Below are 56400 nucleotides of genomic sequence, written 5' to 3'. Positions count from 1 at the left end.
CCCCCGAGTGGTGAGCCCCCCGTCCCCGCGGGGACGCCCCCGCCAGCCCTGACCAGACCCCGGACGGACCGGCCTCGCCGGCGCGCAGGAAAGTGGACCATGACCGACATCCGCGAGGACCTCACCACCCGCGCCGCCTACGTCTCGGACGCGTCGATCTACCGGCGGCTGCCCGAGGCGGTGGCCGAGCCGCGCAGCGTCGAGGAGGTCCGCGAGCTGCTGGCGCTGGCGAAGGAGCGGGGCTGGTCGGTGGTCTCCCGCGGCGGCGGCACCTCCGTGGCGGGCAACGCGATCGGCGACGGGCTGGTCATCGACACCTCCCGGCACTTCAACAGGATCCTGTCGATCGACCCCGAGGCGATGACCGCCACGATCGAGCCCGGGGTGATCTGCGACCAGCTGCGCTCCGCGGCGTCCGAGTTCGGCCTCACCTACGGACCCGACCCCTCGACGCACTCGCGGTGCACGATCGGCGGGATGGTCGCCAACAACGCCTGCGGCTCCCACTCCGTGGCGTGGGGCACGTCCGCGGACAACCTGGTCTCGCTGAAGGTCATGCTCGCCGACGGCCGGGTGGTGGAGCTGCACGAGGGCGGCACCTCCGAGCCGGGGATCGACCGGGCGCTGACCGGGATCCGGGACCGGCACCTGGCCATGCTGCGCACCGAGCTCGGCCAGTTCCCGCGCCAGGTCTCCGGGTACGGGCTGCACTACCTGCTCGGCGAGAAGGGCTTCGACGCCGCCAAGGCCTTCGCCGGCACGGAGGGCACCTGTGGGGTCATCACCGAGCTCACGGTCCGTCTGGTCCGCAGGCCCGCCCACACGGCCCTGGCCGTGCTGGGCTTCGAGGACGCGTTCGAGGCCGCCACGGCGGCGCCGAAGCTGCGCGTGCCCGGGGTGTACACCATCGAGGGCATGGGCGCGGACCTGCTCGACGCCCTGCGCACCCGGCAGGGCCAGGAGCACGCCGGCGGCGAGCTGCCCCGCGGCGGCGGCTGGCTCTACTGCGAGGTCGGCGCGGACACCCTCGAGGAGGCCGAGGCGGCCGCCCGCACCCTGCCGGGGCTCGTCCCGGAGAACGTCGTGGACTCCGTGATCGTCTCCGACGCGGGGCAGGCCCGCGCCCTGTGGCGGATCCGCGAGGCCGGCGCCGGGATCGTCACCCGCCTGCCCGACGGCGGGGAGGCCTGGCCGGGGTGGGAGGACTCCGCGGTGCCCCGGCGCGCCTGGGCGAGTACCTGCGCGACCTCTACGACCTGCTGCACGAGCTGGGCCTCACCGGCATCCCCTTCGGGCACTTCGGGGAGGGCTGCGTGCACATCCGCATCTCCTTCGACCTCGGCACCGAGGAGGGGATGGCGACCTATCGCACGTTCATCGAGCGCGCCGCGCGGCTCGTGCACCGCTACGGCGGCTCGGTCTCCGGCGAGCACGGCGACGGCCGCGCCCGGTCCGAGCTGCTGGCCACGATCTACTCCCCCGAGGCCCTGGCCGCCTTCGCGGCGTTCAAGGCCGTCTTCGACCCGGACGGCGTCTTCAACCCCGGCGTGCTCGTGGACCCGGAGCCCATCGACCAGGGCGTGCGCCCCGGGCCCGGCGCCCGCACGTTCGAGCTGACGCCCGTGCATGCGTTCTCCCGCGACGGCGGCTCGTTCTCCAGCGCGGTCAACCGGTGCGTGGGCGTGGGCTCCTGCCGCTCCGACGTCGGCGCCATGTGCCCGTCCTTCCAGGCGACCCACGACGAGGTGCACTCGACCCGCGGCCGCGCCCGGTCCCTCGCCGAGATGCTGCGCGGGGAGTCCATCACGGACGGCTGGAAGTCGAAGGAGACCCTCGAGGCCCTCGACCTGTGCCTGTCCTGCAAGGCCTGCGCGTCCGAGTGCCCGGTCAACGTGGACATGGCGACGTACAAGGCCGAGTTCCTGCACCACCACTACCGGCACGGCCTGAGCTCCTTCCTGGGCCGGAACCGGCGGCCGATGGCCCACTTCACGATGGGCTGGATGCCGCTGCTGATGCGGATCGTGGAGAAGGTGCCCCTCTCCTTCCGGCTGATCAACCTCCTCGAGTCCCACCGCGGCGTCGAGGAGCTGACCAAGCGGCTCGGCGGGATCGAGCCGAGGCGGCGGATGATCACCTTCGCCGAGCAGCCGCTCACCCGGTGGTTCCGCGGCCGTCCCGCCGCGCGGTCCGGGGGCGGGCCCGCCGAGGCCCGACCGTCCGTGGTGCTGTGGCCGGACACGTTCACGAACTTCTCCGCCGACGCCCCCGGCCGGGCCGCCGTGGAGGTGCTCGAGGCCATGGGCTACCGGGTGCTGATGCCCATGGGCAACGTCTGCTGCGGGCTGACCTGGCACTCCACCGGGCAGCTGGAGATGACGCAGAAGGTGCTTCGCCAGACCCTGGACGTGATGGAGCCGCTGATCGAGGCCGGGTACCCGATCATCGGGCTCGAGCCCTCGTGCACGGTCATGCTCCAGGAGGAGATCACCGAGCTGCTCCCCGGCGACCCCCGGGCCCGGCGGGTCACCGAGCTGACGACGACGATCGGCGCGTTCGCGGCCCGCCACCTGGCCGAGGGCGGCGCGTGGCCGTTCCGGGAGCTGGCCACCGAGGCGGGCCCCGCCGGCGCCGTGTGCCAGGTCCACTGCCACCAGCAGTCCATGAGCGGCTACGGCCCGGAGCTGGAGGTCCTCGCGAAGCTGGGCGTGGACACTGCCGTGGTCGGCGGCGGGTGCTGCGGGCTCGCGGGCAACTGGGGCTTCGAGCCCGGCCACTACGAGGTCTCGCAGACCCTCGGCGAGCGGGAGCTGTTCCCCGCGATCCGCAGTGCGGCGGACGGGACGATCGTGCTCGCCGACGGCTTCTCGTGCCGCACCCAGATCGCCCAGGGCACGGGCGCGGACGGCGTCCACCTCGCCGAGGTGATGCGCGCGGCGCTGCCCCCGGCGGAGCCCGGCGAGCGGTAGCCCCGCTGGGAGCGGCCCCGGCCGGGGCGGGCGCCGCCTCCGGCAGCGGTGTCGGTGGCCCTGCCTAGAATGAAGCACCTGGGAGGGATCCCTTCCCGGGACGTGGTACGCCACGACGTCCGTCCGAGGAGGATATCCCCCCGTGTCTTCGCTCTCCCCCGCCCCCCGCCCCGTCCTGGGAGCCCTCGCCCTCGCCGCAGCCCTGCTCCTCACCGCCTGCGCGGGCGAGGAGCCGGAGCAGACCGGCACCGCCGACGCCCCCGCCGAGAGCGGGCCGGCCCCGACCTCGGCGGCGACCCCGGAGACCGCCCCGGCCACCGGGACGGAGGACACCACGGCCCCGGCCGAGGACCGGACCGGCGGGCAGGGCACCGCCGGTCCGGCGGAGGACCCGGCGGCGGAGGACCCGGCGGCGGAGGACCCGGCGGCGGAGCCCGCCGCGGACGGGCCGGACGAGGCTGCGGCGGAGCGGACGGACGGCGGCGCCCCCGACGCCGGCGCGGAGGGCGACGGCACGGCCGCCCGCGGCGGCACCGCGGGCACCCGCACCGGCGGCTCGCCCCTGTGCACCACCTCCCGGCTCGAGGTCGCGGCCGCCCCCGTGGGCGGCGCCGCCGGCTCCGTCCACGTGGACGTCGTCCTCACCAACGCGGGCGAGGACCCGTGCACGCTCGCCGGCTACGCCGGGGTGTCCTTCGTCGACGCCGACGGCACGATGATCGGCTCCCCGGCCCTGCGGGACGCCACCGTCCCCGGCACCGGGCAGGTCCTGGCACCCGGGGAGTCCGTCACCGCCGGCCTGCGCATCAGCCAGGCCGGCAACCACCCGACCTGCGACGCCCGGACCGCCACCGGTCTGCGCGTCTACCCGCCCGAGAACACGGAGTCCGTCGTGATCCCCTTCCCCGTGGAGGCCTGCGGCGATCCGCGGATCCACCAGCTCGAGATCCAGGGCTTTGGCGCCTGAACCAGCCCTGAGCCTGTTCACCGAGCACACCCGGGCCTGGTTCTCGGGTGCGTTCGCCGCGCCCACCGCCGCCCAGGAGGGCGCGTGGCGGGCCATCGCCGCGCGGCGCCACGCCCTGATCGTGGCGCCCACCGGCTCGGGCAAGACCCTGGCCGCGTTCCTGTGGGCCCTGGACCGGTTCGTGGCGGAGGCCGCGCCCGGCGCCGGGACGCCGGCCGCCGGGCCCGCCCCCGGCCCTGCGGGCGGCGCCCCGGCCCCCGGCGGGACCCTGCGGGCCAAGGCCCGCTCCGCGAGCGCCGCGGGCGAGCGGCGCGGGACCCGCGTCCTCTACATCTCCCCGCTCAAGGCCCTGGGCGTGGACGTGGAGCGCAACCTGCGGGCCCCCCTGATCGGCATCTCGCAGACTGCCCGGCACGCCGGGATCGAGCCGCCGGAGATCAGCGTGGGCGTCCGCTCCGGAGACACACCGCAGGCGATCCGGCGGGCCCTGCTCACGAACCCCCCGGACATCCTCATCACCACCCCCGAGTCGCTGTACCTGATGCTGACCTCCAAGGCGCGGGAGACCCTCACGGACGTGCAGACGGTCATCGTGGACGAGGTGCACGCCGTGGCCGGCACCAAGCGGGGCGCGCACCTGGCGCTCACACTCGAACGGCTGGACGCCCTGCTGGAGCAGCCGGTGCAGCGCATCGGGCTGTCCGCGACCGTCGAGCCGATCGAGACGGTCGCCCGGTTCCTGGGCGGCCGGGAGCCGGTCACCGTCGTCGCGCCGCGCACGGAGAAGACGTGGGACCTCACCGTCTCGGTGCCCATCCCGGACATGACCGTGCTGGGCGGGCCGAGCGCCTCGCCGTCCCTGGCCGGCTCGGCCTTCGGGGACGACGACCTCGACGCCCTCGCCCCCACGACCACGGCGTCGATCTGGCCGCACGTCGAGGAGCGGGTCGTGGACCTGGTGCTCGAGAACCGGTCGACCATCGTGTTCGCCAACTCCCGCGGCCTCGCCGAGAAGCTCACCGCGCGGCTCAACGAGATCTACGCGTTCCGCGTGGAGCACGCGGACCCGCACGACGGGCCCCGGGACGGCGCCCCCGCGGACGGCGCCGGTCCGGGCGACGACGGGGCGCCGGGGCCCCCTGCCGGCTCCGCGCCCCAGCAGGTCGGGGACGTGCTGCGCTCCGCCCTCGCCGGGCAGGAGCCGGCCGCGGCCCGCGGGCCCGCCGCCCCCGAGCCCGCGGACCTGCGCCGGCAGACCGGCCGCTACGAGGGCGCGGCGCCGGTGCTGGCCCGCGCCCACCACGGGTCGGTCTCGAAGGACCAGCGGGCGGTGATCGAGGACGACCTCAAGACCGGACGGCTGCGCTGCGTGGTGGCCACCTCCTCCCTGGAGCTGGGCATCGACATGGGCGCGGTGGACCTGGTGGTCCAGATCGAGGCCCCGCCCTCGGCGGCCTCGGGCCTCCAGCGCGTGGGCCGCGCCGGCCACCAGGTGGGCGAGGTCTCGCGCGGCTGGTTCTACCCGAAGCACCGCGGGGACCTGCTGGACGCCGCGGTCACGGTGGAGCGGATGCTGCAGGGACGGATCGAGCCGCTCGCGGTCCCGCTCAACCCCCTGGACGTCCTGGCCCAGCAGACGGTCGCGGCGACCGCGCTGGGGCCGATCGACGTCGAGGAGTGGTTCGACACCGTCCGCCGGTCCTGCCCGTTCCTGACCCTGCCCCGCTCCGCCTACGACGCGACCCTGGACCTGCTCGCGGGCCGCTACCCGTCCGACGAGTTCGCCGAGCTGCGCCCGCGGATCGTGTGGGACCGGGATACCGGCACCATCGAGGGCCGGCCCGGGGCGCAGCGCCTGGCCGTGACCTCCGGCGGCACGATCCCGGACCGCGGCCTGTTCGCGGTCTACCTCGTGGGCGAGCAGGACGGGAAGAACTCCCGGCGGGTGGGCGAGCTCGACGAGGAGATGGTCTACGAGTCCCGCGTGGGGGACGTGATCGCCCTAGGCGCCTCGAGCTGGCGGATCGAGGAGATCACCCACGACCGCGTCATCGTCTCCCCCGCCCCCGGCGTGCCGGGCAAGCTCCCGTTCTGGCACGGCGACGGCCCCGGCCGGCCCGTGGAGCTGGGCCGCGCGGTGGGCCGGTTCAACCGCGAGATCGCCGGGGCCTCCGCGGAGGACGCCCGCGCCCGGCTGCGCGCGGCCGGTCTCGACGAGTGGGCCGCCGACAACCTGCTGGCCTACGTGGGCGAGCAGAAGGAGGCCGTGGGGCAGGTCCCGTCGGACCGGCTGTTCGTCGTCGAACGCTTCCACGACGAGCTCGGGGACTGGCGCGTGGTGCTGCACTCCCCGTTCGGGATGCCCGTGCACGCCCCGTGGGCGCTGGCCGTGGGGGCCCGGCTGCACGAGCGGTACGGCCTCGACGGCTCCGCGCAGGCCGCCGACGACGGGATCGTGCTGCGCGTGCCGGCCATGGAGGACGAGCCCCCGGGCGCGGAGCTGTTCCTCTTCGACGCCGACGAGCTCGACCAGATCGTCACCGAGGAGGTGGGCGGCTCCGCGCTGTTCGCCTCCCGGTTCCGGGAGTGCGCCGCCCGGGCCCTGCTGCTGCCCCGGCGCGACCCCGGCCGGCGCTCCCCGCTGTGGCAGCAGCGCCAGCGCTCGGCGCAGCTGCTGGACGTCGCCCGGAAGTACCCGCAGTTCCCGATCATCCTCGAGACGATCCGCGAGTGCCTCCAGGACGTCTACGACCTGCCCGCGCTCAAGGAGCTGCACCGGGCGGTCGAGCGGCGCGCGATCCGGGTGGTCGAGACCACCACGGAGCAGCCCTCGCCCTTCGCCCGGACCCTGCTCTTCGGCTACGTGGCCCAGTTCCTCTACGAGGGCGACTCCCCGCTGGCGGAGCGCAAGGCGGCCGTCCTGTCCCTCGACGCCGCCCTGCTCAACGAGCTCCTGGGCCGCGCCGAGCTGCGGGAGCTGCTGGACCCCGACGTCATCGAGCGCACGGAGGCGGAGCTGCAGCGACTGGCCCCGGACCGGCGGCTGCGCGGGGTCGAGGGCGCGGCCGACCTGCTGCGCCTGCTCGGCCCGCTCACCACCGCCGAGGCCGTCCGCCGGCTCCAGGACCCCGGGGACCCGGAGTCCGCGTGCTCCGAGGACGTCGCCGCCGGGTGGCTCGAGCAGCTCGTGGCCGCCAACCGCGCCCTGCGCGTGCACCTGCGCGGCGTCGAGCACTGGGCCGCGATCGAGGACGCCTCCCGGCTGCGCGACGCGCTCGGCGTGCCCCTGCCCATGGGGGTGCCGCTGGCCTTCGTGGAACCGGTCGAGGACCCGCTGGCCGACCTCGTCTCCCGCTACGCCCGCACCCACGGGCCGTTCACCGTGGACGAGGCCGCGGCGCGGCTCGGGCTGGGCACGGCCGTGGTGCGCACCACGCTGGAGCGGCTGGCCGCGGACCGGCGCGTGGTCGAGGGCGAGTTCCGGCCGGTGCGCCCCGACGGCGGCGGGGCCGGCCCGGCGGCCTCCGAGTGGTGCGAGTCCGAGGTGCTGCGCCGGATCCGGCGCCGCTCGCTGGCCGCGCTGCGCCGGGACGTTGAGCCCGTCTCCGGGCAGGTCTACGCCCGGTTCCTGCCGGCCTGGCAGCACGTGGGCCGGGGCCACCAGCTGCGCGGCGAGGACGGGGTGCTGACGGTGGTGGACCAGCTCGCGGGCGTCGCCGTCCCCGCCTCGGCCTGGGAGCCGCTGGTGCTCGCCGCCCGGGTGGCGGACTACCGGCCCGAGCTGCTGGACGAGCTGACCGCCACCGGGGAGATCCTGTGGTCCGGGGCCGGGTCCCTGGCGGGCGACGACGGATGGGTGTCGCTGCACCTGAGCGAGGCGGCCCAGCTCACCCTGCCCCCGGCCGAGACCCTCGAGGTCGCGGCGGCGGCCCTGGACTCCACGCTGGAGCGGCGGGTCCTCGACGTCCTGGCCCCCGGCGGCGCGTGGTTCTTCCCGCAGCTGCTGGGCCTGCTCGACGCCGCCGGGGACCCGGTTCCCGCCCCGGCGCTGACCACCGCGCTGTGGAACCTCGTCTGGTCCGGGCTGATCACCAACGACACCTTCCTGCCCGTGCGCACCCTGCTCTCCGGCGGGCAGGCCGCCCACCGGCACCGGGCCCAGGCCCCGCGGGGACGCACCACGTCCCGCCGGGGCGCCGCCCGGCTGCGGCCCGGCGCGGCCTCCCGCCCGGGGATCGGCGGGGCGCTGCGTGCCCCGGCGCGGGCGGCCACCCTGGAGCGCCACGACTCCCCGCTCGTGGCCGGGCGCTGGTCGATGCTGCGCCCCGAGCCCCTCGACCCCACGCTGCGGGCGTCGGCCACCGCGGAGCTGCTCATGGACCGCTACGGCGTGGTGACCAAGGGCCCCGTGGCGGTCGAGGAGCTCCCCGGCGGCTTCGCCACCGTCTACAAGGTGCTCTCCACGCTCGAGGACACGGGCCGGGCCCGCCGCGGCTACTTCATCGAGGGCCTGGGCGCCGCCCAGTTCGCGCAGGCCGCCACGGTGGACCACCTGCGCACGTTCAGCACCGACGACCAGGTCCGCGCCGAGGAGCCCGTGGCGCTGGCGCTCGCCGCGACCGACCCCGCCAACCCCTACGGGGCGGCCCTCGAGTGGCCGGAGCCCGTGTCCGTGCCCGCCCCGGACGGCCGGGACGCGCCCGCGGGGCGGCACCGGCCCGGGCGCAAGGCGGGCGCCGTCGTCGTGCTCGTGGACGGCGCCCTGGCCCTGTACGTGGAGCGCGGCGGGCGGACCGTGCTCGCGTTCACCGACGACGCGGCCGCCCTGGCCGCCGCCGGACCCGCCGTGGCCGAGATCGTCCGCCGGGGCGCGGTGGACAAGCTGACCGTCGAGAAGGTCAACGGCGCCGGGGTCCTGGGGCACGGCCCCGTCGAGACCGCGGTGCGGGAGTCCCTGCTGGCCGGCGGGTTCTACTCGACGCCGCGCGGCCTGAGGATGCGCCGATGAGCGCGGACCCGAGCACCGGGGGCGGCCGTGCCCGAGGGTGACACCGTCTACCGCCAGGCCGTCCTGCTGCGCCGCGCCCTGGCCGGGAGGATCCTGACCCGCAGCGACCTCCGGTTCCCGTCGATCGCCACCGCGGACCTCTCGGGGCGCACCGTGACCGAGGTGGTGCCGCGGGGCAAGCACCTGCTGGTCCGCACCGACGGCGGGCCCGACGGCCTGCCCCCGCTCACCCTGCACTCCCACCTGCTCATGGAGGGCATGTGGCACGTCTACCCGCGGGGCGCCCGGTGGCGGCGCCCCGGCCACCAGGCGCGGGCGGTGCTCGAGAACGCGGCCGCGCAGGCCGTCGGCTTCGACCTCGGCATGCTGGACCTCGTGGCCACCGCCGACGAGGACGAGCTCGTGGGCCACCTCGGCCCGGACCTGCTGGGCCCCGACTGGGACCGGGCGGAGGCCCTGGCCCGGCTCGCCCGCCACCCGCTCCGGCGCGTGGGGGCCGCGCTGATGGACCAGCGCAACCTCGCCGGCATCGGCAACGTCTACCGCAACGAGATCCTGTTCCTCCAGCGGCTGCACCCCTTCACCCCGGTGGCCGAGGTCCCGGTCCTCGGCGCGGTCGTGGACCTCTCCCACCGGCTGCTGCACGTCAACCGGGACCGCTCGCAGCGCTCCACGGTGGGGGGCCCGGCCCGTCGCGGCGAGCAGTTCTGGGTCTACGGCCGCGGCCGGCAGCCGTGCCGCCGGTGCGGGGCCCCGGTCCGGGAGGCGCGGATCGACGACGCCGAGCTCGTGCCCGGCGAGCCGTACCCCGGGCCGCCGCGGGACCGGGCGGTGTGGTTCTGCGAGCGCTGCCAGCCCCTCCCCTCCTGAGTCCGGCCGCCGCGGCTTATCATGAGATCGCCGCCCCAGCGGCCCGACACCATGAGGAGGCACCATCAACACGACCCTGCTCGGCGCAGAGTACTTCGCGGCACCCGAGGACGGCACGGACGGCGAGGTGTTCCGCTCCGCTTCCCGTGCCTCTGCCGCGGCCCTGGACCAGCGCGAGGACGTGGTCCGCTACAAGGACCGCTTCGCGCTGCGGATCACGGACCAGACCCCGCACGACGTCATGGTCCAGAACCTGCTCTTCCTGCGCGGGGTCCTGGACTCGGCGGGCGTCGACTACCTGCTGGTGCGGGGCAACGACGAGCGCCCCGTCATCGCCGTGGACCTCAAGGACCGGCCCCGGCTCCGGCAGGCCCTGGTGGACGCGGCCGTGGGCGAGCCGTACTACGTCAAGCCGATGGACACCAAGAAGAAGACCGTGCAGCTGCTGGCCGACGGCGAGCTGTCCTCGCGCCGCAACGCGCGGGTCCTGCGGCTGTTCCGGCCCCACTACTCCGCGGAGGCCAGGCTCTACTACGGCGCCGGCACCGGGGTGCAGGTGGAGCTGTGGGAGTTCGGCGAGGACGAGATCCGGCTGCCCATCGAGAACTCGCTGACCCGGCGCACCGTCCCGGTGGCCGAGGCCGTGCGCGGCACCGTGGAGCGCTTCGGCCTCACCTGGCCCACGATCGAGAACATGTTCGCCGACCACGCCATCGACATCGACTTCGCGGTCGACATGATCTTCTCGTGGGTGGACGGCTCCGACGAGGAGTACCGCAGGGTCCGGGCCTCGTACATGGCCGACGCCGTGGTGGGCGAGGGCGACGCGCACGAGGCCCGCTTCCGGCAGGTCGACGAGCTGAAGTACGCCCTGCGCTCGGTGCACATGTTCGCCCCCTGGGTGCGCAACATCTACATCGCCACCGACTCCCGGCCGCCGGCGTGGCTGGCCGAGCACCCGCGCGTGCGGGTCGTGCGCAGCGAGGAGTTCTTCGCGGACACCTCGGCCCTGCCGATCTACAACTCCCAGGCGGTGGAGGCGCAGCTGCACCACATCGAGGGGCTCTCGGAGCACTACCTGTACTCCAACGACGACATGTTCTTCGGCCGCCCGATCGGCCCGGCGCTGTTCTTCTCCCCGGGCGGGATCACGAAGTTCGTGGAGAACGAGACCCGCATCGGCCTGGGCGAGAACTCCGCCGAGCGCTCCGGCTTCGAGAACGCCGCCCGCGTCAACCGCCGGCTCCTGTGGGAGCGCTTCGGCCGGATCACCACCCGCCACCTGCAGCACTGCGCCGCGCCCCTGCGGCGCAGCGTGGTGGCCGAGATGGAGCGGGAGTTCCCGGCGGAGTTCGCCCGCACCGCGTCCAGCCGCTTCCGCGCGGCGGACAACATCTCGGTGACGAACTCGCTCTACCACTACTACGCGCTGCTGACCGGCCGGGCCGTGACCCAGGAGACGGCCCGCACGGAGTACGTGGACACCACCACGCGCGCCGGGCTGCAGCAGATGGAGAAGCTGCTCGGCCGCCGCAACCTCGACATGTTCTGCCTCAACGACGGCAGCTTCCCGGAGGTGCCCGGTCCCGAGCGCGCGGAGCGGATGACGGAGTTCCTGGAGCGCTACTACCCCATCAAGGCTCCCTGGGAGAAGTGACCGCGGAGAATGAGCGGGGCCGGTGCGGGATCCCGCACCGGCCCCGCTCGCTCTCCGCGGCTCGACGACCGCCGCGTCCGAGCCGGGGCTCAGGTGCGCGGCCGGTCCCCGGGGCCGGGGTCGCCGGCGGGGCGGGCGCTGCCGTCGTGCAGGGTGTCCCCGTGCAGGGTGTCGCCGTCGTGCCGGGTCCGGGTGTCCGGTCCGGCGTCGCCGTCCTGCCAGGGGGCCTCGTCGGAGCGCGTCCCGGAGGCGCGATCGGTGACGTCCTCGCGGCGTCCGCGGGAGGCATCAGCAGGGGTGGAGTCGTCCCCGTCCGGGACGAGCGAGGCGGCGTCCCGGCGATGGGTCTCCGCCTCCTGGCGGACCTTCTCGGCGTCCTCGGTGCGCCGCTGGGCGTCCTGCTCGAGGCGGTCGGCCTCGATCCGGGCCTTCTCGGCCTCGGCGCGGGCCGCGTCCGCGTCCGCCTTCCGCTCGCGGGCCGAGAGGTCCTCCTCCTCGCTGCGGGCGCGCAGCTCGGCGGCGCGCTGCTGGTTCTCCCGCCGCTCCACGGCCTCGCGCTCCTTCTTCTTGCGGCTCCCGGCCAGCACGGCCAGGACGACCACGGCCAGCACGGCCAGGGCCAGCACGATCCAGATCCAGGTTTCCATCGGATGTTCCTCCTCGGTAGGTCCCCACGTTCCTCAATAGAAGCAGAGCCGGACGGGTCCGGCTACAGGCCCCGGCGCCCCGGCGGGCGGCTCCGTGCCGGAGCACCCCGGGGTCGTGCCACCGGCACGGGGCGCACCGGCCGCCGGGCGGCGTGCGCGGGAGACCCGCGCCGCCCGGGTGCGTGCTCCGCCGGCGCAGTGGCCGGGGGATCGTGCCTTGCCAGCGGCGGTTTCGGCAGCACGCTTCCCGCTCCGCCCCGCCGCGCCCCCGGGCCGCCCGAGCAGCGCGGCGCCGGGCCGGGGAGCACGGGTCGCCCCGCGGGACACGGGGCGCCCGCGCCGTCGTGACCGAACATGACCCTCCGCGTCGGGCCGGGTCGCCGCCGGGCGTGCGCCGGGGCCTCCTCGGCGCGTCCCGCATGATCGGACATGGATTTGCTTTACTTAATGAACTCGTGCTCCGCCCGCCCTCTCGAGAGGACCCCGCCATGCGCCTCAACCCCGCCGGACCCCTGATCACCATCGCCGTCGGCCTGATCCTCTGGCTGGCGCTGCCGTCGGTCGTGGGACCGCTGAACCTCGCGCTCGCCGGCCAGATCATCTTCTGGGTGGGCGTGGCCTACCTCGCGCTGGTCCTGATCGCCGCCGCCGTGCCGTCCCGGCGCCGCTCCACCCGCCGCACGGTGGCGGACCCCGGCACCGGGGAGCGCATCGAGCGCTCCGAGACCGACCTCATCTGAGCGGACGCGGAGCGGCTCACACCAGGGCGGGGACCTTCCGCAGCGCCTCCTGGAGGGCGCCCAGGACGAGGGTCACCGACCCGGCGTCGGCGTTGGGGCCCATCAGGCCGATCCGCCACACGGTGTTCGCGTACTCCTTCACGCCCGCCCCGATCTCCACGGAGAAGTGCTCCAGCAGATAGGCCCGCACCCAGGCGGAGTCGACGCCCTCGGGCACCTTGACCGTGGTCAGCTCCGGGAGGCGGTGCCCCTCGGCGGCGAACAGCTCCAGCCCCATGTCCTGCAGCCCGGCCTGGAGCGCGTCGCCCGCGGCCTGGTGACGGGCCCAGACGTTCTCCAGGCCCTCCTCGGCGATCCTGCGCAGCGCGGCGTCCAGGGACGCGATCATCGCCGTGGGCGCGGTGTGGTGGTAGGTCCGGGCCCGGCCCTGGGCCTCGCCCACGTAGCCGCCGAGCATGCCCAGGTCCAGGTACCAGGAGCGGGGGTGCTGCACCCGGCGCTCGAACGCGGCGTCCGAGATCGTGAACGGCGCCAGTCCCGGGGCGACCCCCAGGCACTTCTGGGTGCCCGCGTAGCCGAGGTCCACCCCCCAGTCGTCCGCGCGCAGCTCGATGCCGCCGATGGACGTGACCGCGTCCACGAGCAGCAGGGCGTCGCCCTTGAGCTCCCCCAGCGCGGCGATGTCGGAGCGCACGCCCGTGGAGGTCTCCGCGTGCACCGCCGCGATGATCTTGGGGGACGGGTGCGCCTCCGCGACGCGCTGCGGGTCGATCGGCTCCCCGTAGGGGAAGTCCACGCGCACCACCTCGGCACCGCACCGGGCCGCGACGTCGCACATCCGCTCGCCGAACAGGCCGTTGACGGCGACGACGACGACGTCGCCCTCCTCCACCGTGTTGACGAACGCCGCCTCCATGCCGGCGGAGCCCGTGGCGCTCAGCGGCAGGGTGCGCCGGTTGTCCGTGCCCCAGACGGTGCGCAGGCCGTCGCAGGCGCTGTCCATGACGTCGAGGAAGGCGGGATCGAGGTGGCCGAGCAGCGGGTGGCCCAGCGCCGCCGTGGCCTCCGGGTAGGGGTTGGACGGGCCGGGGCCGAACAGGTGTCGCTGGATCAGGGGCACGGTGCACTCCTCAAGGGAACGGGTGGACGGGTCCGCCGACCAGCCTATGGCCTGCCCGTGCCGGCGGCCCTCAGCGTGCGGCCCCGCAGGTCGCCGGAGACCTCACCGGCGTCCGAGCCGGCGGAGCAGCGGGCCGAGGCGTCGCGCCGGGGCCCGCCGCGGGGCGGAGCCCTCCGTGCGTCCGTCCGGGCGGCGGGGCTGCCGGGCGATCTCCGACCAGGAGGCGAACATCGCGCTGCCCTCGGTGGCCGTCACGCGGTTCTGCAGCGTGGGGCGCCCCGCGGGGCCCTGGACCACACCGGTGCGCTTGTCGTAGGTGAAGCCGTCGTCGAGGACGATGTGCCGGTCCGTCTCGGTGACCACGGTGTACAGCACCACGTGCTCGCCGGAGTCCGCCCCGGGGTGGACGGCGGCGCGAGAGCCGGGGTGCGTGGCGCCGCCGTGGTTGAAGTCGAACAGGTCGGCCATGGGAGGGGCGTCCTCCTGAGAGCTCGGGGACTCCGGTCGCCGGCACGGCGCCGGCGACGGTCCGGCCCGGGCCCGGTGGCGTGCGGACCCGGTGCGGCGGGTGGGCGCTCCCCACTCTAGCGACCGGTCGCGGGGCCCTCGAGGCGCCGGGTCGCTCTCCCGGCCGGAGCCCCGGGCCGGGGGAGCGCCCGAGGGCTTCCCGCCCCGCGGGCTCGGTCCCGCGGACTCAGTCCCGGGGGCCGGCCGGGACCGGCTGGTGGGTCTCGTACATCCGCGCCGCCACGACCAGGGCCGAGACGGCGCTGATGCCGGCGGCGGCCCAGACCGCGGCGTGCAGGCCCAGCAGGTCGGCCACGATCCCCCCGAGCACGGCCCCGACCGCGTAGCCCAGGTCGCGCCAGACCCGGTAGACGCCCACGGCCCGGCCGCGCCACACGGGGTGGGCAACGTCGCCCACCACCGCCAGCAGCGTCGGGTAGACCATCGCGGTGCCCGCCCCGAGCAGGACCGTCCCGGCGGCCCAGCCGCCGAACCCGTCGCCGGCGGCGATGACGGCCAGGGCCGCGGCCTGGGTGGCCATCCCGGCGGTGATCAGGTGCTTGCGCCCGACCCGGTCCGACAGGGCGCCGGTGACCAGCTGCCCGACGCCCCACACCCCGGGGTAGAGGGCGAAGAGCAGCCCGATCTGGGACACGGTGAGCTCCGCGGTGGCGAACAGCAGGGGGAACAGGCCCCAGGAGAGCCCGAAGTTGAGGTTGTTGACCAGCCCCGCCTGGCTGGCCGAGGACAGCGCGGGCTCCCTCAGGCTGGTCTGGGCGATGATCTGGCGGTCGGTGAGACCGGCGTGCAGGTGGTCGTGCATCCCGTCGGCGCGCGGGGTGTGCCGGCCGGCGTCGAGCAGCGCGTGGCCGCGGGTCTCCTTGACGAAGGCCCCCGACAGCAGCAGCGCCAGGGCGGTGTAGGCCAGGCCCAGCAGGAACGGGGCCGGGCGCAGCCCGTACTGCTCGGCCAGGTACCCGGCCAGCAGGGAGGTCACGGCCACCGCACCGTAGCCGGCGGCCTCGTTGAGCCCCATGGCCAGTCCGCGCTGGGCCGGGCCCACCAGGTCGATCTTCATCACCACGGTCGTGGACCAGGTCAGGCCCTGGTTGACGCCGAGCAGCACGTTGGCGGCCACCACCCACCCCCAGTCCGGGGCGAAGATCAGCATCAGCGGCACCGGCACGGCGAACAGCCAGCCCACCAGCAGCACCGGCTTGCGCCCGTACCGGTCGGAGAAGGTGCCGGCGAACCAGTTGGCGATCGCCTTGGTGATCCCGAACGCGGCCACGTAGGTGAAGATGAAGGTGTAGCCGGTCAGCCCGAACTCGTCGGCGGCCAGCAGCGGCAGCACGGTCTGCTGCTGGCCGACCATGCCGCCGACCAGGGCGTTGACCGCCACCAGGAGCGTGAACTGGGCGGCGTTGGCGCGCAGCCCCAGACGGAGGGGCTCGGGCATGCCGGAGGGTCTCGTCTGCCGACCCATGGCCGCTCCTTCCGGTGTCGTGGGCCCGCCGGACGGCGTGCCCGCTGATGCTCCGAGGAACCGGGAGCAGTGCTGTCAGCAGTGTTCCACGGTTCGCCGGAGGATCGGCCGAGGGAGGGGCGGCGTGACACAGCGCGGGCGGCGCGGCACGCGGAGCCCGGCCCTCCTCCCCCGCCGGCACGCCGGGGCACCTGTTGTGGTCCGGCACACTCCTCGGTAACCTCTGGACAGGCCCACGGCGGGCCCGGATCCCCGGGCCATCTACCAGGCAGAACCGCACCATCGACCACGCAGCGGCCGCCGTCGGCGCACGTCCCCCCGCCCCGGCCCGGGACGCTCCCCGGCGACATCTGCCCCCACCCCGGGAGTTCCGCATGGACACTGACCGCACCCCGCCCGCCGACGCCCGGCAGCTGCTGCTGGAGGCCATCGACCTGGCCGTGGGCAACGCCGCCGTCGACGGCGGCCCCTTCGGCGCCGTCGTCGTCACCGCCGACGGCCGCCGCTTCAGCGGCGTCAACCGCGTCACGGCCGACAACGACCCCACCGCGCACGCGGAGGTCATGGCGATCCGCGCCGCCTGCCGCGAGCTGGGCACCTTCGACCTCTCGGGCGCGACCCTCTACACCAGCTGCGAGCCGTGCCCCATGTGCCTGTCCGCCTCGCTGTGGGCCCGGCTGGACGCCGTCTGGTTCGCCGCGGACCGGCACGACGCGGCCGCCGGCGGCTTCGACGACGCCGAGTTCTACGAGTACTTCGCCACGCCCGAGCACGAACGGTCGCTGCCCGTGCGTCCGGTGGCCCTTGCCGAGCGCACCGCGCCGTTCGAGGCCTGGGCCAGGAACGTCGCGCGCACGGCCTACTGAGCCTCCGTGCGGTCGCGCTCCCGGGCCGCCGCGGCGACCTGCCGGAGGACGTCACCGCACGTCGGAGCCGATCCGTACCGGAATTGTGAGCCGCCTTACGAAATGGTGAACATTTATTTACATGTCAGTACCCTTGCATCGGCGAGCAGCGGCCGGCTCACGGGTCCGATGTGCGATGCACGTGGGGGGACACCGGAGCACAGCCGGTCGAGCTCCACGGGCGCCGCCCTCGTCCTGATGCATCGAGGACGGCGCCCCTCCTGTCCAGCGCCGGAACCGTTTCCCGAACTGGATTCACGGCCCCGGACCGAGGTCCGGGGCCGTGGCCGGAAGAGCCGCTAGACCAGCTCGTCCGTGAGGTGGTTCGGCGTGCCGAACCGGTGGGCGGTGATGCTGATCGCCTGCTCGTGCAGGAACGGCAGCAGCTCGACCCGGCCGGCCCCGGTGACGGGGTGGGCGTAGACGGCCAGGTCCGGGCGCGAGCCCGTCGCGGCGATGAGGGCCGCGCGGTCCCCGCCGATGAGGCGGACGCGCCCGCCCCCGAGGGCGGGGGCGCCGGCCAGCCACGCGGCGTCGTCCTCCACCCGCACGGGCACGCCGCGGTCGGTGAGCACGGCGCGCACCGGGGCGGGCAGCTCGTGCGCCGTGGAGACGGTCAGCGCGGAGCCCGCCCGCAGCCCGGCGGCGACGACGCGCAGCAGGTCGGCGAGCGGCTCGCCCTCGGACAGGCGCACCGTGACGGGCAGGGGCAGGTAGCGGAAGACGTTGCGCTCGGCGTAGAGCCCGGTGACGTCCTCGGCGACGCCGAACTCCTCGGCCCAGGCGGCCTCGTCGCTGCGCAGCGCCTGCTCGAGGCCCTGCGCCTCGGCCGGCCCGAGGTCCGCCGTGCCCGAGTGCGCGGCCTGCAGCAGCTCGACGGCGGCCGCGTCGGCCACGGGGAGCCCGGCCCCGCGCAGCGGCGCCGGCTCCCACTCGCCCAGGCCCATGAGGTAGCTGGGCCCGCCGGCCTTGGTGCCGGGGCCGACGGCCGACTTCTTCCACCCGCCGAAGGGCTGGCGCTGGACGATGGCCCCGGTGATGTGGCGGTTGACGTACAGGTTGCCGGCCTGGACGTGCTCGAGCCAGTAGCCGATGTCCTCCGGGTCCAGGGAGTGCAGGCCGGCGGTGAGGCCGTACTCCACCTCGTTCTGGAGGGCCACGGCCTCCTCCAGGGTCTCGGCGGTCATCACGCCGAGCACCGGGCCGAAGTACTCCACCAGGTGGAACTCGGAGCCGCGCTGCACGCCGGTGCGCACGCCCGGGGACCACAACCGGCCGGTCCCGTCGAGCTGCTGCGGCTCGATCAGCCAGGACTGCCCCTCCTCGAGGGTGGTCAGGGCCTGGAGCAGCTTGCCCTCGGCGGGCTCGGTGAGCGGGCCCATCTGCGCGGCAGGGTTGGTCGGGTGGTCGACGGTCAGGGAGGTCACGGCGTCCACGAGCTGGTTGCGGAAGCGGCGGGACTGCGCCACGGAGCCGACCAGGATCACCAGGGAGGCCGCCGAGCACTTCTGCCCGGCGTGGCCGAACGCCGAGTAGGCGACGTCCTTGGCGGCGAGGTCGAAGTCGGCGCTGGGCGTGACGATCAGCGCGTTCTTCCCCGAGGTCTCGGCCAGCAGCGGCAGATCGGAGCGGAAGGTGCGGAACAGCTCCGCCGTCTCGTAGGCGCCGGTGAGGATCAGCCGGTCCACCGCCGGGTGGGAGATCAGCTGGCGGCCGAGGGCGCGCTCCTCGAGGTCCACGAGGGCGAGCACGTCGCGGGGGATCCCGGAGGCGTCGAGGGCCTCCCAGAGTGCCTCGGCGACCACGGCGCCGCAGCGCTTGGTCGGGCCGGCCGGCTTGAACACCACCGGGGAGCCGGCGGCGAGGGCCGCCAGCGCGGACCCTGCCGGGATGGCCACCGGGAAGTTCCACGGCGGGGTCACCACGGTGAGCCGGGAGGGCACGAAGGACGCGCCGTCGACCTCGTCCAGCTCACGGGCGCGCTCGGCGTAGTAGTGGGCGAAGTCGATCGCCTCGCTGATCTCCGGGTCGGCCTGGTCGAGGGTCTTGCCGGCCTCGGCGGCGGCGACCTCGAGCAGCTCGGCCCGGCGGGCGGACAGGGCGTCGCCCGCGCGGTGGAGCACCTCGGCGCGCTGGGCGCCGCTCAGCGCGGCCCAGCCGCGCCCGGCCTCGAGGGCCGCCTCGATGACACGGTCGAGCTGCTCCTCCGTGCGCAGCGCCGCGGCCGTGACGGTCGCCACGCCGGCCCGGGAGCCGGGGACCCGGGCGAGGATCGCCCGCCCCCAGTCCCGGTTGGCGGCCACGGCCGGGTCGGTGTCCGGCGTGTTGGTGAACGCGTCGACCGGGGCGGGCGGCTCGGGCAGGCTGCGGTCCTGGACCCGGTGGGGGGCCGGCACGGTGTCGTCGAGGCCGGCCAGGGAGGCGAGGAAGCGCTGCTTCTCGCGCTCGAAGAGCTCCTCGTCGGTGGAGAGCTCGAAGACCGCGGACATGAAGTTCTCGCGGGACGCGCCCTCCTCGAGCCGGCGGATCAGGTAGGCGATGGCCACGTCGAACTCGGCCGGGTGCACCACGGGGGTGTAGAGCAGCAGGGACCCGACGTCGCGCTTGACGGCCTCGGCCTGGCCGGTGGCCATGCCGAGCAGCATCTCGAAGTCCACGGCCCCGGCCACGCCGCGCTCGGTGGCCAGCAGCCAGGCGAAGGCGATGTCGAAGAGGTTGTGCCCGGCGACGCCGATGCGCACGGCGTCCGTGTGCTCGGGCTGCAGCGCGTAGTTGAGGACCCGCTTGTAGTGGGTGTCCGAGTCCTGCTTGGTGCCCCAGGTCGCCAGCGGCCAGTCGTGCAGGGACGCCTCGACCTGCTCCATCGGCAGGTTCGCGCCCTTGACCACGCGCACCTTCACGGGGGCGCCGCCGGCGGCGCGGCGGGCGGCGGCCCACTCCTGCAGGCGGATCATCGCGGCCAGGGCGTCGGGCAGGTAGGTCTGCAGGACGATGCCGGCCTCCAGGTCCTTGAACCGGGGCTGGTCGAGGATCCGGGTGAAGACCTCGAGGGTCATGTCCAGGTCCTTGTACTCCTCCATGTCCAGGTTGATGAACTTGGGCGCGGTGAAGGAGGCGGCCCGCTCGTACAGCGGGGCGAGCTTCTCGACGACCTCGGTCACGGCCTCGTCGAAGGCCCAGGGCGAGTGCGGGGCGACGGTGGAGGAGACCTTGATGGAGACGTAGTCGACGTCGGGGCGGGCCAGCAGGTCGTGGGTGCCCTGCAGCCGCCGGGCGGCCTCGCGGTCCCCGAGCACGGCCTCGCCCAGGAGGTTGACGTTGAGCCGGACGTCGTCCTTGCGGATCTTCGCGATCGACCTCCCCAGCTTGGCCTCGCTGGCGTCCACGATGAGGTGGCCCACCATCTCGCGCAGCGCCTTGCGGGCCGCGGGGATGACGACCTGCGGGGCCACGGGGGCGAGGGCCCCGCCCGCGCGCACCGCGGAGCGCAGGTACCAGGGCAGGAAGCCGGGGACCTTCGGCGCCAGCCGGGCCAGGTTGCGGGCCGCCACCCGGAGGTCCTCGGGGCGGATGACGCCGTCGACGAAGCCCACCGTGAAGTCCAGGCCGGCGGGATCCTTCAGCACCCCCGCCAGCTGCTCCCCCGAGGCGTCCCTGGGGAACTGCTCCGCCTCGGTGAGCCAGCGGCGCACCGTGGCCACGGCCTGCTCGGGCAGCGACGCCGGGATGGCGGCGTGGGAAAGGGTGCGTCCCACCGCGGGGCGGCCGGGGGCCTGCGCTGCCGGGGGGACGGGGATCGTCGTCATGGGTGGTACTCCCTGGGTTGGGTCGAAAGCACTGCGGTACGTCCAGTGTGCGCCCCGGGACGATTCGGATAAAGTGAAGAATTCCACAGATGATTCATCAGCAGTACTAATCTTTGGGAGGCGGCGGAATGCTGGACGTGCGCAAGCTGCGGCTGCTGCGGGAACTCGCGCTGCGGGGCACCCTCGCGGAGGTCGCCGCCGCCCTGAACTTCAGCCCCTCGGCGGTCTCCCAGCAGCTCTCGGCGCTGGAGAAGGAGGCGGGGGTGGCCCTGCTCTCGAAGGCCGGCCGGCGGGTCCAGCTCACGCCGCAGGCGGAGATCCTGGTGGCGCGCACCACCGAGCTGCTGGACGTCCTGGAGCGCACCGAGTCGGACCTGGCGGCGTCGCTGAGCACGGTCACCGGCACCGTGCGGGTCGCCGTGTTCCAGTCCGCGGCCCTGGCGCTGCTGCCGGAGGTGCTGGGCGCCATGCGCCGCGAGCACCCGGACGTACGGGTCGAGATGGTGCAGGCCGAGCCGGAGCGGGCCCTCTACGAGACCTGGGCCCGGGAGTTCGACGTGGTCGTGGCGGAGCAGTACCCGAGCCACGCCGCCGCCCACCACCCGGACCTGGACCGGCGGCGGCTGATCACGGACGCCATCCGCCTGGCCGTCCCCCCGGGCCCCGAGCACGCGTCCGTCGCCTCCCTGCGGGACGCCCGCGAGCTCCCGTGGGTCATGGAACCGCGGGGAGCCGCCTCGCGGCACTGGGGCGAGCAGCTGTGCCGGCGGGCGGGCTTCGAGCCGGACGTCCGGTTCTCGACGGCGGACCTGCAGGCGCAGACCCGGCTCGTGGAGTCCGGCAACGCCGTGGCGCTCATGCCGGACCTGATGTGGGCGGGCGGGGACTCGCCCTGCCGGCTGGTCGACCTGCCGACCGGGCCCCGGCGGACGGTGTTCACCTCGATCCGCGGGGCGAGCGCCCACCGCCCGGCGATCCTCGCGCTGCGCGCCGCCCTCGAGACGGTGGCCGCCGGCCTGGCCGGACGGATGGAGTGAGCCGGAGGGAGCCGGCCGGGCGGAGCGCTACGGGCGGAGCGCTGCCCGGCTCGTGAGCGCCCCGCGCAGCCGGTCGTCCGCGATCTGCTCCAGCAGCCACGGGCTGAGCAGGAACGGCGCGGCCTCCGCCGCGGCGAACAGCTCCTCCGGGGCGATCCAGGCGACCTCCGCGACCTCGGCGGGCAGCGGCCGGGGCCGCCCGGTGGCCCGCGCCAGGTAGACGGGGCAGAACTCGTTCTCCACGATCCCGGAGGCGTCCACCGCCCGGTAGCGGAAGTCGGGCAGCACCTCCGTCATCGCCGTCACCTCGAAGCCCAGCTCCTGGCCGGCGCGGCGCGCGATGGCCTCCACGAACCCCTCGCCGGGGCCCGGGTGACCGCAGAAGCTGTTGGTCCACACCCCGGGCCAGGTCTTCTTCGCGAGCGCCCGGCGGGTCAGCAGCAGCCGCCCGTCGTCGTCGAGGACGTAGCACGAGACCGCCAGGTGCAGGGGGGTGTCCGTGGTGTGCACCCCGGCCTTGGGCGCGGTTCCGATGGGACGGTGCGCCTCGTCGAGGAGGACGACTTCTTCGGCTGACATGGGCCTCGTTCCGGTCGGCGGGCGGGTGCGGGTGCTCCCCCATTCTCGCAGGATCCGCGGGGCGGCGGTACGCGGGCCCGCCGAGTGGACAACGGGGCGCGGGCGGAGCACGATCGGGAACCATGCGACGACGTCGGCCCGCCACCGCCCCCCTGCCGCTGCGGGACGGGGTGGACCCGGTCCGGGTGCGGCTGCCGGCCGCCGGGGCCGACGCCCCCGGGACCGTCCGCGGCTATCTGCTGAGCAGGTTCCCCGCGTCCGCGCCCGAGCTCGAGGAGCTCTTCGCGGCCGGCGGGATCGTCGACGACGCCGGGCGGCCCCTCCCCCACGACGCTCCCCTCCGCCCCGGCGGCTCGGTCTGGTACCACCGCGCCCTGCCCGAGGAGCCGGAGCTGCCCGGGGACCTGCCGGTCCTGTTCGAGGACGAGTGGCTGCTGGCGGTCGACAAGCCGCACGGGCTGCCCACCACGCCGCGCGGCGGCTTCGTGGCGCAGAGCGCGCTCGTGAAGCTGCGCCGCTCCCGCCGCGAGGACCGGCTCTCCCCGCTGCACCGGCTCGACCGCGGCACCGCGGGGGTGCTGCTGCTCTCGCGGGACCCCGGCACCCGGGGCCGGTTCCAGACCCTCTTCCAGGAGCGTGCGGTGGCGAAGGAGTACGAGGCCGTGGCCGCGCACCGGCCCGGGCTGCGCCTCCCGCGGCTCGTCGAGTCCCGCATCGTCAAGGACCGCACGTCCCTGCAGGCGCGGGAGGTGCCGGGACCCGTCAACGCCCGCACCCAGGTGGAGAGCGCCGGGCCGCCGTTCGCGGACGAGGAGGGGACGTGGGCCCGCTACGTCCTCCGGCCCGAGACCGGGCGCACCCACCAGATCCGGGTGCACCTGGCCGGCCTGGGCGTCCCGGTGCGCCACGACCCCCTGTACCCGCAGGTGCGGCCGGCCGGCGCCGAGGACCCCGGCCGGCCGCTTCAGCTGCTGGCCCGCCGCATCGCCCTCGTCCACCCGGTGACCGGCGAGCCGCTCGTGCTCGAGAGCCGCCGCGCCCTGCCGTCCGGGGACGCCGCGTGAGGGCTCCGCACGCCCCCCGGGCGACGGGCCGCGTCCCGGCGCCGGACGTGGCCCGGGGGCTCATGCTCTGGGTCATCGCGGTCGCCAACGTCACCGTCTGGATCTGGGCTGCCGGGCCCACGGACGGTCCCCGGGACCGGACGCTGGGCACCGGTGCGGGCACCGCGGCGTGGACGGCGGACGACGTCGCCAACATGGCCATGTCGATGCTCGTGGACGGCCGCGGCTTCCCCCTGTTCTCGTTCCTGGTCGGCTACGGCGTGGGCCAGATCGCCGCGCGGGAGGCCGCCCGCGGCACGCCGCCGCCCCTGGCGCGCCGGCTGCTGCTGCGCCGCTACGGGTGGCTGCTCCTCATCGGGGCCCTGCACGCGTGCCTGCTCTTCCCCGGGGACATCATCACCGCCTACGCGTTCGGCGGGCTCTTCCTCGCCGTGCTGATCGCCGAGAGCACGCGCACCCTCGTGATCCTCTCCGCCCTCGGCTCGGTGCTCATGGTGCTCTACGGTGCGGCGAGCTGGTCCGTGCGGACACCCGGCACGCCGCCCTTCCCCAGCCTGGTGGCGGACTCGATCCCGGAGCGGCTGGTCCTCGGGCTCGTGGAGGGGCTCGGGGTGGTGTCCTTCGCCCCGCTCCAGCTGCTCGGCCTGCTGCCCATGCTGCTGCTCGGGCTGGCCCTGAGCCGGTACCGCGTGCTCGAGGACCCCGGGCCCCGCCGCGGCCGGCTGCTGGTCACGGCCCTGGTCTGCATCGGGCTCGGGCTGCTCACGGGCGTGGGCACCGGACTCCTGACCACGGACCGGCTCGAGCCCTCGCCGACCGCCGGGTCCGTGCTCACCGGCCTGGACGCGGTGACCGGCGCCGCGCAGGGCATCGGCTACGCGCTGCTCGTGGCGCTGGTCTGCGACCGCGTGCTGGGCCCCCGGGCCGCGGCCCTCCGGGCGCGCGAGCATCCCGCGCTGTGGTCGCTGCAGGCCCTCGGCCGCCGGTCGATGAGCGGCTATCTCGCCCAGTCCGTGCTGTTCACCGTGCTGCTGCCCCCGTTCGCACTGGGGCTCGGCCGCTCTCTGACGCCCACCGCCGCGCTGCTGCTCGGCTCCGCCGTGTGGCTGGTCACGCTGCTCGGCGCGGCCCTGCTGGAGCGGCGCGGCCTCCCCGGACCGGCCGAGACCCTGCACCGGCGGCTCTTCCTCGGCCCCGGCGGGAACCGCGCCGAGGACCGCGGCGGGCCGCCGGCCCCGGCGAGCGCCTAGGCTCGGCACCAGCACCCCTCCCCCGCCAGCACAGGAGTTCCCATGCCCCCGACGACCGGAGCGGGCGCCGCGCCCACCGCGGCGACCCCCGAGCCCACCGCACACCCCACGCCCACCGAGCACCCCGGCGCCGCCGCACCGGGCGCCGCGGCCGCGCTGCGTGCCGACAAGGCCGCCCACTCGGTCCGAGAGCTGTTCGCCGGACGGGCGCTGGGGGTGCCCGGCACGCTGCTCGGCGCCCCGGCGCACCCGCGTCCCACGTCCCCGAAGGCCCCGTGGCACTACTGGTGGCAGGCGCACCTGCTCGACGCCCTCGTGGACGCCGGGCTGCGGCACCTGGACGACCCGGCGCGGGCCCGGCGGTTCCGCCGGGAGGGGCACCGCCTGCTGCGGGGCATCACCCTGCGCAGCGGCGGCCGGGTGACCCACAACTCCTACTACGACGACATGGCGTGGCTGCTGCTGGCCGTGGGCCGTCTCGCCGAGCTGGACCGCGCCCTGACCGGCCGGCCGGACGTCGCGTGCCTGGACGCGGGCAGCGCCCTGCTCGCCCGGCTCGAACGGGGCCACACCGGGGACCTCGGGGGCGGGGTCTTCTGGAACACCCGCCACGACGTCAAGAACACGGCGTCCTCCGCGCCCACGGCCCTCGGCTTCGTGCGCACGCACCGCCGGGAACAGGCCGGCGCGGTGCTCGACTGGCTGCGGGCCACCCTCTGGGACCCGGAACGGAAGGTCTTCCACGACGGTCTGCAGCTGGTCGCCGCCGGGTCCGGCACCGAGGTGACGCGCCGGGACGAGAGGCTGTTCAGCTACAACTCCGGGCCGGTGCTCGGTCTGCTCCTCGAGCTCGCGGACGCCCCGGGCACGGGCGAGCAGGACCGGGCGGACCTGCTGCGCACGGCCGCCGACGTGGTGGCGGGCGCCGCGCAGGAGTACGGCCGCGACCTGGACGGACGCCCCGTCCTGCGCACCCACGGCGGCGGGGACGGCGGCCTGTTCAGCGGGATCCTGGCCCGCTACCTCTCCGATGCCGCCCTGCACCCGGGACTGCCCGCCGCGGCGCGCCGCACCGCGGCCGCGCTCGTGACCGGCACCGCCGACGCCCTGTGGGCGGGCCGGCGGGAGTTCGATCCCGCGGTGGACTTCAACGCGCCCCCCACCGCACCGGCGGCCGCCGGCGAGACGGTCGCGATCTTCTCCCCGGACCCGGCGCGGCACGCCGACGAGTCGCAGCGCCCCGGCGTGCCGGTCGAGCTGTCCACACAGGTGCAGGCGTGGACGGTCCTGGAGGCCGCCGCCCGGCTGGCCCGCCCGGGAGCGGTCCCCGGGGACACCGGCTCCGCTGAGCGCTGAACCGGCCGCCCCGGGCGGTGCGGGCCGTGGCCCCGCCCGGGGTCTTGGGATAGAACAGCAGTATGAACTTCCTCCGCACCCCCGATCCGAACCCCGGTTGGCTCAACGAGGACGACCTGCAGGAGGCCCGGCGCCGCCTGCCGATGGTCTACGTGCAGGCCCTGCCGGTCCGGCTCGATCCGCTGGGCTACCTCTCCGAGATCGGGCTGCTGCTGCAGGCGACCCCCGAGGGGAAGATGATGTACACCTTCGTCTCCGGCCGGGTGCTGTACCGGGAGACCATCCGGGCCGCGCTGCTGCGCCATCTGGAGAAGGACCTGGGGGCCATGGCGTTCCCGCAGCTGCCGGTCTCCACCACGCCCTTCGCCGTGGCCGAGTTCTTCCCCTCGCCGTCCGAGACGGGGCTCACCGACGACCGGCAGCACGCGGTGGCGCTGAGCTACATCGTGCCGGTGCGCGGGGAGTGCAGCCCCCGCCAGGACGCCCTGCAGCTGTCCTGGATGAGCCCCGAGGAGGCGCTCAGCCCCGAGGTGCAGGCGGAGTTCGCGGGCGGTCGCGGAGACCTGGTGCGCCAGGCCGTGGCCCACGCCGGCTGGGGCCGCTGAGCGGCGTCACCGGCGCACGGGCGCTCGCCGTCACCCGCCCCCGGGGCGGTGACGCACAATGGACGGGTGCCCGCTCCAGAAGAGACCCTGCTCCCCGCCGCCGCCCGTTCCGACTTCGGCTTCGCGGTGGAGCACCGGCTCGCCGAGACCGCCACGATCGCCGGCGGGCGCCTCGAGGCCAACGGCGGCCCGTTCCTGGGCCGCACCGGGACCATCACCACCCCGCACGGGACGATCCGCACCCCCGCGTTCGTCCCCGTCGGCACCGCCGCCACCGTCAAGGCGGTGCTGCCCGAGTCCATGGCGGAGCTCGGCGCGCAGGCCCTGCTCGCCAACGCCTACCACCTCTACCTCCAGCCCGGCGCGGACGTCCTGGACGCCGCGGGCGGGCTCGGAGCGTTCATGAACTGGTCCGGCCCCACCTTCACGGACTCCGGGGGCTTCCAGGTCATGTCCCTGGGCTCGGGGTTCCGGAAGGTCATCGACATGTCCACGGTCGCGGCCTCGGCGGCGGGGGACGACGACGTCGCGACCGGCAAGGAGCGCATGGCGCGGGTCGACGACGACGGGGTCACGTTCACGTCCCACATCAACGGGGACGTCCACCGCTTCACCCCGGAGATCTCCATGCAGGTGCAGCACCGGCTGGGCGCGGACATCATGTTCGCGTTCGACGAGCTGACCACGCTGCACAACTCCCGCGGCTACCAGGAGACGTCCCTCGAGCGGACCCGCCGGTGGGCGCTGCGGTGCGTCGCCGAGCACGCCCGGCTCACCGAGGAGCGCGCCGACCGGCCCTACCAGGCCCTGTTCGGCGTGATCCAGGGCGCCCAGTACGAGGACCTGCGCCGGAAGGCGTGCCGGGACCTGGGCGCGATGGACTTCGACGGGTTCGGCATCGGCGGGGCCCTCGAGAAGGAGAACCTCGGCACGATCGTGCGCTGGTGCAACGAGGAGCTGCCCGAGGACCGGCCACGGCACCTGCTGGGGATCTCGGAGCCGGACGACATCTTCACGGCTCTCGAGAACGGCGCGGACACCTTCGACTGCGTCTCCCCCACCCGGGTGGCCCGCACCGGGACCGTGTACGCCCCGGACGGCCGCTTCACCGTCAGCAACGCCCGCTTCCGCACGGACCTCGCCCCGATCGACAGCGGCTGCGACTGCTACACGTGCGCCCACTACACCCGGGCGTACCTGCACCACCTGTTCAAGGCCAAGGAGCGCCTGTCCGCGACGCTCACGTCGATCCACAACGAGCGGTTCGTCGTGCGCATGGTGGACGGCGCCCGCGAGGCCATGGCCGACGGGACGTACTTCGAGTACCGGGACGAGGTCCTGGGCCGCTACTACGCGGGACGTTCCTGAGCCGGCCCCTCCGCCTCGGGGTGCTCGTGGATCACGAGCACCGGGCACTTCGCGTGGGCGACGCACGCGGCGCTGACCGAGCCCAGCAGCAGCCCGCGGAACCCGCCGTGGCCCCGGCGCCCGACGACGAGCATCGTGGCGTCCTCGCTCTCGTGCACCAGGACCTTCGACGGGTGGCCGAACACCACGGAGGTGGTGAGCCCGGCCGGCACGTCGTCGCCGAAGGCCTCCCGCACCGCCTTGTCCACCTGCTTCTGGGTGACCTCGTCGAAGTTGTCGCTGCCCAGCGGGACGTACCCGGCGTACTCGGGCGGGTAGTCCCACGCCCCGACCGCCCTGATGCCCGCACCGAAGGACGGCGCGATCCGCGCCGCCCAGCGCAGCGCCTCGACGGACTGCTGGGAGCCGTCGACCCCGACGACGATCGCTGCTGCGGTTCCGTTGCTCATGCCGAATCCTTTGCTCACGTGATCACGCTGACGTGATCAGTATCACAGAGCCCGCGGCGCCGCGCGCACGATCGCGGGAGCATGTTGTGGGGACACGGCGGACGAGTCCCTCCGGTCCCGGGCGGGACGGGCGGCGCCTCAGCCGGCGGGCCCGGCCCCCTGCGCCTGCCCGGAGTCCTCCGCCCGCCCGGCATCGACCGTCTCGTCGGGGAGGACGAGCACCGGGCACGGGGCGTGGGCGACGCACGCGGAGCTCGTCGACCCCATCAGCAGCCCTTTGAAGCCGCCGTGGCCCCGGCGTCCCACGACCAGCAGCTCGGCCCCCTCGCAGTGGCGCATCAGCACCTTGGACGGGTGGCCGAACTCCACCACGGTGCTGAGCCCGGCCGGCACGTCCGCCCCGAACGCCTCCTGGACGGCCCGCTCCACCCGCTCCCGGGCGAGCTCGTCGAACCGGTCGTCCTTGAAGTGGACGAAGCCGACGTACTCGGGCGGGTTCTCCCACGCCCCCACCACCTTGACGGTCGCCCCGTACGCGGGCGCGAGACGCGCGCCCCAGCGCAGCGCCTCCACGGACTGGGGGGATCCGTCGACCCCGACGACGACGACTGCTTCCGCTGCGTTCTCCATGACCGGTCCTCCGATGCGGTGACGAGGGTGCTGTGCGGCCAGTATTCCAGAGCCCGGCGGGCCGCGCTCAGAGGTGCGAGAGGATGACCGAGCTCCTCGTGTGGTTGATGCCCTTCCACTCCCTGATCCGGACCATGACGTCCTCCAGGTGGGTGGTGTTCTCGGCCCGGATGAGGAAGATGCCGTCCGCCTCGCCGGTCACCGTGTAGGCCGCGGTCACCTCGGCGATCTCGGCGGCCATGGTGCGCATCATCGACGGCGAGAGCCCGCCGTCGCAGTGCAGCTCCACGAACGCCTGGATGTTCCACCCCATGACCGACGGATCGAGCTCCGCTGTGAAGCGCTTGATGGCCCCGGTCTGCTGCAGGACGTCGACCCGCCGCTTCACCGCGGGGGCCGACAGACCCACCTTCTGGCCGATGGCCGCGTAGCTCTCCCGGCTGTCCTGGACCAAGGACGCAACGATCTGCTGGTCAATCTCGTCAAGACGCAACAATTCACCTCTCTGGTGAGGGTTCTCACATTGATTGGTTCACTATCGGTCCGTTAGACTTCAGATGTCAACCGAGGCGCCGCTGCTCGCCGGACCACCCGGCCGCACGCCCTCGGACCCCAGGACCTCCCCGCACCACCCACAGAAAGTTGCCTGCTGCCATGGCTCTCCTCCTCGTCTTCGGCCTCCCCGCCCTCCTCTTCACCGCCATCGGCCGGGCTGCGGCACCGTCCCGCGCCACCTCGGTGGGCGGCGCCCTCCGCAGCGCCGGCAGCGACCTGGCCCGCGGCCTGCGCGTGTGCGCCATGACCGCCCCCCAGTTCCTGGCCGGCGGGACCCGCGCCGGCCGCTGACCCTGCGCCGGCGGCGTCAACGGTGACGCCGCCCCGGCACCGCCTGCGGCCCGGCCCCCTCGCGACGAGACGTCCTCGCGCGGAGGCCGGGCCGCTGCGTGTTAATTCTTTGTTGCCACGGCAAGATGGCTCTTTCGGCGACAAGCGTGTCTGTTGCCAACGGGCTGTCCACAGGGTGTAGTGGTGAGATGCAGATCACGCAGGCGTTACCCATGACTACCGTCACCGACGACGTCGGGTGGCTCGCAGCGATCGACAACGCCATCAACAGTGCGTTCGCTCCGATCACCGAGGTCTTCTCGACCATCGTCTTCTACCCCATCACCATCGCGGGGGTGAGCTTCCCGTTCGTCGTGGCCTGGCTCATCGCGGCCGGCGTGATCTTCACGATCTACTTCGGGTTCATCCAGTTCCGCGGTCTGAAGGTCGCCGCCGACGTGGTGCGGGGCAAGTTCTCGACCAAGGACGACCCCGGCGAGGTGCCGCACTTCCAGGCCCTGACCTCCGCCCTGTCGGGGACCGTGGGGCTGGGCAACATCGCCGGCGTCGGCGCGGCCATGGCCCTCGGCGGCCCCGGCGCGACGTTCTGGATGATCTGCGCCGGCCTGCTCGGCATGGCGACCAAGTTCGCCGAGTGCACCCTGGGCGTGAAGTACCGCGAGGTCCACGAGGACGGCACGGTCAGCGGCGGGCCCTTCCGCTACCTGCCCATCGCCTTCAGCAAGTTCGGCCGCATCCCCGCCAAGATCCTCACCGGCGTCTTCGCCGTGGCGATCCTGTTCTTCGGCGCGGCCGGCGGCAACATGTTCCAGGCCAACCAGACCTTCGCCCAGGTGCAGAACGTCACCGGCGGCGCCGACGGCTTCCTCGGCAGCGCCGGGGCGGCCCTGATCTTCGGCATCGTCCTCGCCCTGTTCGTGGGCCTGGTCATCATCGGCGGCATCAAGTCGATCGGCGCCACCACCAGCCGGCTCGTGCCGGCCATGGGCGCCGTCTACGTCACCGCCTGCCTGATCGTCATCCTCGCCAACCTCGACCACGTGCCGGGCGCGATCGCCGCGATCATCGACGGCGCGTTCTCCCCCGAGGGCATGGCCGGCGGCGTCCTGGGCGTCATGATCGTGGGCTTCCAGCGTGCCGCGTTCTCCAACGAGGCCGGCCTGGGCTCCGCCGCGATCGCCCACTCCGCCGTCAAGACCCGCCGCCCCGTGAGCGAGGGTTTCGTGGCCCTGTTCGAGCCGCTCGTCGACACCGTGCTGATCTGCACCATGACGGCCCTGGCCATCATCATCGCCGGCGCGCCGAGCCTGCAGGCCGGCATCGACCAGGTGCAGGCCGGTGGGGGCGCCCCGGACGGCGTCATCCTCACCTCGGACGCCTTCGCGACGGTCATCCCCTGGTTCCCGATCGTGCTGGCCGTCGCGGTGGTCCTGTTCGCCTTCTCCACCCTGATCACCTGGTTCTACTACGGGCTCAAGGCGTGGGAGTACCTGTTCGGGCGCAGCCGGCTCAGCGACAACATCTTCCGCGGCATCTACCTGTTCTTCACGATCGCGGGCTGCGTCCTGACCTTCAGCGAGGTCATCAGCTTCGCGGACGCGGCGCTGTTCGTCTGCGGGTTCGTGAACCTGCTGGGCGTCTACCTGCTGCTGCCCGTCATCAAGCGGGACATGAAGGAGTACCTCGCCGACCGCAGGAGCGGCAAGCTCCACCTCCTCGGCAACGAGCCGACCGACGGGTCCACCGCGGTCCGGCCCCAGGTCTAGGCCCCGGGGACCGCACGGCCGCACCGGCCGGTCACCCCGAACGGCGTCCGCCCGGTCCTCGCCCCGAGGACCGGGCGTCGCCGTGCCGTGGACCCGCGGCGCGGCCGAGCCTAGTCGGCGCTCCCCACGCCGTCGGCCTCGGGGGCGCGCTCGGACTCGCCGCGGGAGCGCCGCCAGGCGAGCACGCCCACGACCACCACGACCGCCCAGGAGGCGGCGACCGCCGCGAGGGCCGGCCACGACGGCCGGGACGTGAAGGCCCCCACGGCGGCGAAGCTCACCTGGCCCGGCATCCCGCCGAGCAGGGTGGCGCCGAGGTAGTCGCGCTGCGGGATGCGCACGAGGCCCGCACCGTAGCTGAGGGTCCAGTTGGGCAGGACGGGCCGGAGCACGAGCACCGTGAGGAAGCCCTTGCCGACGAGCTTGCGCTCCACCAGCTCGACCCGGTTGCCCGCGAGCCGGTACAGGGCGTCGCGGCCGAGGAACCGCGCGAGCCAGTACCCCAGCCAGGCTCCCGCCGTGGTGGCCAGGACGCCGACCACGCTGCCCTGGGCCATGCCGAAGAGGAATCCCCCGGACACGGCCATGATCGTCACCGGGACCGGCGTGGCCGCCACGAGGACGAAGACCGCGGCGAAGACGACGGGCCCCCACGCGCCGAAGCCCTCGACGAAGACCCGGACCTGCTCCACGGTGGGCAGCTCGTGGCCGATGAGGTACCAGACCGCCACGGCCAGCAGCAGCAGGAGCGCACCGCCCTTGAGCGCGGTGACCCAGGCCGGCCGCGTGCCGGGCTCGCGGGGCCCCGGCTCCGGCGCGGGTTCGGTGCTCACGTGCGCCACTGTACCGACCGCCGCGCCCGGGGGCCGAGAGCGACCGGGGACAATGGGGGGCATGGACGTCACCGATCTGGACCCCGCGGAGGTCTTCTCCGTCTCCCACGCCCTCGCGCACCCCCCGGCCGCGGTCTTCGCCGCCTTCACGGAGCCGGACCGGCTCGCCGCCTGGTTCGGTCCGCCGGGCTGGAGCGTGCCCCGGGAGTCGGTGCTGCTCGAGGTCAGGCCCGGGGGCCGGCAGCGCTTCCGCATGGTCCACGACACCGACCCCGCCCAGGTGGCACCGGTGCACGGCACCTATCTGCGGGTCGAGCGGGACGCCCTGCTCGAGGGCCGCGAGGCGCTGCCCGGACCGGACGGCCGGCCCACCGCCGGCCACGTGCTGACGCGCACCGAGTTCGTCCCCACCCAGGAGGGGGGCACCCTGCTGGTGCTCACGCAGGGGCCGCTGCCCCCCGCGGTGCACCCCGGGGCGGCCGCGGCGTGGCGCGGCTCCTTCGCCCGGCTCGAGACCCTGCTGGCCGCGGGGTGAGCCGGGGCGCCGGTCCCCCGCCGGGCTCGGATAGTCTGCCCGCATGACCCAGGACGCCGGCACCCGCACCACCGCTCTGACCCGGCGGCTGACCGCCCCCAACCCGGGCCCCATGACCCTGGACGGCACCAACTCGTGGCTGGTCGGGGCGCCGGGGCAGCAGGACGTCGTCGTCGTCGACCCGGGGCCGGCCGACCGCGGGCACCTCGCCGCCCTGGCCGCGGCGGGGCGGACCGTCCTGACGCTGATCACGCACCGCCACGCGGACCACACCGAGGCCGTCGACGACTTCCACGCGCTCACCGGCGCGCCCGTGCGCGCCGTCCTGCCGCAGTTCTGCCGCGACGCCGGACCGCTGCTCGACCGCGAGACGATCGAGGCCGCCGGGTGCCGCATCCGGGTGCTGCACACCCCCGGGCACACCTCCGACTCCGTGAGCTTCCACCTGCCCGACGACACCCCGGTCGCGGGCGCGGCCACCGCCGCCGCGGGGCGCACCTCGGGCTCGGTGCTCACGGGCGACACGGTCCTGGGGCGGGGGACCACGATGCTCGACCACCCGGACGGGAGCCTGGGCGACTACCTGCGCTCCCTGCAGCGCCTGGCGGTGCTGGGCGACGCCCTGGTCCTCCCGGCGCACGGGGACGTGCGGGAGGACGTGGAGGCGGTGTGCGAGGAGCTGCTCGAGCACCGGATGGAGCGTCTCGGCGAGGTCCGGGAGGCCCTGCGGGCCCTGGGCCGCGCCGCGACGCTCGAGGCCATCACGGCGCGGATCTACGCCGACGTCCCGGAGCACGTGCTGCCCGCCGCCCGGAGCTCGGTGGGCGCGCAGCTGGCCTATCTCGGCTTCTGAGCCGTGCCGGCGGCGCCCGGCCGGCCGGGGTCCGTCCCCGGCCGGCGGCGGCGCCGGAGCCCGCGGTAGAGGAAGAACAGCAGGACGGCGACGGCGGCCAGCAGCACGAGGACGAGCAGCGGCAGGAGGACGGCCACGAGGGACAGCGTGAGCGCGGAGACGTCCTCCACGGTCGAGACCACGGGCGCCGCGGCCCCGGCGCTCAGGGTGTTGACGGCCGGCCGCGAGACCGTCTTGGTCACGTGCACCACCAGGGCGATCACCGCCCCGGTGGCCACGGGGATCCAGGCGTGCGAGGAGAGGAACGCCTCCGGGTCCGTGACGGTCGCCGTCTGCCCGCCGAGGTCGATCCCGGCGATCTGGGCGGTGGCCGAGGAGCCGAAGACGATGCCCCCGGCGGTCGGGCGCACGAAGGTCTGCAGCAGGTCGTTGAAGGAGTCCACGACCGGGACCTTGTCCGCCACCACCTCCACGGCCAGCAGCACGGCCAGGACCGTCAGGACCCACCCGTTCGACAGCCAGGCGAAGCCCGGGCCGAGGTCGACGACCTCGGTCCAGCGGTCCAGCAGGCCCAGCACCACGAGCGGGATGTAGGCGTTCAGTCCCGCCGAGGCCGCGAGTCCGGTGCCCGTGAGGAGATCCATGCGCTCATCGTAGGCCCGTGCACCGCCCCGGCCGGGCGGGGCGCCCGGGCCCGTCAGCGCTGGGGCGCGAGGGCCGCCCCCGGGACGGCGGTCTCGCCGTAGGTCGGCTCCCGGCGCTTGAGCCAGCCGATCACGGCGTAGGTCACCGGCATGACCAGCACCTCGACCAGGACCTTGTACACGTAGCCCACCACCACGTAGTTGAGGAAGTCGGCCGCGGTGGTGATGCCGATGACCGGGGCCGCGACGGTGCAGAAGATCACGGTGTCCACGAGCTCGCCCACGAGCGTCGAGCCGATGAGCCGGGCCCACAGGTGCTTCTCCCGCGTGCGCGCCTTGATCCGGACCATCACGAACGCGTTCAGCAGCTGCCCCGCGAGATAGCCCAGCAGGGAGCCGGCCACGATGAGCGGGACGGGGCCGAGCACGGACTCGAAGGCCGCCTGGCCCTCGTAGAACTCCGCCGGGGGCAGAGCGATGACCAGCCAGAACACGACCGAGGAGAACAGTCCCGCGGCGAAGGACGTGACGATGGCGCGGCGCGCGGCCCGGAAGCCGTAGACCTCCGCCACGACGTCGCCCAGGACGTAGGCGAGGGGGAAGAGGAAGAAGCCTCCGTCGGTGATGACGGGGCCGAACGCGACGCCCTTGGTCGCGGCGACGTTGGAGAGCACCAGGACCACGCAGTACGCCGCGACCACCAGGTCGAAGTACGTGCGGGGACGGCGGGCGAACCCGGCGGGGGCAGGAGCGGAGGAGGACACGGTCGGTCACCAATCTGTCGTGACGCGGCGCCGGCCCGCGCGGGGCGGACGCCGAGGGTCGATCTGTGCGGTGTGCTGGACGGACCCGGGGCGCCCGCCTGCCACCCGGGAGCCCCTTTCCGGCCGCCGCGGGCCCCTGCGGGGACCGCGTGCCGGCCGGAGACCGTCCGACAGTCTAGCCCCGGCGGTTGGCCCCGGCACCGCGCGGGGGCGCAGAATGGCTCCCATGACCGACACCAGCACCGTTCCCACGCCCGCCGCGGCGGGCCCCGCCGACCAGCCGTCCGTCGCCCTGACGATCGCCGGCTCCGAGGCCACCGGCGGCGCCGGCGCGCAGGCGGACCTCAAGACCTTCCAGGAGCTCGGGGTCTTCGGCTCCCTCGCGCTGACCTGCATCGTGTCCTTCGACCCGTCCGCCGACTGGGGCCACCGCCTGTTCCCCGTGCCGCAGGACGTCCTGCGCGAGCAGCTCGAGGCGATCACGGCCGCCCACGCGCTCGACGCCGTGAAGATCGGCATGCTGGGCAGCCCCGAGACCATCGCCACCACCGCCGAGGTGCTCACCGCGCTGGCCCCGCGTCACCTCGTCCTGGACCCGGTCCTCATCTGCAAGGGCCAGGAGCCCGGCGCGGCCCTGGACACGGACGAGGCGCTGAAGGCGAAGATCCTGCCGCTGGCCACGTTCGTGACCCCGAACCACTTCGAGTCCCTCTCCCTGGCCGGCATGGACGAGATCAGCACGGTCGAGGACCTCGAGGAGGCCGCCCGGCGGATCCACGAGACGTCCGGCGCCGTGGTCCTCGCCAAGGGCGGGGTCCGCCTCGCGGGCCCCGACGCCGTCGACGTCTTCTACGACGGGACCACCCTCGAGGTGCTCTCCGAGCCCAAGATCGGCGAGGTCCCGGTGGCCGGGGCCGGCTGCACGCTGGCCGCCGCGGTCGCCGCGGAGCTGGCGAAGGGGGCCGCGCCCCTCGAGGCGGCCCGCACCGCGAAGGCCTTCGTCTCCGCCGGCATCCGGCGCCGGATCACCTCGCGCGCCCCCTTCGACTCGCTCTGGCAGGGCGGCTCGGCCGCCGAACGGTGAGCGGGCGGCGGGCCCGGCCGCCGGATCGGCACCCGGGTCCGCCGTTCCCCACCTCGCCCGTGCTGGGGGTTTCCTGGACGTTTCCCCAGACTGTCTGCGCGAAGGAGCCCGAACGGGGGAAACGGTGGTGTCATAGTCAGACACACCGTCACCAAGGGCCAGAAAAGTGTGCATAATTTGGTGACACGGACAGATAAGGTGTCATCATGCCTCGTATTTCTGCGGCCACCAACGCCGCGCAGCGGGAGAACACCAAACGAGCGATCCTCGACTCCTTCGGCCAGCTGCTCTACCAGCAGGGCCTCACCGGTCTGACCATGACGCACGTGGCCAAGAACGCCGGCGTGGGCCGCACCGCGGTCTACAACTACTTCGCGGACATGGGCGAGCTCCTCGTGGCCTACGCCCTGGACGAGACCGAGCGGTTCATGACCGACCTGCGCCGCGACCTCGAGGGCGTCGCCAACCCGGTCGACCGGCTCGCCGTCTACATCCGCGCCCAGATCGAGGACCTCACCCGCCGCCACCTGCCCCCGGGCCCCACCATGCGCACCGTCCTCTCCCCGGAGGACTACCAGAAGCTGGGCGAGCACGTGGGCGAGCTGCAGGGCCTGCTGGCCGCGATCCTGCGGGACGCGATCGGCCGGGCCTACCTGCCGGAGGGCGACATCTCGGAGCTCGCCGCCCTGGTCCACGGGTCCCTGACCGCCGCGGCGGACCGCGGCCAGAACTCCGACCAGGACCGGGCGGCGCGGGAGCAGCACATCCGCTCCACCGTCCGCTTCATCCAGCAGGGCCTGGGGGCGCAGTTCGACGCCGGGGGCCACCCCGTGCCGCTCGCGTCCGAGCGGCCACCCCTCAGCGCGGCGTCCTGACCGCGCCCCGCTCGCTCCCCGCCCGCGTGCCCGGCGCCGGGGCGAGCTCCAGCACGCGCGCGTGCAGCACGGTGCGGTGGTGCAGCGCGGTGCGCAGGGCCCGGTGCAGCCCGTCCTCCAGGTAGAGGTCGCCTCCCCACCGCACCACGTGCGGGAAGAGGTCGCCGTAGAAGGTGGAGTCCGCGTCCAGCAGGGTCGCCAGGTCCAGGGTGGTCTTCGTGGTGACCAGCTCGTCCAGCCGGACCTGCCGCGGCGCGATGCCGGACCAGTCGGTCGGCGTGACGAGGCCGTGGTCCGGGTACGGGCGGGAGTCGCCCACGGCCTTGAAGATCATGCGTTCATCCTAGGGGCGGGCCCCGCAGGAGGCACCTGCGGGGCCCGCCGGCCGGCGCGTGCCCGGGGTCAGCCGCGGGTCACGGTGACGGCCCGGGTGGTGGCGTTCCACTCGATCCGCCCACCGGTGTAGTTCTGGGCCGCGCCGCCCGGGGTGCTGTACTCGTCGGTGGTCGGATAGCCCAGGCCCCGCTCGTGGCCCAGCGCCGCCCACTTCCGGCCGATGGCCCCGTACTCCTTGACCGCGTTCGAGCCAGTGCGCGCGGACCACAGGATCTTGGTCCGCTTCCCGGACGCGTCGAAGAGCTGGTAGGCGCCGCCGTCGGCGGCACGCTGCTCGTCGGTCCGCGGCGGGCCGTAGCTGCCCGCGTAGCCGCCGGCCGCGAACTTCCGGCCGATGGACCCGCCGTAGTCGACCACCCGGGTCCCGGTGGTCACGGACCAGTAGAGGGCCTTGTCCCGTCCGTCGGCGCCGGCGAAGCGCTGGTAGACGGAGCCGTGCCCGGAGGCGTACTCCGCGCTGACCGGGGTGGCCCACGCGGTGCCGCCCAGCGCCGCCCACGTGCGCCCGATCGCACCGGTGAGCTGGTAGCCGTCGACCACGTCGTTGCCCGTCGGCGCGACGGTCTCGGGCTTCGGGGCGGCTCCGGCGTAGAGTCGGTCGACGTCGTCGCCGACCAGGTCGGCCAGGTCGTAGTTGGTGTGGTGCAGCCCGGGCATCACCACGCGGTCGGCCTTCGTGAACCCGGCCTTCTGGTACGCGGCGGCGCCCTTGCCGGCCGCTTCCAGCGCGGACCAGGTGGACGGCTGGGTGGCGCCGTAGCTGTCGAGGGAGCCGACGTACCAGGTCGGGTCCGTGGCCCGGAGCGCGGCGTCGGGAGTGCTCTCGAGCCTGCCGTTGTAGACGCCGCCGCCGCCGATGAGGGTCGACCCGCCGCCGCGGATCCAGCCGGCCCGGTCGGAGAGCACCTCGGTGGAGATGAACTCGGCGCCGCCGGAGTACCCGGCCAGGTGGATGCGGGTCGCGTCGACGCGCTGCTCGGCGACGACCTTGGCCGCCAGGGCGCGGAACCAGTCCCCGACCGCCTCGCTGTTGGAGGTCCAGGACCGGTTGGCCGGGGCGACCGGCACCACGAGGATCATGTTCCGGGCCGCGGCCCGGGCGGCCATGCTCTTGAGCATCGACGTGGTGGGGCGCTGGGCGTAGTACTGTCCGTCGCCGTCGAAGTAGAAGACCACGCCCACGGTCTTCGAGCGGTCCACCCCGGCGTCGTAGAGGTGGTACTGCGAGGAGATGCCGGCGGCGGTGTGGACCGTGTTGGTCGTCGAGGCGTGGGCCGGGGCGGCCGCGCCGGCCATCGTCCCGGCGAGCATCGCGCCGGCCAGCAGAGCGGCGGGCAGAGCGGTCGAGGGCATGGGGAATGAAGGCAGCTTCATGAGGACCTCTTGGGGGGAGAGAGGACGGGGGGCGCGCAGCCGGGGGGCAGCTGCGAGTGCGGCGGAACAGCCCGTTCCGCCACATCAGCAGGGTATTGCATTAGTGAACGCAGGGGACGGAACGACGTAAAGTTACGGTGTGCTCCTGTCCCGCCCGCTTCCCCCCGGAGAGACCGCCCCCATGACCCTTCGCCCCCTGGCGCTGGCCGCCCTGCTCCTGCTCGCCCCCGTGCCGGGAGCGGCCCACGCCGCCGAGACCGCACCGCCCCCCGCGCCGGGCGCAGACTCCCCCGCCGGAGTTCCGTCCCCCGCGCCCCCGTCCGACGACGAGCCGGCCGACCCCCGACCGGGAACCGGTCCCGCCGAGGCCCCCGACACCACGCCCGAGCCCGGCGGCGCCCCCGCGCCGGAGCCCGGCGGCACGGCGCCGGGTGCGCACCCCTCCCCCGCTCCCGGGGGGCACGCGGCACCGGAGCCCGGCGGAGTCCGCGCCGAGGACGGCCGTGCCGGAGACGCCCGCGCAGAGGACGGCGGCGCGGGGAACGACCGTGCAGGAGGTGACCGCGCAGGAGGTGACCGCGCAGGGGATGCCCGCCCGGAGGCGGCCCCCGGCACGCCCTCGGGTGCGGACTCGAACCCCGGCTCGGACCCGGACCGGGACCCGGACCCGGACCCGGGGGAGCTCTCCGCCCTGGAGCGCGCCTCCTTCGTCGGGCCCGGCCCCGCCGTGGCCCACCGTCCCGGCTCCGGAGCGCTGGTCCGGGACGGGGCCGCGCTGCGGGCGCAGGTCCTGGCGGGGCAGCAGCAGGTGACGCCCGGGACGCTCACGCGCATCTCGGTGGGTACCGTGACCCGGGTTCCCGCGCAGGACGCGACCGGGGACTCCTCCACCGCGTGGTGGGTCGGTGGGCTCGCGGCACTGGGCGCCGCGGCGGCCGGCGGCGTCGTCGCCCGCGGCTCCCGCGCGCGCCGCCCGCACTGAGGGGCGGCCGCCGGGGCGCCGCGGCGGCCGGAGCCGCGGGCCGGCGACCCACGGGCCGGGTGGCCGCGGGCCGGCGGAGGAACGAGGAAGAGCCCCGCACCGGGATGAACGTCTCCGGTGCGGGGCTCTTGCTGCGAGTGCGGAGGATGGGGGATTTGAACCCCCGAGGGCGTGAACCCAACACGCGTTCCAGGCGTGCGCCATAGGCCGCTAGGCGAATCCTCCAGGCACGCACGACCGGCGGCCTGACGGCGCCGGAACATGCGGGGTCCAGCATAACCGAACCGCCGGGCAATGCCGAATCCACGGCGCCGGGGCCGGGTTTCGACCCGGCCCGCCGCATCCGCTAGACTCGTCGACAGCCCCTCGCGTGGCGTCATCCTGTTGAACTCCCCCAGGACCGGAAGGTAGCAAGGGTAAATGGGCTCTGGCGGGTGCGCGAGGGGTCTTCTCGTCCCCGCGGCGGCCCGCGTCCCCAGCGCCGATCCGCCCGGCCCGCCTGTCGGATTCCGTCGCTAAGGTGTCATCTGTGACTACCGCCCTGTACCGCCGCTACCGCCCGGAGACCTTCGAGGACGTCATCGGTCAGGAGCACGTGACCGAGCCGCTGATGACGGCGCTGCGCAAGGACAGGGTCAGCCACGCCTACCTCTTCTCCGGCCCGCGCGGCTGCGGCAAGACCACCTCCGCCCGCATCCTGGCCCGCTGCCTCAACTGCGCGGAGGGCCCCACCGCCACCCCGTGCGGCCGCTGCGACAGCTGCCGCGACCTGGCCCGGGACGGCGCCGGCTCCCTCGACGTGATCGAAATGGACGCGGCCAGCCACGGCGGCGTGGACCACGCCCGCGACCTGCGGGAGCGCGCCACGTTCGCGCCCGTCCGGGACCGGTACAAGATCTTCATCATCGACGAGGCGCACATGGTCACGCGCGAGGGCTTCAACGCCCTGCTCAAGATCGTCGAGGAGCCGCCGGAGCACATCAAGTTCATCTTCGCGACCACCGAGCCGAGCAAGGTGCTCACCACCATCCGGTCCCGCACCCACCACTACCCCTTCCGGCTGGTCCCCACCGAGCCGCTCATGCACTACCTCGAGCAGCTCTGCGCCGAGGAGCACGTGCAGGTGGCCCCGGGGGTGCTCTCCCTCGTGGTCCGCGCGGGCGCCGGATCCGTCCGCGACACCCTCTCCGTGCTCGACCAGCTCATGGCCGGCTCCGACGAGCAGGGCATCGGCTACGACCTCGCCGTGGCCCTGCTGGGCTACACGCACGGCGCCCTGCTCGACGACGTGGTCGACGCCTTCGCGTCCGGGGACGGCACCACGGTGTTCCGCGCGGTGGACCGGGTGGTGCAGACGGGCCAGGACCCGCGCCGCTTCGTGGAGGACCTGCTCGAGCGGTTCCGAGACCTGATCATCGTCAACGCGGTCCCGGAGTCCGCGGGCAACATCCTGCACGGCATGCCCCAGGACCAGATCGCCCGGCTGCGCAACCAGGCGTCCCAGCTCGGAGCGGCGGAGCTCTCCCGCGCCGCCGACATCACGAACACGGCCCTCACCGAGATGACGGGGGCCACCTCGCCCCAGCTGCACCTCGAGCTGCTGTGCGCGCGCATCCTCCTGCCGTCCTCGGAGGACACCACGCGCGGCGTCACGGCCCGCGTCGACCGGCTGGAACGGCGCCTGAGCATCGGGCGGGGCGCCGCCGCGGCCGGTCCGGACGAGACCCCCGACGCCCCCGCGGCCTCCCCCGCGGCCTCCTCCTCCGCGCCGACCGCGCCGGCGGGTCCGGGCGCCCCGCCCGGGGGCCGGAGCCACTCGCAGCCCGCCTCGCAGTCTGCCCCGGCGCCGGAGCGACCGGCACCGCCCGCGCCCGGCGGGGACGCGCAGCAGGCGGTCCCGGCGGTCCCGCGGGGGACGGATCCGCGCGAGCGGACCGCCCAGGGCGCTGGACAGGGCTTTGGACAGGAACCCGGGCACGCCGCGGCGGCTCCCGAGCGCCCGTCCGCCCGGGAGGACAGCGGACCGGAGCGGCCCACCGGACGGGAGGCGCCCGCCGCAGCGGAGCGTCCTGACGCGCCGCGGCAGGACGCCGCGGCGCAGGCGCCCCGCCAGGACACGCCCCGGGCGGGCGAGCAGGGCGGCAACGAGATCGACCTGCTGCGGGCCTCCTGGCCGGAGATCGTCAACGCCCTCGCGGACATCCGCCGCGTCGCGTGGTTCACGGTCCAGCGCGGCACCCCGCAGTCCTTCGACGGCAAGGTGCTGCGCATCATGTTCGACGCCGAGGGCGACCTCATGAACTTCCCGCGCTTCGAGGACGACCTGCGGCAGGCGGTCCAGCAGATCCTCGGCATCGACTGCCGTGCGGAGGCCGTCCCGCCGGGCGGCGGCGGGCACGGACGGGGCGGTGGCGGCGGCGGAGCCCCGCGCGGCCCGGAGCCGTCGACGCGCCCGCCCGGGCGCCCGGACGAACCGGGGCCCGGGACCGACGGGGAGCGCCCCGAGCGGCGCGCCCTCGAGGACCGGTCCCGGGGCGGCCAGGACCGGCGACCCCCGGACCAGGACCGGCCGGGCGCACCGCGCGGCCGGGAGCAGCAGCCGACCCCGCCCCGGGCCGCGAGCACGCCCCCGGACGGCGCACCGGGCACCGCGACGGACTCCGCGCCGGAGCCGCCCGCGGGCGCGCCGTCCCCGGACGGGGACGGCGGCGGCCAGGACCCCTGGGACGCCCACGGCCGACCCGCCACGGACGCGCCGGCGGAGTGGACCGACCCCGCCTGGGCCCAGGAGCCCGTGCACAGCTGGTCCGTGGCCGCCATTCCCCAGGGCGGCGCCCCGGCCGCGGCCCCTGCCGGGTCCCCGGCCGCACCCGCACCCCGGGCTCCGGCGCAGCCCGAGGCCCGGCCGCCGGGACCGGCCCGGACGGCGGAGGACCCCGCCGGCGCCCAGCCCGCCGACCGGCCGGCACCGCAGCCCGGGACGCAGCCCGGGACGCAGCCCGGAGCACCGTCCGACCCCGGTCGGACCGGGCGCCCGGGCCCCGCCTTCCCCGGCGAGGCCCCGGGGGCACGGGACCGGGACGTCCCCCCGTCGGACGACGTCCCGCCGCCCGAGGAGCCCCCATACCCGGACGAGCCCCCCTACCCCGACGACCTGGACGCGGCGCCCCCGGAGCAGTGGCGGCCCGCGGCCCCCGCACGGCAGAACCCTGCGTCCGCTCCCCGTTCCGGGGGCGGACCCGGCAACCGGTCGACCGGCAGCGCCACGCCCCCCACCGCCCACCCGGCCGCCCGCCCGGAGGATCCCCGGACCGCGACGGGCGCCGCTGCCCCGGCTCCGACGGCGAACCCGGCGGCCCCAGCGGCCCCGGCCGCCCCGCAGCAGGACGCCCCGTCGGCGGCACCGGCCGGCGCCGACCGGAACGCACGGCTGAGCTTCCGGGAGCGCCACGCCGCGGCCATCGCCGCGGGGCGCAAGGCACCCGCCTCCGCCGCGGCCCCGCAGGACAGCGGCGTAGAATGGGACGACTCCTTCGTGCCCAGCTCGGACGACGAGGCGCTCGAGGACTCCACCCTCTACGGCCGCGCCGCGATCGAGCGGATCCTCGGGGGGATGCTGATCGAGGAGCGGGACCTCCACACCGGGGAGTGAGCCGGGACCGCCCCGCGCACCGGCACCCCGGTGACGTCGTGGCCGAGGACGATCAGGAGGGCCGTGCACCGGCCCGGAAATCGAGGGAAACGTGTACGAAGGCGCTGTTCAGGATCTGATCGACGAGCTGGGCCGGTTGCCCGGCGTCGGGCCGAAGTCCGCGCAGCGGATCGCGTTCCACCTCCTCGACGCCGACAAGGAGGACGTCCGGCGGCTGGCCGACGCCATGACGGCGGTCAAGGACAAGGTGAAGTTCTGCCGGATCTGCGGGAACGTGTCCGAGCTGGACGAGTGCGCCATCTGCCGCGACGCCCGCCGGGACGACAGCGTCATCTGCGTGGTCGAGGAGTCGAAGGACGTCATGGCCATCGAGCGCACCCGCAGCTTCCGCGGCCGGTACCACGTCCTGGGCGGGGCGATCAGCCCCATCCAGGGCATCGGCCCCGACCAGCTGCGCATCCGGGAGCTCATGACGCGGCTCTCCGGGGACACCGTGCAGGAGGTCGTGCTCGCCACCGACCCGAACCTGGAGGGCGAGGCCACCGCCACCTACCTCTCCCGCATGCTCAAGACCCTCGGGATCCGCGTGACCCGCCTGGCCTCCGGGCTGCCCGTGGGCGGCGATCTCGAGTACGCCGACGAGGTGACCCTCGGCCGCGCGTTCGAGGGCCGGACGGTCGTCGCCTGACGCACTCGCGTAGGATGTCCTGGTGCCCTGCCGCGGGGAGCGGGCGCACGGCCCGGCCCCGACCGCCGGCCGCCCTCGAGCACAGGAGTTGAACCCATGAGCCTGATCGTGCAGAAGTTCGGTGGATCCTCCGTCGCGGACGCCGACGGCATCCGCCGCGTTGCACGGCGGATCGTCGAGACGCGCAACAGGGGCCACGACGTCGTCGTCGTCGTCTCCGCGATGGGCGACACCACGGACGAGCTCCTGGACCTCGCCCACGAGGTCACCCGCAAGCCCCCGGCCCGCGAGCTCGACATGCTGCTCACCGCCGGCGAGCGGATCTCCATGGCGCTGCTGGCCATGGCGGTGTCCGGGATGGGCGCTCCCGCCCAGTCCTTCACCGGGTCGCAGGCGGGGATGGTCACCGACGGCGCGCACGGCGCCGCCCTCCTCGTGGAGGTCAATCCGCTGCGCGTGCGCGAGTCCCTGGACCAGGGCAACATCGCGATCATCGCCGGGTTCCAGGGCGTGCACCGCCAGACCAAGGACATCACCACCCTGGGCCGCGGCGGCTCGGACACCACGGCCGTGGCGCTGGCCGCGGCCCTCGACGCCGACGTCTGCGAGATCTACTCCGACGTCGACGGCGTGTTCACCGCCGATCCCCGCATCGCGCCCAGGGCCCGCAAGCTGGACGTGGTCAGCAGCGAGGAGATGCTCGAGCTCGCCGCGAACGGCGCGAAGATCCTGCACCTGCGCTGCGTCGAGTACGCCCGCCGCTTCGGCGTGAAGCTGCACGTCCGCTCGTCCTTCTCCCACAACGAGGGCACCTGGGTCATCCCGGGCCCCGAAGACGCCGTCACCTCCCCGAAGGAGATCCCGTTGGAACAGCCGCTCATCTCCGGCATCGCCCACGACCGCACGCAGGCGAAGGTCACCGTCGTCGGAGTGCCGGACAAGCCCGGCATCGCCGCCCGGATCTTCCGGCTGCTCGCGGAGGCGAAGGTCAACGTGGACATGATCGTGCAGAACATCTCCACCGGCGACGACCCGCTGACGGACCTCTCCTTCACGGTGGACGAGTCCCAGGGCGATCTGGCCATGAGCCTGCTGCGCGCCGCCGAGGAGAAGATCGGCTACGCGGGCCTGGAGTACGACGACGAGGTCGGCAAGCTCTCCCTCGTGGGCGCCGGCATGAAGTCGAACCCCGGGGTGACCTTCACGTTCTTCGAGGCGCTCGCGGCCGCGAACATCAACATCGACATGATCTCGACCTCCGAGGTCCGGATCTCGGTGGTCACGGCCGCCGACCGGCTCGACGAGGCCGTGCGCGTGGTGCACAGCGCCTTCGGCCTGGACTCCGACGAGGAGGCCACGGTCCACGCGGGGACCGGCCGCTGATCCCCGTGCCGCGCTCCACCGGTCCGTCGACGACGGGGCGGGTCCCGTGACCCGCCCCGTCGTCGTCCTGTCCCGCGCGGAGTGGGCGCCGCGGTCGCACGCCCACGAGCAGCGCGCGGCGCGCCGCGCGGACCCGTTCGTGGCCCGCCGCCACCGCGGGCACAAGCACCCGGTCGAGGACTTCCTGTTCACCTACTACACCCTCAAGCCCGCGCAGCTGAAGCGCTGGCACCCCGGGGCGGGCACCGTGCTGCTGGACGCCGCGGACCGCGCCGGGGAGAAGTTCTACCGCGCGCTCACCGGCGCCGAGCTCACGGCCCTGGGGCTCAGCGCCCGGGACGGGGCCGTGACCGTCGACGACGACGCCCTCCGGGACCGGCGGGCCCCCGCGATCGACTTCGCCCGGGCGGTGCTGGGCGCGCACGCGGGCAACCCGGGCTTCTTCGGCTGCTTCGGCCTGCACGAGTGGGCGATGGCCTACCGCTCGGAGGACAACGACCTCCGCCACGAGCAGCTCGAGCTGCGGCTCGGGGCCGCGGGCACGGACGCCGTGGTGGAGTCCGCCCGGATCCGGTGCACCCACTTCGACGCGTTCCGGTTCTTCCAGCCGCAAGCCGTGCCGCTCAACGAGCTGCGGCCCACCCGGGAGTCCCAGCGCCGGATGGAGCAGCCGGGCTGCCTGCACGCCACCATGGACCTCTACAAGTGGGCGTACAAGCTCGTCCCGGGGATCCCCTCCGAGCTGCTCGTGGACTGCTTCGAGCTGGCGTGGGACGTGCGGGAGACCGACATGCGGGCCGCCCCCTACGACCTCTCCGGCTGGGGCTACGAGCCCGTGCGGATCGAGACGCCGGAGGGCAAGGCCGAGTACGTACGCCGGCAGCGGGAGTTCGCCCGGCGCGCCGAGCCGCTGCGCCGCCGGCTCGGCGCGGCCCTCGAGGTCCTCGACCCGGCCCGCGCCACCGACGGGGCGGCGGCGTGAGCGCGCCCGGGGAGCCCGCCGGCTGCTGGGAGCGGATCGTGGCGGTCTCCGCCGTGCCGGGCCCGCTCGACTTCGTGACGGCGCCCTCCAGCACGGGGCCGGTCCTCGTCACCCGTGACGCCGGGGGCGCGCTGCACGTGCTGCGCAACACCTGCACGCACCAGCAGGCCACCGTGTGCCGGGAGTCCGCCGGGCGCGCCGAGACGTTCGAGTGCCCCAACCACTTCTGGGTCTTCGCCGCCGACGGGCGGTTCGTGGGGTCCCGCCTGGCCCTGGCTGCCGGCCGGGAGGCACCGCCGGACCCCGCCAAGGACCTCCTGCGGGCGGCGGCGGTCGACGTGGTCGAGGGCTGGGTCGTGGCCCGCTTCGGCTGAGGCGGGGTCAGTGCGGCGCGGGCGCGCCGTCGTCGTCGCGCCGCTGCCGCCCCGCGAGCCAGGCCTGGACGTCCGAGCGCCGGATGCGGCGGTGGCTGCCCCGGTACTGCACGGGCAGGGCGCCCTCGGTGGTGAGGTTGCGCAGATAGGTGGCCGAGATCCCGGCGAGCGCGGCCGCCTGCGAGGTGGTCAGCAGGTCCTCCGGGGAGTCGGGGGCGGCCCCGTCCTCGCCGTGGCGGGCGAGCCAGGCCTGGACGTCCGCGCGCCGGATCCGGCGGTGGCTGCCCCGGTACTGCACGGGGAGGACGCCCTCCGTGGTGAGGTTGCGCAGATAGGTGGCCGAGATCCCCGCGAGCGCGGCCGCCTGCGAGGTGGTCAGCAGGTCCCCGGGGTCCGCCGGCGGCTCCGCGGCGGACGTCACCGTGACGGTCTCCCCGCGGGTCATCCGGGAGAGGAGGTCCACGACGGCGTCGCGCGCCCCCTCCGGCAGGCGCAGGGAGGTGCCGTCCACGAAGACCGTCACGTCCCGGGCCTCGAGGGCGTCCGCGAGCCGCTCGGCCTCCCGGCCGCTGAGTCCGGGGGTGGTCGTCGCTGGGTGCTGGGTCATGGGCCCATTGTTCCAGCACCGCCCCGTTCCCCTCCGCCGGCGGCGGACCGGGCTCGGTCCGTCCCGCGCCGCCAGCGGAGGACGGCGAGCCACAGCAGCACCCCCGCCAGGCCCATCGTGCCGGGCACGAGCACGGGGGACGGCCCGACGGCCCCGCTGGTCGCCGCCCACAGCCGGGCCGCGCCCGACATCGCGTCCCAGGCCTCGGCGTACCGCGGGTCCAGCGGTCCGGCCCGCAGGTTCGCCAGGACGTGCTCGTAGACGCCGTAGGCGCTGCCGAGCACGGAGACGACCGCGGCGACCCGCACGGTGCGGGCCGTCCCGGTGGTGCGCCGCACCAGCCACGCCACGGCCCCGAGCAGCAGCACGGCCAGCACCGCCCACGGCACCAGCTGGGCGGGTCCCTGCCAGTGCCGCAGCATCGCCAGCTCGGTCAGGGCGCCGAGAACCGTGCCGATCCCCAGCAGGGTCAGGACCCGGCGGTAGACCGAGACCAGGCGTGCGTCGTCGGTGCGGGCCCCTGCGGTCTGCGGTGCGGTGCTCATGGCACCACGGTCTACCGGACACGCCTTGGAGAATCCCGGGGGGCCCACCGCCCGGGCGGCCTGCCGGCGGGTGACCCCTACCACACCCGGCGGGCGGTCCGGGCCCGGCACGACCGGCGTGCCCGAGCCGATAGAATGGCTGACGTTCGCCGGATCCCGGCCCGCTGCTCGACCCTCAGGAGTTCCCCGATGGCCCGCATTGTTGTCGACGTCATGCCCAAGCCCGAGATCCTCGACCCGCAGGGGAAGGCGATCGCCAACGAACTGCCCCGCATCGGCCTGGACGGCTTCGCCGGTGTCCGGCAGGGCAAGCGCTTCGAGCTGACCGTCGACGGCGAGGCCACCGAGGACGCGCTGGCCCAGGCCCGCGAGGCCGCGGAGAAGCTGCTCTCCAACCCCGTCATCGAGGACGTCGTGCGCGTGGCCGTGCTCGACGAGACCGAGGAGAACTGAGCATGGCCGGTCTCGAGACCCCCCTCATCGCGGACCTCTCCGGCCCCGCGCCGGACGCTGGGCTCGCCGGCGCGCGCGTCGGCGTCGTGACCTTCCCCGGCACCCTCGACGACCGCGACGCGGCGCGCGCCGTGATGCTGGCCGGCGGCACCCCCGTCCCCCTCTGGTACGCCGACGAGGACCTGCAGGGCGTCGACGCCGTGATCCTGCCCGGCGGCTTCTCCTACGGCGACTACCTGCGCGCCGGGGCCATCGCCCGGTTCGCCCCCATCATGGCGCCGATCATCGACGGCGCGAACGCCGCGGGCACCTCCGGGTCCGCCCCGCTGCCGGTCCTCGGGATCTGCAACGGCTTCCAGATGCTCACCGAGTCGCACCTGCTGCCGGGTTCCATGATCAAGAACGAGCGCCTGAAGTTCCTGTGCCGGGACCAGCGCCTGCGCGTGGAGAACAGCACGACCGTGTGGACCACCGAGTTCGAGCAGGGCCAGGAGATCGTGGTCCCGCTCAAGAACCAGGACGGCCAGTACGTGGCGGACGAGCGGACCCTCGACGCCCTCGAGGCCGAGGGCCGCGTGGTCTTCCGCTACGTCGGGGGCAACCCCAACGGGTCCCGGCGGGACATCGCCGGGATCTGCAACGCCGGCGGCAACGTGGTGGGCCTCATGCCGCACCCCGAGCACGCGGTCGAGCCGGGCTTCGGCGCGGACTCCTCGGCCTCCGGCGAGGTCGGCATGCGCGACGGCACGGACGGGCTGGGCCTGTTCGTCTCCGCCCTCAAGGCACTGGTCAAGTAAGGGACACCGAGCACTCCATGAGCGACAAGCACTTCAACCTGGACACCGTCGAGCACGCGACGGCCACCCCCGACACCGAGCTGCCCTGGGCCGAGCTGGGCCTCAAGGACAACGAGTTCGAGGAGATCAAGAAGATCCTCGGCCGCCGGCCCACCGCCGCGGAGCTCGCCATGTACTCGGTCATGTGGTCCGAGCACTGCTCCTACAAGTCCTCCAAGGTCCACCTGCGCCAGTTCGGCGAGAAGGTCACCGAGGAGATGAAGAAGGACCTGCTGGTGGGCATCGGCGAGAACGCCGGCGTCACCGACCTCGGGGACGGCTGGGCCGTGACCTTCAAGATCGAGTCCCACAACCACCCGTCCTACGTGGAGCCCTACCAGGGCGCCGCCACGGGCGTCGGCGGGATCGTGCGCGACATCATCTCGATGGGCGCCCGGCCCGTGGCCGTCATGGACCCGCTGCGCTTCGGGGCGATCGACCACCCGGACACCGCCCGCGTGGTGCACGGCGTGGTGGCGGGCGTGGGCGGCTACGGCAACTCCCTGGGCCTGCCCAACGTGGGCGGGGAGGTCGTCTTCGACTCCTGCTACCAGGGCAACCCGCTCGTCAACGCGCTCGCCGTGGGCGTGATGCGCCACGAGGACATCCGCCTCGCCAACGCCTCCGGCGTGGGCAACAAGGTGGTGCTGTTCGGCGCCCGCACCGGCGGCGACGGCATCGGGGGCGCCTCCGTGCTCGCCTCGGAGTCCTTCGACGACGCCAAGCCGTCCAAGCGGCCGGCCGTCCAGGTGGGCGACCCGTTCGCGGAGAAGGTGCTCATCGAGTGCTGCCTCGAGCTGTTCAAGGGCTCCCTCGTGGAGGGCATCCAGGACCTGGGGGCCGCGGGCATCTCGTGCGCCACCTCGGAGCTGGCCTCCAACGGGGAGGGCGGCATGCACGTGGACCTGACCCAGGTGCTCCTGCGCGACCCCACCCTGACCCCGGGCGAGATCCTCATGTCGGAGTCCCAGGAGCGCATGATGGCGGTCGTGACCCCCGAGAAGGTCGCCGCCTTCGAGGCCGTGATGGACAAGTGGGACGTCGAGCACTCCTGGATCGGCGAGGTCACCGGCACCGGCCGGCTCGTGATCGAGTGGGACGACGAGGTCATCGTCGACGTCGACCCCCGCACCGTCGCCCACGAGGGCCCCGTCTACGACCGGCCCTACACCCGGCCCGCGGACCAGGACCGGCTCCAGGCCGACCGCTTCGCCGGATCCCCGGCCGACGCCGGGCGACCCTCGGGCGCGGAGCTCAAGCACGCCGTCCTCGAGCTCATGGCCTCCCCGAACCTCTGCGCCAAGGACTGGGTCACCGACCAGTACGACCGCTACGTGCAGGGCAACACCGCCATGGCGATGCCCGACGACGCCGGGGTGGTCCGCGTGGACGAGGAGACCGGCCTCGGCGTGGCCCTGTCCACCGACTGCAACGGCCGCTACGCCTACCTGGACCCGTACGCCGGCGCGCAGCTGGCCCTGGCCGAGGCCTACCGCAACGTGGCCACCGCCGGCGCCCGCCCCGCGGCCGTCTCCGACTGCCTGAACTTCGGCTCCCCCGAGGACCCGGAGACCATGTGGCAGTTCGCCGAGGCCGTGCGCGGGCTCGCCGACGGCTGCCAGCAGCTGGGGGTGCCCGTGACGGGCGGCAACGTCTCCCTCTACAACCAGACCGGCGGCGTGGCCATCCACCCGACGCCCGTGGTGGCGATGCTGGGCGTGCTCGACGACGTCCGGCGGCGCACGCCGTCGGGCTGGCGCGAGGACGGCCAGGCGATCTACCTGCTCGGGACCACCCGGGACGAGCTGGACGGCTCCGAGTGGGCGAACCTGCGCGGGCACCTCGGCGGGCTCCCCCCGGCCGTGGACCTCGCCCAGGAGAAGCTGCTCGGCGACCTGCTGATCAACATGTCCCGCGACGGCATGATCGACGCCGCGCACGACGTCGCCGAGGGCGGCCTCGCGGCGACCCTCGCCGAGATGGCGCTGCGCTTCGACACCGGTGCGCGCATCGGGCTGGGCGAGGTGTGCGAGCGCGACGGCGTGGACCTGTTCACCATGCTCTTCTCCGAGACCCAGGGACGGGCCGTGGTGGCCGTGCCGCGCAGCGAGGAAGTACGGTTCAAGGACATGTGCACCATGCGCGCCTATCCGCACACGCGGATCGGCGTGGTGGACACCGAGAACCGCGCGCTGGACGTGCAGAGCGAGTTCGGCATCGGCCTGGACGAGCTCCGCACCGCGCACGAGGGCACGCTGCCGAAGCACTTCGGCTGATCCGCCGGGGGCGGATCCCCGCCCCCGGCACCCCGCTCCACGGATCCACCCAGTCCACCCTCGGCACCCGGACCCGCAGAAAGCAGCACCAGCATGACTGAGGACCTCGAGGCCCAGCGCCCCGCACCCGTCCTGGAGACGGAACGGCTCCTGCTCCGCCCCTTCACCGCCGAGGAGCTCGACGCCGTGGCGGCCGGCGAGCACGGCGCCCACTTCGCCCACGGCTTCCCGACCGCCGAGGACATGGACTTCGCCCGCGAGTCCCTCATGGCCGGGGGCTACTTCTTCACGGAGTCCGTGTACGCGCGGATGGCCGTCGTGGAGAAGTCGACCGGCGAGATCGTCGGCACGGCCGGCTTCGTGGGCCCGCCGATCGACGACGAGCTCGAGATCGTGGGCTCCCTCGCCGCGGACCGCCGGAACCTGGGCTACGCGCAGGAGGGCATCACCGCGCTGCTCGGCGTCGCGTTCGCGGACCCCGCGGTCACCGGGGTGCGCGCCAGCGTGCCCGGGGACAACGCGCCGGCCGCGCAGGTGCTCCTCGCCGCGGGCTTCGTCCACCGCGAGACCCCCGGCCCGGAGACCGACTACGTCCTGCCGCGCCCCGCGTAGACCGCGCGGCGCCGGAACCTAGACTGGCGAGGTGATCCCGGCCCTGTTCCCCTTCAGCGGCATCCCCGCGCACCTCCTCCCGGAGACCGCGACGATCGTCGTGCTGGTGCTGGGGCTGCTCATCAACCTGGTGGCCCTGGGCTGGATCCCGCACAATCGGCGGCCCTCCGTGGCCCTGGCCTGGCTGCTCGCGATCTTCCTGCTGCCCTACGTGGGGATCCTGCTGTTCCTGGCCATCGGCTCCGCCAAGCTGCCGAAGAAGCGGATGGCGATGCAGGCGAAGATGAACGACGTCATCCGCGAGAACACCCCGGACCTCCACATCCTGGGCAACACGGACGAGGAGCTGCCCGAGTGGGTGGCCTCCACCGCGGCCCTGAACTACAAGCTCGGCGCCCTGCCCATGGTCGGCGGCAACTCCTTCGAGATCCTCACCGACAACCACGAGGCGATGCGGATCATGGCGGACGCCGTGGACAGGGCCCGGGACTACGTCCACTTCGAGTTCTACATCGTGGCCATCGACGACGCCTCGCGTCCCCTCCTGGAGTCCCTTGTGCGCGCCCACCGGCGGGGGGTGCGGGTGCGGGTGCTCATCGACCACCTCGGCTCCGTGGGCTACCCGGGGTACCGGGGGATGATCAAGCGCTTCGACGAGGCCGGGCTGCCGTGGCAGCGCATGCTGCCCGTCCGGCCGTGGAAGGGCGAGTGGCAGCGGCCCGACCTGCGCAACCACCGCAAGATCCTCGTGGTCGACGGCTCCCTGGCCTACACCGGGTCGCAGAACATCATCCACCGCTCCTACAACAAGCGCCGGAACCGCCGGAAGGGCCTCGAGTGGAAGGACCTGATGCTCGAGTGCACCGGTCCCGTGGTCGCCGAGCTCAACGCCCTGTTCACGAGCGACTGGTACTCCGAGACCGGCGACCTCCTGCTCGACGAGGCCGCCCGCGACCTCCCGGACACCCAGGGGCCGGTCTTCGCCCAGGTCGTGCCCTCCGGCCCCGGGTTCGAGACGGAGAACAACCTGCGCATGTTCAACCATCTGATCTACAACGCCAACGAGCAGATCGTCATCGCCAGCCCGTACTTCGTCCCGGACGAGTCGCTGATGCACGCGCTGACCACCGAGGCGCAGTCCGGGGTGGACGTGCGGCTGTTCGTGGGCGAGACCTCGGACCACTTCCTGGCCTACCACGCCCAGAACTCCTACTACCAGGAGCTCGTCGAGGCCGGCGTGAAGATCTACCGGTACCGCTCCCCCACCGTGCTGCACGCCAAGTTCGTGCTCGTGGACGACTACGTCTCCGTGATCGGCTCGTCCAACATGGACGAGCGCTCGTTCGCCCTGGACCTCGAGGTCTCCGTGTTCATCGCGGACCGGGACTTCCGGCGGCGGATGGATGCGGTGGTCGCCGAGTTCCTCGAGGCCAGCACCCTGCTGGACTTCGACGCGTGGAACCGTCGGCCGCTGTGGCACAAGTACGCCGACAACGTGGCCCGGCTGACCTCGGCCCTGCTCTGAGGGGCCGAGCCCCCGCTCAGACCTCCAGGACGCCGCGCACGATCGAGTCCCCCGAGTGCGTCGGGTCGCCGTCGATCGGCTCGTTCGAGACGTCCACGACCGGGAACTCGCCGACGTCCAGGTTCTCGGGCAGCACGAACACGGCCTCGTCCCCTGCCATCACGCCGAGGCTGACCATCCGCTGCGCGTCGGGGGCGAGCAGCCAGACCTCCTTGAACCCGTCCACGTCGGCGGGGTCGGTCCGCACCACCAGCTGACGGGTCCCGTCCGAGCGCTCGTCCACCTCCGCCGAGCCGCGGGCGGTGTAGCCGGCGAGGGGCTCGAGCTCCGCCGTGGCCAGCACCGTGGGGTCCGGCTCAAGGCCCAGGCGCTGCGCGCCCCAGACCGAGACGCCGCCCACGAGCAGCGCCGCGGCGGCCGCGGCGGCGGCCAGGGGGTACGGCACCCCGCGCCGGGGCCTGCGCCGGCGGGCGTCGAGGTCGACGACGGTCGCCCCGCCGCGCCCTGCGCCGTCGTCGCCCCGCGGGCCGGCCGCGGAGCCCGTGGGGGCGCCGACGGTGCCGGCGCTGTCCTCGGCGGCGGTGTCGCCGCGGGCGCCGTCCCGGGTGCCGGCGAGCGGATCCGCCGCGACCTCGTCGGAGAGGCCCAGCTCGGCGTGGATCGCGGCCCAGACACCGGGGCCGGGCGCCGTCACGGCGGGCGCCTCGGCCCGGCCGGCGTGCACGACGCGCTGCAGGGACGCGAGCTCGGCCGTGCAGTCCGGGCAGGAGGCGACGTGCTCCCGGCTCTGGGGGTCGAGGGCCTCACCCAGAGCCAGGAGCGTCAGCGACTCCTCACTCAGGTGTGCCATGACCGTCTCCCAATCGTGTTCGTAGGTTCGTGAGGCCGCGCCTCAGATGACTCTTGACCGTGCCGAGGGGCAGGTCCAGGTGCTGTGCGATCTGCTGGTGCGTGAGCTCCTCGTAGAACGCCAGCGCCATGATCGTCGACTTCGGGGGCCCGAGCCGCTCGACCTCCGCCCGCACCACGAGCCGGTCCACCAGCAGGTCCGACTCCTCGTGCCGCGGCTCCCGGTCGGTGCGCACCGCGTCCGCCTGGCGCCGCTCCGCCTCGCGGCCGGCGGTCCTCGCGGCGTCGGCGATGCAGTTGCGCGCGATCCCGATGAGCCAGGCGGGGGCCGAGGAGTGCTCGGGGCGGTAGCCGGACCGGTACTTCCACGCCCGGATGAAGACCTCCTGCACCACGTCGTCGGCACCCGCGTCGTCGCGCAGCGCCCGGAGGGCGAGACCCCGGATGACCCCGGCGCAGTGCCGGTACGCGGCACTCAGCGCCTGCTCGTCCCCCGCGGCGAACGCGGCGTCGAGCTCGGGTCCCCAGTCCGGGGGCGGCGGCGGCATCGTGGAAGGGCTCCTTGTGGGGCGGAGGTCGTGGTCGCGGGCGGCCGGGCGGTGCCCGGGCGCACGAGTCGTGCCCAGCCTAGTGGACCCCGGCCATCCGGTCATGCGCCTCTCGCCTCCCTCCGCCGCTCAGGGCACCGGGACCGCCCGCAGCACCACGTTGTCCTCGTAGTCCCCGATCTCCTCGAGCCACTCCCCGCCGCACGTCACGAGGTGGAGCACCGGCTCGCCGGTCCGGCGGAACAGGTCCGCCTCCGCGAGGGACTTCTTGTGCACGTGCTGGACGGACTCGGTGCGGTAGCGCTGGACGCTCCCGTCCGCGCGCTCCACGCGGACCTCCGCCCCGACCGGCACGTCCTTGAGCTGCGCCATCGGCGTGACCTCGGTGAGGGTGTCGACGTGGCCGGCGACGACCGCGGCGCCCTCGTCCGCCCCGGGGGACGGACCGTACCGGTACCAGCCCAGCTCCACGTGGTTGTCCGGGATGGTCATGGCCCCGTTGTCCTCGACCCCCACCGGGACCACCGGCATGTCGATCGGGGAGCCGTCCACGACCACCCGCACGGGGGCGGGTACCTTCTCGGCGGGCGCCTGGGTGGCGGGAGCGACCGGGATCTCCGCGGGTGCCGCGGCGGACTGCGCCGGGGCCTCCGCGGAGACCGGACGGTCGAGGCCGGCAATTGCCGGCACCGCCTCCTCGCCCTGGTACGGTCCCGCCGCCAGGGAGTTCGCGGGCGGCACGGCCCCGCTCTCCGGGAGAGCGGTGACGGCCGCTGCCGCGAGCAGGGACACCGAGGCGACCGCCCCGGCACCCACCGCCGCCAGACGACGACGACGGGTGCCGGGAGTTGTCGGTCCGGGCGCGCGGTGGGCCGCAGCCTGCCGCGCACCCGGACCGTGCCTGTCAGGACCGCTCACTACCGGCGGTTCCCCGCGAGCACCCGGCGGGCACCGTACGCCGCGCCGATCAGCCCGAGCGCACCGGCGGCCGCGAGGCCGGCGGTCAGCATCGTGCGCTGCTCCTGGGCCGCGAGGCCGGACTGGCCGCCCGGCACGGCCTCGGGCGCCTGCTCCATGCCCTCCAGGGTCTGGACGGCG

General features: G+C 74.5%; 51 protein-coding genes, 1 tRNA gene, 1 other RNA gene and 1 pseudogene (2 of these 54 cut by a window edge). 33 read left to right on the top strand and 21 right to left on the bottom strand.

From position 1 onward, the window contains the following. The 7 genes and pseudogenes from EQG70_RS03895 to EQG70_RS03870 form a co-directional block, all read left to right on the top strand. Positions 1-14: the 3' portion of a 2Fe-2S iron-sulfur cluster-binding protein gene (locus EQG70_RS03895; protein WP_017833918.1), read on the top strand. 313 nt of this gene lie to the left of the window's left edge; 14 of the gene's 327 nt are visible here — the last part of the coding sequence; its start codon lies off the left edge, out of view; the stop codon is at positions 12-14. Positions 15-99: 85 nt separating this feature from the next. Further along, positions 100-1947, top strand: a pseudogene (locus EQG70_RS18880) (FAD-binding and (Fe-S)-binding domain-containing protein); the annotation flags it as partial. 32 nt (positions 1948-1979) lie between these two features. Beyond that, the gene (locus tag EQG70_RS18875; RefSeq protein ID WP_419095660.1) at positions 1980-2969 is read left to right on the top strand and encodes a (Fe-S)-binding protein; all 990 of its coding nucleotides are present in this window, start codon (positions 1980-1982) and stop codon (positions 2967-2969) included. Positions 2970-3111: 142 nt separating this feature from the next. Next, positions 3112-3936 carry a DUF4232 domain-containing protein gene (locus EQG70_RS03885; RefSeq protein WP_109268499.1) on the top strand — a complete coding sequence of 275 codons (825 nt, stop codon included), beginning with the start codon at positions 3112-3114 and terminating at the stop codon, positions 3934-3936. Beyond that, complete coding sequence (locus EQG70_RS03880) at positions 3926-8944, top strand: Lhr family ATP-dependent helicase (RefSeq protein ID WP_109268500.1); 5019 nt, start codon at positions 3926-3928, stop codon at positions 8942-8944. Before EQG70_RS03885 ends, EQG70_RS03880 begins: the two co-directional genes overlap by 11 nt. Positions 8945-8971: 27 nt before the next feature. Beyond that, positions 8972-9814 carry a DNA-formamidopyrimidine glycosylase family protein gene (locus tag EQG70_RS03875; RefSeq protein ID WP_109268501.1) on the top strand — a complete coding sequence of 281 codons (843 nt, stop codon included), beginning with the start codon at positions 8972-8974 and terminating at the stop codon, positions 9812-9814. A gap of 127 nt (positions 9815-9941) precedes the next feature. Beyond that, on the top strand, positions 9942-11471 hold the full coding sequence (locus EQG70_RS03870) for a stealth conserved region 3 domain-containing protein (protein WP_017833913.1): 1530 nt from the start codon (positions 9942-9944) through the stop codon (positions 11469-11471). An 89-nt stretch (positions 11472-11560) separates the two neighbouring features. Here EQG70_RS03870 and EQG70_RS03865 read toward each other — a convergent pair whose 3' ends face one another. Continuing rightward, complete coding sequence (locus EQG70_RS03865) at positions 11561-12118, bottom strand: hypothetical protein (RefSeq protein WP_109268502.1); 558 nt, start codon at positions 12116-12118, stop codon at positions 11561-11563. 488 nt (positions 12119-12606) lie between these two features. Between EQG70_RS03865 and EQG70_RS03860 the strand changes: the two genes are divergently transcribed. Further along, entirely contained in the window at positions 12607-12858 is a 252-nt protein-coding gene (locus tag EQG70_RS03860) for a DUF6458 family protein (RefSeq protein ID WP_109268503.1), read from the top strand. Between the two features lie 16 nt (positions 12859-12874). Here the strand turns inward: EQG70_RS03860 and EQG70_RS03855 are convergent, their stop codons facing one another. From EQG70_RS03855 to EQG70_RS03845, 3 genes are all read right to left on the bottom strand, one after another. Continuing rightward, complete coding sequence (locus tag EQG70_RS03855) at positions 12875-13978, bottom strand: pyridoxal-phosphate-dependent aminotransferase family protein (protein ID WP_017833910.1); 1104 nt, start codon at positions 13976-13978, stop codon at positions 12875-12877. A 102-nt stretch (positions 13979-14080) separates the two neighbouring features. Beyond that, positions 14081-14446, bottom strand: coding sequence for a hypothetical protein (locus EQG70_RS03850; protein ID WP_109221737.1), 366 nt, complete (start codon positions 14444-14446; stop codon positions 14081-14083). 226 nt (positions 14447-14672) lie between these two features. Beyond that, a complete protein-coding gene (locus EQG70_RS03845) occupies positions 14673-15944 on the bottom strand; it encodes an MFS transporter (protein ID WP_232035251.1) in 1272 nt (423 codons plus the stop codon). A gap of 401 nt (positions 15945-16345) precedes the next feature. Here EQG70_RS03845 and EQG70_RS03840 point away from each other — a divergent pair, with 401 nt between their 5' ends. Then, positions 16346-16837 carry a nucleoside deaminase gene (locus EQG70_RS03840; protein ID WP_017833907.1) on the top strand — a complete coding sequence of 164 codons (492 nt, stop codon included), beginning with the start codon at positions 16346-16348 and terminating at the stop codon, positions 16835-16837. A gap of 338 nt (positions 16838-17175) precedes the next feature. On the opposite strand, the gene EQG70_RS03835 is transcribed toward EQG70_RS03840, so the two are convergent. Beyond that, positions 17176-20682 carry a bifunctional proline dehydrogenase/L-glutamate gamma-semialdehyde dehydrogenase gene (locus EQG70_RS03835; RefSeq protein ID WP_232035250.1) on the bottom strand — a complete coding sequence of 1169 codons (3507 nt, stop codon included), beginning with the start codon at positions 20680-20682 and terminating at the stop codon, positions 17176-17178. Positions 20683-20810: 128 nt separating this feature from the next. Here EQG70_RS03835 and EQG70_RS03830 point away from each other — a divergent pair, with 128 nt between their 5' ends. Then, positions 20811-21719 (top strand): LysR substrate-binding domain-containing protein, encoded by a 909-nt coding sequence (locus tag EQG70_RS03830; protein WP_035927786.1) that lies wholly within the window; start codon positions 20811-20813, stop codon positions 21717-21719. 27 nt (positions 21720-21746) lie between these two features. Here the strand turns inward: EQG70_RS03830 and idi are convergent, their stop codons facing one another. Beyond that, entirely contained in the window at positions 21747-22298 is a 552-nt protein-coding gene (gene idi / locus EQG70_RS03825; RefSeq protein ID WP_017833904.1) for an isopentenyl-diphosphate Delta-isomerase, read from the bottom strand. Positions 22299-22420: 122 nt separating this feature from the next. On the opposite strand from idi, the gene EQG70_RS03820 reads away from it, so the two are divergent. The 5 genes from EQG70_RS03820 to tgt all read left to right on the top strand — a co-directional run bounded on the left by EQG70_RS03820 (position 22421) and on the right by tgt (position 27941). Then, a complete protein-coding gene (locus tag EQG70_RS03820; RefSeq protein ID WP_043739122.1) occupies positions 22421-23362 on the top strand; it encodes a pseudouridine synthase in 942 nt (313 codons plus the stop codon). Beyond that, positions 23359-24612, top strand: coding sequence for a DUF418 domain-containing protein (locus EQG70_RS03815; RefSeq protein ID WP_017833902.1), 1254 nt, complete (start codon positions 23359-23361; stop codon positions 24610-24612). Before EQG70_RS03820 ends, EQG70_RS03815 begins: the two co-directional genes overlap by 4 nt. 42 nt (positions 24613-24654) lie before the next feature. Continuing rightward, positions 24655-25968: a glycoside hydrolase family 76 protein gene (locus EQG70_RS03810; protein WP_172604388.1), complete on the top strand. Its 1314-nt coding sequence runs from the start codon at positions 24655-24657 to the stop codon at positions 25966-25968. A gap of 62 nt (positions 25969-26030) precedes the next feature. Further along, positions 26031-26573, top strand: coding sequence for an NUDIX hydrolase family protein (locus tag EQG70_RS03805; protein WP_017833900.1), 543 nt, complete (start codon positions 26031-26033; stop codon positions 26571-26573). A 66-nt stretch (positions 26574-26639) separates the two neighbouring features. Continuing rightward, the gene (tgt, locus tag EQG70_RS03800) at positions 26640-27941 is read left to right on the top strand and encodes a tRNA guanosine(34) transglycosylase Tgt (RefSeq protein ID WP_172604911.1); all 1302 of its coding nucleotides are present in this window, start codon (positions 26640-26642) and stop codon (positions 27939-27941) included. On the opposite strand, the gene EQG70_RS03795 is transcribed toward tgt, so the two are convergent. The 3 genes from EQG70_RS03795 to EQG70_RS03785 form a co-directional block, all read right to left on the bottom strand. After that, positions 27923-28390: a universal stress protein gene (locus EQG70_RS03795; RefSeq protein WP_095651285.1), complete on the bottom strand. Its 468-nt coding sequence runs from the start codon at positions 28388-28390 to the stop codon at positions 27923-27925. The genes tgt and EQG70_RS03795 overlap by 19 nt on opposite strands. Before the next feature lie 138 nt (positions 28391-28528). Continuing rightward, positions 28529-29020: a universal stress protein gene (locus tag EQG70_RS03790; protein ID WP_095651286.1), complete on the bottom strand. Its 492-nt coding sequence runs from the start codon at positions 29018-29020 to the stop codon at positions 28529-28531. 67 nt (positions 29021-29087) lie between these two features. Next, a complete protein-coding gene (locus tag EQG70_RS03785) occupies positions 29088-29474 on the bottom strand; it encodes an Lrp/AsnC family transcriptional regulator (RefSeq protein ID WP_017833896.1) in 387 nt (128 codons plus the stop codon). A 200-nt stretch (positions 29475-29674) separates the two neighbouring features. Here EQG70_RS03785 and EQG70_RS03780 point away from each other — a divergent pair, with 200 nt between their 5' ends. Continuing rightward, a complete protein-coding gene (locus EQG70_RS03780; RefSeq protein WP_017833895.1) occupies positions 29675-29866 on the top strand; it encodes a hypothetical protein in 192 nt (63 codons plus the stop codon). 212 nt (positions 29867-30078) lie between these two features. Further along, positions 30079-31632, top strand: coding sequence for an alanine/glycine:cation symporter family protein (locus EQG70_RS03775; RefSeq protein WP_035927811.1), 1554 nt, complete (start codon positions 30079-30081; stop codon positions 31630-31632). 110 nt (positions 31633-31742) lie between these two features. Here EQG70_RS03775 and EQG70_RS03770 read toward each other — a convergent pair whose 3' ends face one another. Beyond that, positions 31743-32465, bottom strand: coding sequence for a TVP38/TMEM64 family protein (locus EQG70_RS03770; protein ID WP_146200219.1), 723 nt, complete (start codon positions 32463-32465; stop codon positions 31743-31745). Positions 32466-32526: 61 nt separating this feature from the next. On the opposite strand from EQG70_RS03770, the gene EQG70_RS03765 reads away from it, so the two are divergent. Both EQG70_RS03765 and EQG70_RS03760 read left to right on the top strand, forming a co-directional pair. Further along, complete coding sequence (locus EQG70_RS03765; protein ID WP_167508851.1) at positions 32527-33000, top strand: SRPBCC family protein; 474 nt, start codon at positions 32527-32529, stop codon at positions 32998-33000. 43 nt (positions 33001-33043) lie between these two features. Further along, a complete protein-coding gene (locus EQG70_RS03760; protein WP_035927815.1) occupies positions 33044-33853 on the top strand; it encodes an MBL fold metallo-hydrolase in 810 nt (269 codons plus the stop codon). Here EQG70_RS03760 and EQG70_RS03755 read toward each other — a convergent pair. Further along, complete coding sequence (locus EQG70_RS03755) at positions 33838-34497, bottom strand: DUF4126 domain-containing protein (RefSeq protein ID WP_035927819.1); 660 nt, start codon at positions 34495-34497, stop codon at positions 33838-33840. The genes EQG70_RS03760 and EQG70_RS03755 overlap by 16 nt on opposite strands. 53 nt (positions 34498-34550) lie before the next feature. After that, on the bottom strand, positions 34551-35261 hold the full coding sequence (locus EQG70_RS03750; protein ID WP_109221741.1) for a queuosine precursor transporter: 711 nt from the start codon (positions 35259-35261) through the stop codon (positions 34551-34553). 226 nt (positions 35262-35487) lie between these two features. Here EQG70_RS03750 and EQG70_RS03745 point away from each other — a divergent pair, with 226 nt between their 5' ends. Further along, positions 35488-36345: a hydroxymethylpyrimidine/phosphomethylpyrimidine kinase gene (locus EQG70_RS03745; RefSeq protein ID WP_109268506.1), complete on the top strand. Its 858-nt coding sequence runs from the start codon at positions 35488-35490 to the stop codon at positions 36343-36345. A 206-nt stretch (positions 36346-36551) separates the two neighbouring features. Further along, complete coding sequence (locus tag EQG70_RS03740; RefSeq protein ID WP_017833887.1) at positions 36552-37220, top strand: TetR/AcrR family transcriptional regulator; 669 nt, start codon at positions 36552-36554, stop codon at positions 37218-37220. Here the strand turns inward: EQG70_RS03740 and EQG70_RS03735 are convergent. Together EQG70_RS03735 and EQG70_RS03730 are read right to left on the bottom strand one after the other, a co-directional pair. Then, entirely contained in the window at positions 37204-37554 is a 351-nt protein-coding gene (locus EQG70_RS03735) for a type II toxin-antitoxin system VapB family antitoxin (protein WP_017833886.1), read from the bottom strand. The genes EQG70_RS03740 and EQG70_RS03735 overlap by 17 nt on opposite strands. A gap of 68 nt (positions 37555-37622) precedes the next feature. Then, the gene (locus tag EQG70_RS03730; RefSeq protein WP_126346936.1) at positions 37623-38990 is read right to left on the bottom strand and encodes a hypothetical protein; all 1368 of its coding nucleotides are present in this window, start codon (positions 38988-38990) and stop codon (positions 37623-37625) included. 181 nt (positions 38991-39171) lie between these two features. Between EQG70_RS03730 and EQG70_RS03725 the strand changes: the two genes are divergently transcribed. After that, positions 39172-39972, top strand: coding sequence for a hypothetical protein (locus tag EQG70_RS03725; protein WP_109268508.1), 801 nt, complete (start codon positions 39172-39174; stop codon positions 39970-39972). A 140-nt stretch (positions 39973-40112) separates the two neighbouring features. Here EQG70_RS03725 and EQG70_RS03720 read toward each other — a convergent pair. Next, positions 40113-40197, bottom strand: a tRNA-Ser gene (locus EQG70_RS03720). A gap of 132 nt (positions 40198-40329) precedes the next feature. Here EQG70_RS03720 and ffs point away from each other — a divergent pair. The 6 genes from ffs (at position 40330) to EQG70_RS03690 (ending at position 47051) form a co-directional block, all read left to right on the top strand. Then, positions 40330-40426: signal recognition particle sRNA small type (ffs, locus tag EQG70_RS03715), an RNA gene on the top strand. Positions 40427-40501: 75 nt separating this feature from the next. Beyond that, entirely contained in the window at positions 40502-43624 is a 3123-nt protein-coding gene (locus EQG70_RS03710) for a DNA polymerase III subunit gamma and tau (RefSeq protein ID WP_109268509.1), read from the top strand. Between the two features lie 91 nt (positions 43625-43715). After that, positions 43716-44312, top strand: a complete 597-nt coding sequence (recR, locus tag EQG70_RS03705; RefSeq protein ID WP_017833883.1) for a recombination mediator RecR — start codon at positions 43716-43718, stop codon at positions 44310-44312. A gap of 96 nt (positions 44313-44408) precedes the next feature. Next, positions 44409-45695 (top strand): aspartate kinase, encoded by a 1287-nt coding sequence (locus EQG70_RS03700; protein ID WP_017833882.1) that lies wholly within the window; start codon positions 44409-44411, stop codon positions 45693-45695. 46 nt (positions 45696-45741) lie between these two features. After that, the gene (locus EQG70_RS03695) at positions 45742-46677 is read left to right on the top strand and encodes a 3-methyladenine DNA glycosylase (protein WP_109268510.1); all 936 of its coding nucleotides are present in this window, start codon (positions 45742-45744) and stop codon (positions 46675-46677) included. Continuing rightward, complete coding sequence (locus EQG70_RS03690) at positions 46674-47051, top strand: Rieske 2Fe-2S domain-containing protein (protein WP_109268511.1); 378 nt, start codon at positions 46674-46676, stop codon at positions 47049-47051. The genes EQG70_RS03695 and EQG70_RS03690 overlap by 4 nt, the downstream gene beginning before the upstream one ends. 7 nt (positions 47052-47058) lie before the next feature. On the opposite strand, the gene EQG70_RS18870 is transcribed toward EQG70_RS03690, so the two are convergent. Together EQG70_RS18870 and EQG70_RS03680 are read right to left on the bottom strand one after the other, a co-directional pair. Then, complete coding sequence (locus tag EQG70_RS18870; protein ID WP_109268512.1) at positions 47059-47658, bottom strand: helix-turn-helix domain-containing protein; 600 nt, start codon at positions 47656-47658, stop codon at positions 47059-47061. Beyond that, positions 47655-48203 (bottom strand): hypothetical protein, encoded by a 549-nt coding sequence (locus EQG70_RS03680; RefSeq protein ID WP_052132983.1) that lies wholly within the window; start codon positions 48201-48203, stop codon positions 47655-47657. The genes EQG70_RS18870 and EQG70_RS03680 overlap by 4 nt, the downstream gene beginning before the upstream one ends. Before the next feature lie 189 nt (positions 48204-48392). Here EQG70_RS03680 and purS point away from each other — a divergent pair, with 189 nt between their 5' ends. From purS to cls, 5 genes are all read left to right on the top strand, one after another. Then, positions 48393-48656 carry a phosphoribosylformylglycinamidine synthase subunit PurS gene (purS, locus tag EQG70_RS03675; protein ID WP_031283211.1) on the top strand — a complete coding sequence of 88 codons (264 nt, stop codon included), beginning with the start codon at positions 48393-48395 and terminating at the stop codon, positions 48654-48656. A 2-nt stretch (positions 48657-48658) separates the two neighbouring features. Beyond that, complete coding sequence (gene purQ, locus EQG70_RS03670; RefSeq protein ID WP_109221748.1) at positions 48659-49453, top strand: phosphoribosylformylglycinamidine synthase subunit PurQ; 795 nt, start codon at positions 48659-48661, stop codon at positions 49451-49453. Between the two features lie 17 nt (positions 49454-49470). Next, entirely contained in the window at positions 49471-51768 is a 2298-nt protein-coding gene (gene purL / locus EQG70_RS03665) for a phosphoribosylformylglycinamidine synthase subunit PurL (protein WP_017833875.1), read from the top strand. A 93-nt stretch (positions 51769-51861) separates the two neighbouring features. Then, a complete protein-coding gene (locus tag EQG70_RS03660) occupies positions 51862-52380 on the top strand; it encodes a GNAT family N-acetyltransferase (RefSeq protein ID WP_109268513.1) in 519 nt (172 codons plus the stop codon). A gap of 31 nt (positions 52381-52411) precedes the next feature. After that, positions 52412-53905 (top strand): cardiolipin synthase, encoded by a 1494-nt coding sequence (cls, locus tag EQG70_RS03655; RefSeq protein ID WP_109268514.1) that lies wholly within the window; start codon positions 52412-52414, stop codon positions 53903-53905. Positions 53906-53921: 16 nt separating this feature from the next. Here cls and EQG70_RS03650 read toward each other — a convergent pair whose 3' ends face one another. The 4 genes from EQG70_RS03650 to EQG70_RS03635 all read right to left on the bottom strand — a co-directional run. Continuing rightward, positions 53922-54755, bottom strand: coding sequence for an anti-sigma factor (locus EQG70_RS03650; RefSeq protein WP_109268515.1), 834 nt, complete (start codon positions 54753-54755; stop codon positions 53922-53924). Continuing rightward, entirely contained in the window at positions 54739-55302 is a 564-nt protein-coding gene (locus tag EQG70_RS03645; protein ID WP_035927855.1) for an RNA polymerase sigma factor, read from the bottom strand. The genes EQG70_RS03650 and EQG70_RS03645 overlap by 17 nt, the downstream gene beginning before the upstream one ends. Positions 55303-55431: 129 nt before the next feature. Then, complete coding sequence (locus EQG70_RS03640) at positions 55432-56118, bottom strand: class F sortase (RefSeq protein WP_052132985.1); 687 nt, start codon at positions 56116-56118, stop codon at positions 55432-55434. Positions 56119-56219: 101 nt separating this feature from the next. After that, a protein-coding gene (locus EQG70_RS03635; RefSeq protein ID WP_035927860.1) for a DUF4397 domain-containing protein crosses the window boundary here: on the bottom strand, positions 56220-56400 show its 3' portion. The gene runs 638 nt beyond the window's last position; only the last 181 of its 819 coding nucleotides appear in the window; the start codon falls outside the window, past its right edge; its stop codon occupies positions 56220-56222.

Source organism: Kocuria rosea (assembly GCF_006094695.1).
GTDB classification, from domain to species: domain Bacteria; phylum Actinomycetota; class Actinomycetes; order Actinomycetales; family Micrococcaceae; genus Kocuria; species Kocuria rosea.
This window is presented reverse-complemented; position numbering and strand designations above follow the sequence as displayed.

What these genes read in the sequence shown, in the direction of transcription:
- EQG70_RS03765 (WP_167508851.1), top strand. Translation starts at nt 32,527, where the DNA reads ATGGACGTCACCGATCTGGACCCCGCGGAGGTCTTCTCCGTCTCCCAC.
- EQG70_RS03700 (WP_017833882.1), top strand. Translation starts at nt 44,409, where the DNA reads ATGAGCCTGATCGTGCAGAAGTTCGGTGGATCCTCCGTCGCGGACGCC.
- EQG70_RS03850 (WP_109221737.1), bottom strand. Translation starts at nt 14,446, where the DNA reads ATGGCCGACCTGTTCGACTTCAACCACGGCGGCGCCACGCACCCCGGC.
- EQG70_RS03660 (WP_109268513.1), top strand. Translation starts at nt 51,862, where the DNA reads ATGACTGAGGACCTCGAGGCCCAGCGCCCCGCACCCGTCCTGGAGACG.
- purS (WP_031283211.1), top strand. Translation starts at nt 48,393, where the DNA reads ATGGCCCGCATTGTTGTCGACGTCATGCCCAAGCCCGAGATCCTCGAC.
- EQG70_RS03725 (WP_109268508.1), top strand. Translation starts at nt 39,172, where the DNA reads ATGACCCTTCGCCCCCTGGCGCTGGCCGCCCTGCTCCTGCTCGCCCCC.
- EQG70_RS03795 (WP_095651285.1), bottom strand. Translation starts at nt 28,390, where the DNA reads ATGAGCAACGGAACCGCAGCAGCGATCGTCGTCGGGGTCGACGGCTCC.
- EQG70_RS03755 (WP_035927819.1), bottom strand. Translation starts at nt 34,497, where the DNA reads ATGGATCTCCTCACGGGCACCGGACTCGCGGCCTCGGCGGGACTGAAC.
- EQG70_RS03820 (WP_043739122.1), top strand. Translation starts at nt 22,421, where the DNA reads ATGCGACGACGTCGGCCCGCCACCGCCCCCCTGCCGCTGCGGGACGGG.
- purQ (WP_109221748.1), top strand. Translation starts at nt 48,659, where the DNA reads ATGGCCGGTCTCGAGACCCCCCTCATCGCGGACCTCTCCGGCCCCGCG.
- EQG70_RS03790 (WP_095651286.1), bottom strand. Translation starts at nt 29,020, where the DNA reads ATGGAGAACGCAGCGGAAGCAGTCGTCGTCGTCGGGGTCGACGGATCC.
- idi (WP_017833904.1), bottom strand. Translation starts at nt 22,298, where the DNA reads ATGTCAGCCGAAGAAGTCGTCCTCCTCGACGAGGCGCACCGTCCCATC.
- EQG70_RS03650 (WP_109268515.1), bottom strand. Translation starts at nt 54,755, where the DNA reads ATGGCACACCTGAGTGAGGAGTCGCTGACGCTCCTGGCTCTGGGTGAG.
- EQG70_RS03760 (WP_035927815.1), top strand. Translation starts at nt 33,044, where the DNA reads ATGACCCAGGACGCCGGCACCCGCACCACCGCTCTGACCCGGCGGCTG.
- EQG70_RS03680 (WP_052132983.1), bottom strand. Translation starts at nt 48,203, where the DNA reads ATGAGCACCGCACCGCAGACCGCAGGGGCCCGCACCGACGACGCACGC.
- EQG70_RS03840 (WP_017833907.1), top strand. Translation starts at nt 16,346, where the DNA reads ATGGACACTGACCGCACCCCGCCCGCCGACGCCCGGCAGCTGCTGCTG.
- EQG70_RS03645 (WP_035927855.1), bottom strand. Translation starts at nt 55,302, where the DNA reads ATGCCGCCGCCGCCCCCGGACTGGGGACCCGAGCTCGACGCCGCGTTC.
- EQG70_RS03740 (WP_017833887.1), top strand. Translation starts at nt 36,552, where the DNA reads ATGCCTCGTATTTCTGCGGCCACCAACGCCGCGCAGCGGGAGAACACC.
- EQG70_RS03845 (WP_232035251.1), bottom strand. Translation starts at nt 15,944, where the DNA reads ATGCCCGAGCCCCTCCGTCTGGGGCTGCGCGCCAACGCCGCCCAGTTC.
- EQG70_RS03775 (WP_035927811.1), top strand. Translation starts at nt 30,079, where the DNA reads ATGACTACCGTCACCGACGACGTCGGGTGGCTCGCAGCGATCGACAAC.
- EQG70_RS03865 (WP_109268502.1), bottom strand. Translation starts at nt 12,118, where the DNA reads ATGGAAACCTGGATCTGGATCGTGCTGGCCCTGGCCGTGCTGGCCGTG.
- EQG70_RS03810 (WP_172604388.1), top strand. Translation starts at nt 24,655, where the DNA reads ATGCCCCCGACGACCGGAGCGGGCGCCGCGCCCACCGCGGCGACCCCC.
- EQG70_RS03730 (WP_126346936.1), bottom strand. Translation starts at nt 38,990, where the DNA reads ATGAAGCTGCCTTCATTCCCCATGCCCTCGACCGCTCTGCCCGCCGCT.
- EQG70_RS03745 (WP_109268506.1), top strand. Translation starts at nt 35,488, where the DNA reads ATGACCGACACCAGCACCGTTCCCACGCCCGCCGCGGCGGGCCCCGCC.
- EQG70_RS03830 (WP_035927786.1), top strand. Translation starts at nt 20,811, where the DNA reads ATGCTGGACGTGCGCAAGCTGCGGCTGCTGCGGGAACTCGCGCTGCGG.
- EQG70_RS18870 (WP_109268512.1), bottom strand. Translation starts at nt 47,658, where the DNA reads ATGACCCAGCACCCAGCGACGACCACCCCCGGACTCAGCGGCCGGGAG.
- EQG70_RS03735 (WP_017833886.1), bottom strand. Translation starts at nt 37,554, where the DNA reads ATGATCTTCAAGGCCGTGGGCGACTCCCGCCCGTACCCGGACCACGGC.
- EQG70_RS03780 (WP_017833895.1), top strand. Translation starts at nt 29,675, where the DNA reads ATGGCTCTCCTCCTCGTCTTCGGCCTCCCCGCCCTCCTCTTCACCGCC.
- EQG70_RS03805 (WP_017833900.1), top strand. Translation starts at nt 26,031, where the DNA reads ATGAACTTCCTCCGCACCCCCGATCCGAACCCCGGTTGGCTCAACGAG.
- EQG70_RS03835 (WP_232035250.1), bottom strand. Translation starts at nt 20,682, where the DNA reads ATGACGACGATCCCCGTCCCCCCGGCAGCGCAGGCCCCCGGCCGCCCC.
- EQG70_RS03860 (WP_109268503.1), top strand. Translation starts at nt 12,607, where the DNA reads ATGCGCCTCAACCCCGCCGGACCCCTGATCACCATCGCCGTCGGCCTG.
- purL (WP_017833875.1), top strand. Translation starts at nt 49,471, where the DNA reads ATGAGCGACAAGCACTTCAACCTGGACACCGTCGAGCACGCGACGGCC.
- EQG70_RS18875 (WP_419095660.1), top strand. Translation starts at nt 1,980, where the DNA reads ATGGCCCACTTCACGATGGGCTGGATGCCGCTGCTGATGCGGATCGTG.